A 54,652-nucleotide genomic window follows, 5' to 3' on the forward strand; every position below is an offset into this window, starting at 1 on the left:
CATGGCCGCCGCCAGCCGTTCGCGCTCCACCTCGGCTGCCAGCCGCGCCGCGGCCAGCTCGCGGGCCAGCGGCTTCAGGTCGGCCAGGCTGCGCACGGTGAGCGGCTTGCTCACAGCAAGCCCCGCTCGGCAAAAGAGACGACCCCGGTCGCACCGACGACGAGGTGGTCCACCACGCGCACGTCCACCAGTGCCAGTGCCTGCGTCAACTGGCGGGTCAACTGCTCGTCCGCCCTGGAGGGCTCGGCGTGGCCACTGGGGTGGTTGTGCGCCAGGATGGCCGCGCCGGCGCCCAGCGCCAGCGCGCGCTTGACCACCTCGCGCGGGTGCACCGTCGTGTGTGACAGCGAGCCCTGGAACAGCGTCTCCATCGCGATCAGCTTGAGCTGCGCATCCAGGAACAGCACGGCGAAGACTTCGTGCCCCAGGCCGCCCAGGTGCAGGCGCAGGTAGGTCTTGACCGTGTCGACGTCGGTCATCGCCGACTTCTCGGCCAGGCGCTGGTTCAGCGAGCGCCGTGCGATCTCCAGCACCGCGGCAATCTCCGCGCGCTTGGCCGGCCCCAGGCCCTTGACCTTGCCCAGGTCCTGCACGTTGGCGGCCAGCAGCCCGGCCCAGCCGCCGAAACGGTCCAGCAGGCTCTGCGCCAGTTGCAGCACGGGCATGCCCTTGAGCCCCGTGCGCAGCAGCAGCGCCAGCAGTTCGGCGTCCGCCAACGCCTGCGGGCCGCGTGCGAGCAGCTTCTCGCGCGGGCGGGCGTCCGGAGGCAGGTGGGTCAGCGACATAAAATCGCCCGCAGTCTAGCCAAGCAGCTTCTGCCGCCCCCATGAACCCCATCCAGGCCGGGTCCTTCCTGACCTTGCATTACCGGCTCTCAGGCCCGGACGGTGCCGACCTCGTCAACACCTTCGGCGACAAGCCGGCCACGTTGTCGATTGGCGCCGGCCAGCTGTCGCCGGCCATCGAGGCCCGCCTCATCGGCCTGCCCGAGGGCGCGCGGGAGCGTTTCGAGCTGGCGCCCGGCGAGGCGTTCGGCGAGCGCAACCCCGAGCTGCTGCAGCGCGTGAAGCTGTCGCTGTTGCGCCAACTGGGCGACCCGGACGAAGCCTATTCGGTCGGCGACGTGGTGCAGTTTCCGGGCCCGGACGGGCAGGGGGGCTATGCCGGCGTCGTGCGCGAGGTGGCCGAGGAGGCGCTGCTGTTCGACTTCAACCATCCGCTCGCTGGCCAGCCGGTGAGCTTCGAAGTGCAAGTGATCGGGGTGTTGTGATGGAGGCGAAAGTGCAACCCCAGGAAGTGCTGTTGGCCGAGCCGCGCGGTTTCTGTGCCGGGGTGGACCGCGCCATCGAGATCGTCGAGCGTGCGCTGGTCAAGTTCGGCGCGCCCATCTACGTGCGCCACGAGATCGTGCACAACACCTACGTCGTCAACGACCTGAAGTCGCGCGGCGCGATCTTCATCGAGGACCTGGCCGACGTGCCGGCCGGCGCCACGCTGGTGTTCAGCGCCCACGGCGTCAGCCAGGAGGTGCGCCGCGAGGCGCAGGCGCGCGGCTTCCAGATCTTCGACGCGACCTGCCCGCTGGTGACCAAGGTGCACGTCGAGGTGGCCAAGCTGCACCGCGAGGGCTATGAGTTCATCATGATCGGCCACAAGGGGCACCCCGAGGTCGAGGGCACGATGGGCCAACTCAGCGAGGGGATCTTCCTTGTCGAGGACGTGCAGGACGTGGCAAAGGTGCAGGTCACCAACCCCGCCAGGCTCGCGGTCGTCACGCAGACCACACTCAGCGTGGACGACGCGGCCGAGATCCTCGCCGAGGTCAAGCGCGTGTTCCCGCAGGTGCGCGAACCGAAGAAGCAGGACATCTGCTACGCCACGCAGAACCGCCAGGACGCCGTGAAGCTGCTGGCGCCCAAGGTGGACGTGGTCATCGTCGTCGGCAGCCCCACCAGCTCCAACAGCAACCGGCTGCGCGAACTGGCCGAGCGGCTGGGCACGCCCGGCTACATGGTCGACGCGGCCGAGGACCTGAAGGCCGAATGGCTGACGGACCGCCCGCGCGTGGGCCTGACGGCCGGCGCCTCGGCACCCGACGTGCTGGTGCAGGCCGTCATCGACCGGCTGCGGGCGATGGGCGCGACGACGGTGCGCAGCCTGCCGGGCGTCGAGGAGCATGTGCGCTTCCCGCTGCCGATGGGCCTGGGTGACAAGTCCATGGCCGAGGCGAGTTCCTCGCGATCCTGACCCGGCGCCTCGCACACCCGGCGGCGCCTGACATCGGCGCCGCTTTTGCGTTTGAATGCATTCGAATCCTGAAAGACACCCATGCTCGACATCACCCAACTGCGCAAGGACCTCGATGCCGTCATCGAGCGCCTGAACGCGCGCAAGACCCCGCAAGCCTTCCTGGACGTTGACCGCTTCAAGGCGCTCGAAGGCGAACGCCGCCAGGTGCAGATGCGCACCGAGGAACTGCAGGCCCGCCGCAACAGCCTGTCCAAGCAGATCGGCATGGCCAAGGGCAAGGGCGAGGACGCCTCGGCGCTGATGGCCGAAGTCGGCAGCATCGCCGACGAGCTGAAGGCTGGTGCGGAGCGCCTGGAGGCCATCCAGGTCGAGCTCAACACGATGCTGATGAGCGTGCCCAACCTGCCCGACGCCAGCGTGCCCGTGGGTGCGGACGAGCACGGCAACGTCGAGGTGCGCCGTTGGGGCACGCCGCGCACATTCGACTTCGACGTGAAAGACCACGTGGACCTCGGTGCCCCGCTGGGCCTGGACTTCGAGACGGGCGCCAAGCTGTCGGGCTCGCGCTTCGCCTTCCTGAAAGGCCCGGTCGCCCGCCTGCACCGCGCGCTCGCGCAGTTCATGCTCGATGTGCAGACGACGGAGCATGGCTACACCGAGTGCTACACGCCCTACATCGTCAACCGCGAGATCCTCGAAGGCACGGGCCAACTGCCCAAGTTCAAGGAGGACATGTTCTGGGTGCTGCGCGGTGGCGACGAGGAGCAGGTCGAGCAGTACCTGATCTCGACCTCGGAAATCTCGCTGACCAACACCGTGCGCGAGAGCGTGCTCAAGCCCGAGGACCTGCCGGTCAAGCTGACGGCGCACAGCCCGTGCTTCCGCTCGGAAGCGGGCTCGGCGGGCCGTGACACACGCGGGCTGATCCGCCAGCACCAGTTCGACAAGGTCGAGATGGTGCGCATCGAGCAGCCCGAGCACAGCATGGCTGCGCTGGAGGAGATGACAGCCCACGCCGAAGCCGTGCTGCAGAAGCTCGGCCTGCCGTACCGCACCATGCTGCTGTGCACCGGCGACATGGGTTTCGGCTCGACCAAGACCTACGACCTCGAAGTCTGGCTGCCGGCGCAGAAGACCTTCCGCGAGATCAGCTCCTGCTCGAACATGGGCGCCTTCCAGGCCCGCCGCATGCAGGCGCGCTTCAAGAACGCCCAGGGCAGGAACGAGTTCGTGCACACGCTGAACGGTTCGGGCCTGGCCGTCGGGCGCACGCTGGTGGCGGTGCTGGAGAACTACCAGAACGCGGACGGCAGTGTCACGGTGCCGCCGGCGCTGCGCCCCTACATGGGGGGTGTCGACACGCTTCGCGGCTGATTTGCAACGAGTGACGAAAACCTGCCTATAATGGTGGGCTTCACTCGCACCGAACCAGGAGAGGTGGCAGAGTGGTCGAATGTACCTGACTCGAAATCAGGCGTACCGCAAGGTACCGTGGGTTCGAATCCCACCCTCTCCGCCAGTTGTCGCTCGTCGACATGCAAGAAGGCCAGTCCACCGGACTGGCCTTCTTGCATTTCAGCCATCGATCTTCAACGGGGCGTGACGCGCCACACCGTGTTGCCCACGTCATCCACCACCAGCAGCGCGCCGCGCGTGTCCATCGCCACGCCCACCGGCCGGCCCTGCGCCTTGCCGTCCTTGTTGACGAAGCCGGTCAGCACGTCGATGGGCAGGCCTTGCGGCTTGCCGTCCTTGAAGGGCAGGTACACGACCTTGTAGCCGGACAGCGGGTTGCGGTTCCACGAGCCGTGCAGGCCGATGAAGACGCCGCTGTCGCCCTGGCCTGCCGCCAGCGCTGCGGGCAGTTTGCCGTTTGCGGCTGTCAGGCCCAGTGCCGCCACGTGTGCGCCCAGTGCGTAATCCGGCGCCACCGCGCGCTGCACGAGGTCGGGCCGCTGCGGCTTCACGCGGTCGTCCACGTGCTGGCCGTACCAGCTGTAGGGCCAGCCGTAGAAGGCGCCATCGCGTACCGAGGTGAGGTAGTCGGGCACGAGGTCGCTGCCGAGTTCGTCGCGTTCGTTGGCGACCGTCCACAGCACCTGAGTTCCACCACTCGCCATCCAGGCCATGCCGTTGGGGTTGCGCAGGCCGGTGGCGAACAGCCGCTTGTTGCCCGTGGCGCGGTCGATTTCCCAGATGGCGGCGCGTCCTTCCTCGGCCGCGATGCCGTTCTCGGCCACATTGCTGTTGGAGCCCACGGTCGCGTAGAGCCTGCTGCCGTCCGGGCTGGCGATCAGCGACTTGGTCCAGTGGTGGTTGATGTCGCCTGCGGGCAGGTCGGTGAGCTTGCGGCCGCTGGCGGGGTCGATCTGGGTCTGGCCGGCCTTGTAGGGATAGGCGATCACGGCGTCGGTGTTGGCCACGTAGAAGGTGTCGCCCACCAGCGCCATGCCGAACGGCGAGTTCAGGCCGGACAGGAATACCTCGCGCACCTCGGGCCTGCCGTCGCCGTCGGCGTCGCGCAGCAGCGTGATGCGGTTGGCGCTGGCCGGCGCGGCACCGGCGCGCTTTTGCACCATCTTCATGGCGACGCCCTTGATGCCCTTGCCATCATCGGGGCGCGGTGGCGCGTTGGTCTCGGCCACCAGCACGTCGCCGTTGGGCAGCACGTGGACCCAGCGCGGGTGGTCCAGCCCCGTGGCGAACGCCGCCACCTGCGTGCCGGCCGCAGCGGTAGGCGCCTTGCCGTCGGCCCAGGGTTCGGCCGGTGCGATGTTCACTGTCGGCAGCAGCGACTTGACCGGCTTGACCAGCGTGGGATTGGGACCGACATCGCCGTTGAGTGGCAGCTTGCTCGTGTCGGCGTGCGCCGCGAGTGCCACCACCGTCAGTGCGAGAGCGGTGATGCCGGTAGGGGTTGCAAAACGGGGCATGGTGGGTGCTTTCAGCGGTGGCGATCCCGCTGTCTGGCAATCAGCATGCCCGTGGGCGGCGGCTCAGTGCCCGTGGTGGTCGTGCGGCTTGCGGATCTGCACGTCGGCGGCCCCTGGCTGCGGCGCGGCGCCGGGTGCGCCCGGCGCGGGCGGCGCATCGCCCACCTCCCGCGCCAGCGTGCCGGGCGGGTGCTGGAACCAGCCCGGGTCCGTGTAGTCGCCACGCGCCAGGCCGCGCCGCACCTTCAGCAGGCTGAACATGCCGCCCATGCCGATGGCGCCGAACGGGCCGTCGCCGGCCATCATGGGCGCCGTGTTGGCCGGCCCGGGCATCATCATCTCGGTCATCTCGTGCATGCCGCCCTGGCCCATGGCCATGTAGCCGGGCACGAGCTTGCGGATCTTGTCCTCCAGGTCGCTGGCGTCCACGCCCAGCATCGTCGGCACGCCGTGGCCCATCGCGTTCATCGTGTGGTGGGCCTTGTGGCAGTGCAGCGCCCAGTCGCCTTCCTCGTCGGCGACGAGTTCGATCTGGCGCATCTGGCCCACCGCCACGTCGGTCGTCACCTCGGGCCAGCGGGCCGTGCGCGGCACCGGGCCGCCGTCCGTGCCGGTGACGGTGAACTCGTGGCCGTGGATGTGGATGGGGTGGTTGGTCATCGTCAGGTTGCCGATGCGGATGCGCACCCGGTCGCCCTGGCGCGCCACCAGCGGCGCGATGCCCGGGAACACGCGGCTGTTCCAGCTCCACAGGTTGAAGTCCAGCATCGTCATGATCCGGGGTGTGGCGCTGCCGGGCTCGATGTCGTAGGCGTTCAGCAGGAAGGCGTAGTCGCGGTCCACCGCGTCGATCTGCGGGTGCTTGGCCTTCGGATGCGTGATCCACAGTCCCATCATGCCCATGGCCATCTGCACCATCTCGTCGGCATGGGGGTGGTACATGAACGTGCCGGGGCGGCGCGCGACGAACTCGTAGACCCAGGTCTTGCCCGGCGGGATGGCCGGCTGCGTCAGGCCGCTGACGCCGTCCATGCCGTTGGGCAGGCGCTGGCCGTGCCAGTGCATCGTCGTCGGCTCGGGCAGGCGGTTGGTCACGTAGATGCGCACGCGGTCGCCTTCGACGACCTCGATGGTCGGGCCCGGGCTCTGGCCGTTGTAGCCCCACAGGCGCGCCGTGAAGCCGGGCGCCATCTCGCGCATCACGGGCTCGGCGACGAGGTGGAACTCCTTGACCCCGGCGTTCATGCGCCACGGGCAGGTCCAGCCGTTCAGCGTGACCACGGGGTTGTAGGGTCGCCCGTTGGGCGGGACGAGCGGGCTTTGCGTGTCGGGCGAGGTTTGCGTGACGGGTTCGGGCACGGCCGCGAGGGCGACCTTGGAGACCGCGGCGAGCGAAACCAGGGAGGTGGCGGAAGCACCTGCGAGCAAGGAGCGTCGGTTGAGCATGGGGTCCTCGGGATTCAGTGGGCGGCCGCAGCGGCGGGAGCGGCCTGCGCGGCCGGGCCGGGCAGGGCCGGCGTGACGGGGCCGACAAGGGCCTGGTCGAGGTCGGCCTGGGCGAGCCAGAAGTCGCGCAGCGCGTCCTGCGCCGCGCTGGTGGCCGCGACCTGCGCACGCGCATCGGCCAGCAGCTCGAAGACGCCAATCAGCATCGCGTTGTAGCGCAGCAGCTGCTCCTTGGAGATGCGCCGGGCCAGCGGCAGCAGCTCGTCGCGGTGCTGGCGGGCGACGTCGAAACTGCTGCGGTACAGGCCGTAGGCCTCGCGCGCTTCCGAGCGCGCCTGGATGGCGGCGTCGGCCGCCGTGTGCGAGGCCTCGCGTGCGAGCGCCTGCGCCTTGGGCAGCGGGCCGGGGCCGAACAGCGGCAGCTCCAGCGCGACCTCCCAGCCGCGCTGTGTCGGCATCTCGTTGGACGCGTTGCGCACCGTGCCCAGCTCCAGCATCGATACCCAGCGCGTGGTGCTCGCCACGTCCAGTTGGCGCGCGGCGCGCTCCAGCGACAGGCGCGCGGCCTGCACGTCCAGCCGCTGGGTCAGCGCCAGCTGTTCGACATCGGCCTGCTCGCGCGGCGCGGTGGGCAACTCGGGCAGCCGTTCGGGCAGCCGCAGCGCGGTGCCGTTTTCCAGGCCCAGCAGCCGCACGAGGCGTTCGCGGGCTGCCAGGCGCTGCGCCTGGGCGCGCGCCAGCATCAGCCGCGCCTCGGACTCGAAGGCCTGCTCGCGGGCCCGCGCCAGCGTGTTGAAGTTGCCGGCGGCCTGCATGCGCCTGGCCAGCTCGGCGCCGGCCTCGGCGGCATCCAACACCTGGCGGCGAGATGTCAGCGCCTCTTCGGCGGCGACCGCGCGCACCCAGGCACGGCGCGTGTCGGCGGCCAGCGCCAGCACGTCGGCGGCGGCCTGGCGCTGCTCGGCCTGCAGCCGCTGCTGTTCGGCCACGCGCACCAGCGGCAGCGTCAGCAGCCGGGCCAGGTCGATGTGCCAGCCGCGCTCCAGCTCGACCTCGCTGCCGCGCGTCAGCCGGCTGAAGCGAAAGCCCGGGTTGGGCAGGCGGCCTGCCTCGGCCACGTCGGCGGCCGTCACGCCCAGTCGGGCGAGGCGGGCCTGCAATGCGCGGTTGTTCTGCAGCGCGAGTTGCACGGCGGCGTCCGCCGCGAGTGGCTCGCGCAGGGCCTCAGCGAGTTGCCCGGGCGAGGGCAGGGTGGCGGCCAGGGGTTGGCCGGTGTGCGGCTGCGTGAGTTGGGAGATGGGCGTCAGCGCATCGGGCGGCGTGGTGGCGCAGCCCGTCAGCGCGGCCAGCAGCGCGAGCCCGCTGGCGCGTGAGGGAAAACGGAAATGCATGCAGGCCTCTCGGGGCGGTGCGAAGACACACCCGCCGCGCACGTCAGGCGGCGGATATAGCGGCAGTGCGCAGGCTCAGGCCCTGGGGGGCGGGTCGGGCAGCGGCGGCACGATGCCGGCCCAGCGCTCGGCGGGTGCCTGGGCGACGCGTTCGGCCGGCGTGGCGGAGGGGGTGTTCAACACCAGCACCGGCGGTGGCGCGGCGGCCAGGCAGCAGGGCGCGCAGAGCTTGCACGGCTTGGCGCCGTGGTCGTGCACGTCGCCAGCCGGTGAGGCGTGGTGCGCGTGGCCCGCGTGCTGTTCCTGCACCGGCGGCATCGGCTCGCAACCCAGTTGCCCGGCCGCGAGCAGGCTGCGCAGCGGCAGCAGCACGAACAGCAGGCAGAGGACGACGCGGCGCATGGCGGGCACTGTACCCGGCCCCGGGGCGCTGGCGCGTGGGTCGCGGGTGGCCGTTGGGGCCGTGGTTAGACCAGGCCCTGCTTCGACGCCAGTACGGCGGCCTCGGCGCGGCTGGACACATTGAGCTTCTTGTAGATGCTCTTGATGTGGTCGTTGACGGTGAACCACTTGATGCCCATGAGGTTCGCGATCTCCTTGATCGTGAAGCCCTTGCTCAGGTAGGTCAGCACCTCGCTCTCGCGCGGCGTGAGGCGCTCCCATTCGGGCGGCGGGTCGAGCGCCACGCTGCGGCTGCTGGCGAACGGCGCGTGCGACGACGACAGCGAGCCGAAGCCGGAGTTCAGCGGCATGGTGCCGCTGTCGCTGGACGAGGCGGGGCGGAAGTGCGACAGCAGCCGGCGCGCGATGGCCGGCGACAGCGGCGGCTGGCCGCGCACGATGCGCTGCAGTTCTTCCACCAGCACCTCGAAGCGGTCTTCCTTCAACAGGTAGCCGTCGGCGCCGCATTGCAGGGCGGGAAACAGGTGGTCGTCGTCCGAGTACAGCGTCGTGACGATCTTGATCGCGGTCGAGCCGGTCAGCTCGGTCAGGAACTCCATGCCGTTGCCGTCCGGCAGCTCCAGGTCGACGAGGATGAGCTTGAAGCTGGCGTCGGGGCCGGTGCTGGCCATGCGGGCGACCTGGCGGCGCGCGTTCTCGAGGTCGCCGACCTCGGTGATCTCCATCGCATCACTGAAGCTCTCGCGCACCACGCGGCACAGGAAGCTGCGGGCGACGGGGTTGTCTTCGATGATGAGGACTTTGACGGTCATGGCGCGGGTGAAGCTTCGTCTGCGGATTCGACGGTCGAATGTAGCGCAGCCAACCCCCAGTTCGTGGGCATGCCCCCCGGGGCGAGGCCCCCGTTTCAGGCTTCAAGCGTTGGTAAGAACTACCTTTCCGACGACTTCACGTGCGGCCATGCGTGCAAACGCGTCGGGCAGTTGTTCCATGGCGAGCACGCGGTCCAGCACCGGCTTGACCTTGCCGGCGGCATACCACGTGGCCAGCTCGCCCAGCATCTTGGCGTTGCGCCCGGGCTCGCGCTTGGCGAATTCGCCCCAGAACACGCCCACCAGCGACGCGCCCTTGAGCAGCGCCAGGTTCAGCGGCAGCGCGGGAATGGCGCCCTGCGCGAAACCGATGACCAGGTAGCGGCCGCGCCAGGCGATGGAGCGGAAGGCGGCCTCGGCCAGGTCGCCGCCGACGGGGTCGTAGATGACATCCGGGCCTTTGCCTTCGGTCAGCATCTTCAACTCGTCGCGCAGGTTCTGCGTGGCGTAGTTGATGGTCGCATCGGCGCCCAGCGCCTTGCAGGCCACGCACTTGGCATCGCTGCCCGCGGCGGCGATGACGCGTGCGCCGGCCGCCTTGGCGATCTGGATCGCCGCCGTGCCCACGCCACCCGCCGCGCCAAGGATCAGGACGGTCTCACCGGGCTGCAGCGCGCCGCGGTCCATCAGTGCGTGGTGGCTGGTGGCATAGGTGCAGATGAACGCGGCGGCATCCTCGAAGCTGAACGCGTCCGGCAGCGGCATCGCCAGCATGGCGGGAATGCAGACCTCGGTGGCGAAGCTGCCGAGGCCGCCGAAGGCCGCGACGCGCTGGCCCACGGCAAAGCCCTTGACGCCTTCGCCCACCTCGGTGACGACGCCCGAGAACTCCGTGCCAGGGATGAAGGGCAGGGGCGGCTTCATCTGGTACTTGTTCTGCACGATGAGCAGGTCCGGGAAGTTCAGGCTGGCGGCCTTGATGTCCACGCGGATCTGGCCGGCCGCTAGTGCCGGCGCCGGCAGCTCGCGCCATTGCAGCGCCTCGACGCCCACCGGGTTCTCGCAGAGCCATGCCTTCATCGTCGTCTCCTGTTTGATTCAGCGCGCGATGATAGAAATCAAGGTGGTTACACCCGGTCCCGCAGGTGACGCGCTCCCTACAATTGGCACCCATGCGCATCCTCATTTCCAACGACGACGGCTATCTCGCTCCCGGCCTCGCGGCCCTCGTGAAAGCCTGTGAAGGCCTGGGCGAGATCGACGTCATCGCCCCCGAGCAGAACGCCAGCGGCACCTCCAACTCGCTGACGCTGGGCCGGCCGCTGAACGTCTACCGGGCCGCCAACGGCTTCCGCTACGTGAACGGCACGCCGTCTGACGGCGTGCACCTGGCGCTGACCGGCCTGCTGGGCTACCGGCCTGACCTGGTGGTCTCGGGCATCAACAACGGCGCCAACATGGGCGACGACACGCTGTATTCCGGCACCGTGGCCGCTGCGACCGAGGGCTACCTGTTCGGCATCCCGTCCATCGCGTTCTCGCAGGCCGAAAAAGGCTGGGGCGACCTGGACGCCGCCGCCCGCGTGGCGCGCAGCCTCGTCGAGCAGGTCATCGCCGGGGGCTTGAGCCAGGCCTTCCTGCTGAACGTCAACATCCCCAACCGGCCCGATGCCGACACGCTGCCGCGCAAGATCACGCGGCTGGGCCGCCGCCACTCCAGCGAGGGCATCATCGAGCAGCTCAGCCCGCGCGGCGAGACCATCTACTGGATCGGCCCGGCCGGTGATGCCCGCGAAGCCGGCGAGGGCACGGACTTCCACGCCACGGCCAACGGCCAGGTGTCGATCACGCCGCTGCAGGTGGATCTGACGGAGCATTCGTCGCTGGGCAGCTGGGCCCAGCGCCTGGGCCTCTGAGCATGTCGTCTGGCGCCAAGCGCTTCCCTGCGAGCCTGAAGGCGGCCACGTCGCCGCAGCGCGAGCTGCTGATGCCGCAGCGCCACCTGCACCAGGCCACGGTGGACGCGGCGCGGCTGGCCCGGCCGAACGGCAAGACGACGGGCACGGGGCTGGACTCCGGCGCCGTGCGCCAGCGCATGGTGGCCCGGCTGCGTGCCGAGGGCAAGTTCGACGAGCGCGTGCTGGCCGCGATGGCGGCGGCGCCCCGGCACGAGTTCGTCGACAGCGCACTGGCGGCCCAGGCTTATGAAGACACGGCCCTGCCCATCGGCCACGGCCAGACCATCTCCAAACCGTCCGTCGTGGCCCACATGCTGGGCCTTCTGATGGCCGGCGCAGGGGCGCGCCGGCACGGGTCCCTCGGCCGCGTGCTGGAGATCGGCACGGGCTGCGGCTACCAGGCCGCCGTGCTCGCGCTGCTGGCGCGGCAGGTCACGTCCATCGAGCGCCTGCAAGGCCTGCACGACAAGGCCAAGCTCAACCTGCAGCGCGTCGCCTTGCCGCGGGCGCCGCGCCTGGTCTGGGGCGATGGCCGCGTCGGCCATGCGGCCAGCGGGCCGTTCGACAGCATCGTCGCGGCCGCCGGCGGCGAGGACATTCCGCATGCCTGGATGGAGCAACTCGCGCCGGGCGGCCGGCTTGTGGCGCCGACCGCCGCAGCCGGCCGCGGCCAGGTGCTGGTGGTGCTGGACCACGTCGTCGAGGGCGGCGTCGGCCGCTGGGTTCGCAGTGAGCACGAGGCCGTGCTCTTCGTCCCTCTAAAATCCGGCGTCGTCTGACCGGGCCGCCGGCGCACCGCGCCACACAATCAGGTTGGCCTTCCACGTGCCGTCACCCCACGATGCCCAAAAGCTTGCGTCTTCACTTCGTTGTCGTCACCACCTCGCTGCTGCTGAGTGCCTGCGGTACTTCGCTGCATCACGCGCCGGTCGAGGACCGCAACCCGCAGCCAGCCAAGCCCGCGGCTTCGACGCCAGCGCCCGCCGCCTCCGAACCAACGCCCGAGGCCAAGTTGCCGCCAGGCGCGGAGAACGCCGGCAAGCCGGGCTATTACACCGTCAAGCCGGGTGACGCCTTGATCCGCATCGCGCTGGACTATGGCCAGAGCTGGCGCGACCTGGCCCGCTGGAACAGCCTCGACAACCCGAACCGCATCGAGGTCGGCCAGGTGCTGCGCGTCGTGCCGCCGTCGGCCGACGCGGGCGTGACCGCCAAGCCGATCACCAGTGCCGGCAAGGTCGAGCCCCGGCCTCTGGACGGCAAGCCGGACAGCAAGCCGCCCGTCGCGGCGGCGAGCGCGCCTGCGGCTGCGGCGTCGACTGCGGTGGCCGCAGCGCCCGCCGCGGTCACAGCGGACGAAGACACGCTGTCCTGGGGCTGGCCGGTGGCGCAGAGCGTCAGCGCCGGTTTCGACGAGCAGCGCAACAAGGGCCTGGACTTCGCCGGCAAACCGGGTGACCCGGTGCTGGCCGTCGCCGACGGGCGCGTCGTGTATGCCGGCTCGGGGTTGCGCGGCTACGGCAACTTGGTCATCATCAAGCACAACAACACCTACCTGACCGCTTACGCTCACAACCGGGCGATGCTGGTCGAGCAGGACCAAGTCGTCCGCAAGGGCCAGAGGATTGCCGAAATGGGTTCCACCGAGAGCGACACCGTGAAGCTGCACTTCGAGGTGCGCAAGCTGGGCAAGCCCGTCGATCCGGCCAAGCTGCTGCCGGCCCGCTGAGGACGGGCAACAGCCATCTACACCGGGCCAGCGACCACGTCATGAAACGCGCTGCGCCCAAGTCCAACGGCCATGACGGCGCGGTGCGGGCGCCCGGCGCCATGATGTCGGCGATGAATGGCGACGAGCCCGCGGCGGATCCGTCCAGCGGTGAGGACGAGGCCAAGGCGCTGCGCGGTGCGATCGCCGACGATGTCGAACTGGGCAATGCGCTGCAGGCCTACCTGCGTGACATCCGCCGCACGCCGCTGCTGACGCCGCAGCAGGAGTTCGACACGGCGCAGGCCGCGCGCGCGGGCGACTTCGACGCGCGGCAGGCCATGATCGAGCACAACCTGCGCCTGGTCGTCAGCATCGCCAAGAACTACCTGGGCCGCGGCCTGCCGATGAGTGACCTCATCGAGGAAGGCAACCTGGGTCTGATGCATGCCATCGGCAAGTTCGAGCCCGATCGGGGCTTCCGGTTCTCGACCTATTCGAGCTGGTGGATACGCCAGAGCATCGAGCGCGCGCTGATGCACCAGGCCCGCCTGGTGCGGCTGCCGGTGCACATCGTGCGTGAGCTCAACCAGGTGTTGAAGGCGCGTCGCGCGCTGGAGGCGCTGCAGAGCGCCCAGGGCACGGCCGGCCGTGTGCGCGCCGAAGACGTCGCGCAGGCGCTGGGTCGCCCGGTGGCTGAGGTGGCCGAGTTGCTGACCTATGCCGAGCTGCCGAGTTCGCTGGACTCGCCGGTGGACCGCGGCAGCGAGGGTGGCGAGTCCATGCTGGATCTCGTCGCTGACGAGCAGGCCGTCGACCCCATGGGCCTGCGCCTGTCGCATGAGGTCGAGGAACTGCTGCAGCACGGCCTGGCGAGCCTGAACGAGCGCGAACGCGAGGTGCTGTCGGGCCGCTACGGCCTGTCCGACCGCGAGCCCGAAACGCTGGACGTGCTGGCCATCCGCCTGAAGCTCACCCGTGAGCGCATCCGACAGATCCAGATCGAGGCGCTGGCGAAGTTGAAGCGCAACATGATGCGCCACGGTGTCGATCGGGACAGCCTCTTCTAGGCCGGCAGCGACTCCCCCGGATAATTGGGGGATGACTCAGACGACGGAATGGCTCAAGGTCGACTCGATCGAACTTGAAGCGCAAGGCGTGGCACACAACGCCGAGGGCAAGGTGGTGTTCATCGATGGCGCCTTGCCCGGTGAAATCGTGCAGGCGCAGATCTCGCGCCGCAAGAACAACTGGGAGCAGGGCACGCTCACCGCCATCAAGAAGGAAAGCCCGCTGCGCGTGACGCCGGGCTGCCCGCACTTCGGCCTGCATGCCGGCGCCTGCGGCGGCTGCAAGATGCAGCACCTGCACGCGGGCGCCCAGGTCGCGGTCAAGCAGCGGGTGGTGGAAGACCAGCTCTGGCATCTGGGCAAGGTCAAGCCCGAGGTGCTGCTGCGGCCCATCGAGGGCCCGGCCTGGGGCTACCGCTATCGCGCGCGCTTCTCGGTGCGCTACGTGCAGAAGAAGGGCGTGGTGCTGATCGGCTTTCACGAGCGCAAGAGCCGCTACGTGGCCGACATGCAGGTCTGCAAGGTCGTGCCCCAGGTCGTCAGCGACCTGTTGATGCCGATGCGTGCGCTGATCGCCGCCATGGCCGAGCGCGACCGCCTGCCGCAGATCGAACTGGCGATGGGCGACGAGGTCATCGCGCTGGTGCTGCGTCACCTCAACCCGCTGCCGGACGGCGACCTGGCGCTGCTGCGCGCATTCGCGGCCGAGCACGGCATCCAGTGGTGGCTGCAGGCCAAGGGGCCGGACACGGTGAAGCTGCTCGACGAAGGCGGGCCGGAGCTGGCCTACACGCTGCCGGAATTCGGCATCCGCATGCCGTTCAAGCCGACGGACTTCACGCAGGTGAACCCGCACATCAACGCGTCGCTGGTGGGCCGCGCGCTGCGCCTGCTGGCGGTGCAACCGGATGAGCGCGTCATCGACTGGTTCTGCGGCCTGGGCAACTTCACGCTGCCGCTGGCGCGCCAGGCGCGCGAGGTGCTGGGCATCGAGGGCAGCGAGACGCTGGTGCAGCGCTCGCGCGAGAACGCCCAGGCCAATGGCCTGGCGCACAAGACGAGCTTCGTGGCGCGCAACCTGTTCGAGATGACGCCAGAGTTGCTGGCGCTGGACGGCACGGCCGACCGCTGGCTGATCGACCCGCCGCGCGAGGGCGCCTTTGCGCTGGCCAAGGCGGTGGCCGACATCGCCCAGGACCCGTCGCTGGCGCCGGGGTGGGTGCCGCCGAAGCGCATCGTCTACGTGAGCTGCAACCCGGCGACGCTGGCGCGCGACGCGGGCCTGCTGGTCAACGTGGCCGGCTACCGGTGCACGGCGGCCAGTGCGGTGAACATGTTCCCGCACACCGCGCACGTCGAAAGCATTGCGGTGTTTGACCGCAATGCTTCGGAGTAGGCTCATATCGCATAGCGATGTGATGCCGGAACTGAAGCATCGCCGGCTTCGAGCGCGCACAAAAAAGGAGCCTGCGTCAGCAGGCTCCTTCATCGAGCGACTGCCACGGAACCGGCTTTGCCGGGCCGTTGGCAGTGCCCCCTTGACGGGCAGGCGCGTCAGCGCCTTCAGGGGTGAGTCGTCAGTCGCGGTCGCCGCCGAAGATGCCCAGCAGCGACAGCAGGCTCTGGAACACGTTGTAGATGTCCAGGTAGATCGCCAGCGTGGCGCTGATGTAGTTGGTCTCGCCGCCGTCGATGACGCGCTTGATGTCGTACAGCATGAAGGCAGAGAACACGGCCAGCACCAGCACCAGGATCGTCAGCATCAGCGCCGACGACTGCAGGAAGACGTTGGCGATGCCGGCCACCATGAGGATGACCGCGCCGACCATCAGGAACTTGCCCATGGACGACAGGTCGCGCTTGATGACGGTGGCCAGCGTTGCCATCGTGAAGAAGATCGCGGCGGTGCCGCCGAAAGCCGTCATGACCAGCGACGTGCCGTTCCTGAAGCCAAGCACGTGCCCGACCAGGCGCGACAGCATCAAGCCCATGAAGAACGTGAAGGCGAGCAGCGCCACAACGCCGGTGGCGCTGTCCTTGGTCTTCTCGACGACGAACATGAGGCCGAACGCGCCGACGAAGAACACCAGCATGCTCATGCCGGGGCTCATCAGCTGGAACAGGCCGGTGGCGACGCCGATCCACGCGCCCAGCACGGTCGGCACGAGAGAAAGGGCCAGCAGCCAGTAGGTATTGCGCAGCACGCGCTGGCGGTCGGCCGCCAGGCCTGCGTTGGCATAACCGTATTGGGTTTGCACGGTGTCGTTCATTGACGAGCCTCCAGGAACAAAAAGTAAAGCAAGGTAAACCGAGCGCCATTCTATGGCGCTGCTTGGGGGCTACATTGAGGCCTTGACCCTGGAAATCAAGCCATGAAACAACAAGCTTTACTCGAACTCGACGACGTCAAACGCATCGCGGCGGCAGCCGAAGCCCATGCCCGCCAGCACGGCTGGGCCGTCACCATCGCCATCGCCGATGCCGGTGGCCACCTGCTGTGGCTGCAGCGCCTGGATGGTGCCGCCGCCATCTCCGCGCAGATCGCGCCGGCCAAGGCCCACACGGCCGCGCTGGGGCGGCGCGAGTCCAAGGTCTACGAGGACATCATCAACCAGGGGCGCACGTCGTTCCTGAGCGCGCCGGGCCTGCGAGGCATGCTCGAAGGCGGCGTGCCCATCCTGGTGGACGGCCAGTGCGTGGGTGCGGTGGGTGTCAGCGGCGTCAAGTCCACCGAGGACGCGGAGATCGCCCGCGCTGGCATCGCGGCGCTTTGAGGCCTCGCGCCGGGCTCACGAAGGCTCCGTACTAACCCTGGTCGGCTATACTCGATAGGTTTACCCGAATCCACCTGCTGCCCGGCGCGAACCCTCCTCGGTTTCCTCAAATTGGCCTGTCGTTGCCGACGGGCTGATGCTGGGCACGCGCCCCACTTGCGGAGACTTTCGTGCTGGCTGACCTGCTTCATCCCCCTCAAGCAATCTTGGCGTTGGCGGATGGGACGGTGTTCCGAGGCCAGTCCATCGGCGCCACGGGTCAGACCGTCGGCGAGGTGGTGTTCAACACCGCCTTGTCCGGCTATCAGGAAATCCTGACCGACCCCAGCTACTGCCGGCAGATCGTCACGCTGACGTATCCGCACATCGGCAGCTACGGCGTCAACGACGAAGACGTCGAAGCCTCCAAGGTGTTTGCGGCCGGCCTGGTCATCAAGGACCTGCCGCTGCGCGCGTCCAACTTCCGTTCCAGCCGCAGCCTTGACCAGTACCTGCGTGACGAGGGTACCGTGGCCATCGCGGGTCTCGACACGCGCCGCCTGACCCGACTGCTGCGCACGCACGGCGCGCAGAACGGCTGCATCCTGGCGCTGCCCGCAGGTGAAGCGCTGACGCAGGTGCATATCGACGCGGCCGTCGGTGCCGCCAAGGCTGCTCCTTCAATGTCCGGTCTCGATCTGGCCCAGGTCGTCAGCCGCTCCGACAGCGAGGTCTGGACGCAGACCGAATGGAACCTCGGCAGCGGCTACGGCACGCAGACCAGCCCGCGCTTTCACGTCGTCGCCTATGACTTCGGCGTCAAGCTCAACATCCTGCGCATGCTGGCCGAGCGCGGCTGCAAGGTCACGGTGGTGCCGGCGCAGACGCCCGCCAGCGCCGTGTTCGACCTGGAGCCGGACGGCGTGTTCCTGTCCAACGGCCCCGGCGACCCGGAGCCCTGCGACTACGCCATCAAGGCCACGGCCCAGCTCATCGAGTCCGGCATCCCGGTGTTCGGCATCTGCCTGGGCCACCAGATCCTCGCGCTGGCCTCGGGCGCGAAGACCTTCAAGATGAAGTTCGGCCATCACGGTGCCAACCACCCGGTGAAGGACCTGGACAACGGTCGGGTCTGCATCACGAGCCAGAACCACGGCTTTGCGGTCGACCCCGACACGCTGCCCGCCCACCTGCGCGCCACGCACGTGAGCCTGTTCGACGGCACGCTGCAGGGCATCGCCCGCACCGACAAGCCGGCCTTCAGCTTCCAGGGCCACCCGGAAGCCAGCCCCGGTCCGCACGACATCGCTTATCTGTTCGACCGTTTCGTGTCCCTGATGAACAAGTCCTGAAGGAGGCCTTCGCATGTTCGGCATCACCGACCTCGGCACCTTCCTCGCAGCGGCGGTCTTCATCATCCTGCTGCCCGGGCCCAACTCGATCTACGTGCTGTCCGTCGCGGCGCAGCGCGGCGTGCGCACGGGCTACGGCGCGGCGTGCGGCGTGTTCGTGGGCGACACGGTGCTGATGACGGCGGCGGCTGCCGGCGGCGCGTCGCTGCTGATGGCCAGCCCGCAGATCTTCTTCGTCGTGAAGATGGTGGGCGCGGCCTACCTCGGCTGGATCGGCCTGCAACTGCTGCGCGGCGCGGTGCGCACGTGGCGCGGCGAGGCCGGCACGAGCGAGGCGCCGCGCGTCGTCGATGCGAGCCAGCCGTTCAGGAAGGCACTGGTCGTCAGCCTGCTGAACCCCAAGGCCATCGCCTTCCTGCTGTCCTTCTTCATCCAGTTCGTCGACCCGGCCTACCCGCGCCCGGCGCTGACCTTCCTAATCCTGGGTTCCATCATCCAGGGCTTGAGCTTCATCTATCTGTCGACGCTGATCTTTGCCGGCGCCCGCCTGGCCGCCGCCTTTCGCGCGCGCCGCCGGCTGTCCAGCACGGCCAGCGCCAGCGTTGGCGCACTTTTTGTCGGGTTCGGGGCCAAGCTCGCAACCGCCACCCTTTAAGCAGAACCGCAGACCGCCATGCCGAAACGTACAGACCTCAAGACCATCCTCATCATCGGCGCGGGCCCGATCATCATCGGCCAGGCCTGCGAGTTCGACTACTCCGGCGCCCAGGCCTGCAAGGCGTTGCGCGAAGAGGGCTACAAGGTCGTCCTCGTCAACAGCAACCCGGCAACGATCATGACGGACCCGGACACCGCGGACGTCACCTACATCGAGCCCATCACCTGGCAGGTCGTCGAGAAGATCATCGCCAAAGAGCGGCCCGACGCGGTGCTGCCGACCATGGGCGGCCAGACCGCGCTGAACTGCGCGCTGGACCTGCACAAGCATGGCGTGCTGGCCAAGTACAACGTCGAGATGATCGGTGCCAACGAGCACGCCATCGAGAAGGCCGAGGACCGGCTGAAGTTCAAGGACGCGATGACCAAGATCGGCCTGGGATCGGCCCGGTCCGGCATCGCGCATTCGCTCGAAGAGGCCTGGGGGGTGCAGAAGCGCATCCACGCCGAGATCGGCGGCGCGGGCTTCCCCATGGTCATCCGCCCAAGCTTCACGCTGGGCGGCTCGGGCGGCGGCATCGCCTACAACCCGGAAGAATTCGAGACCATCTGCAAGCGCGGCCTGGACCTGTCGCCGACCAACGAACTGCTCATCGAGGAGAGCCTGATCGGCTGGAAGGAATACGAGATGGAGGTCGTCCGCGACAAGGCGGACAACTGCATCATCGTCTGCTCCATCGAGAACCTGGATCCGATGGGCATCCACACCGGTGACTCCATCACCGTCGCGCCGAGCCAGACGCTGTCCGACAAGGAATACCAGCTGCTGCGCAACGCCAGCATCGCCATCCTGCGCGAGATCGGCGTGGACACCGGCGGCTCCAACGTGCAGTTCTCCATCAACCCGAAGGACGGCCGCATGGTCGTCATCGAGATGAACCCGCGCGTGTCGCGCTCATCCGCCCTGGCCTCCAAGGCCACCGGCTTCCCCATCGCCAAGATCGCCGCCAAGCTGGCCGTGGGCTACACGCTGGACGAGCTGAAGAACGACATCACCGGTGGCATCACGCCAGCGTCCTTCGAGCCCAGCATCGACTACGTCGTCACCAAGATCCCGCGCTTCGCGTTCGAGAAGTTCCCGATGGCCGATTCGCGCCTGACGACGCAGATGAAGTCGGTCGGCGAGGTCATGGCCATGGGCCGCACCTTCCAGGAGTCGTTCCAGAAGGCGCTGCGCGGCCTGGAGACCGGCATCGACGGCCTGACCGAGCGTTCGACCGACCGCGAGGACATCGTGCAGGAGATCGGCGAGGCCGGCCCCGAGCGCATCCTGTTCGTGGCCGACGCGTTCCGCATCGGCATGAGCCTGGACGAGATCCACGAAGAGACCGCCATCGACCCGTGGTTCCTGGCGCAGATCGAGCAGCTGATCCAGATCGAACAGGCCATCCAGGGCCGTGCGGTCGAATCGCTCAGCGAGGCTGAACTGCGCCTGCTGAAGACCAAGGGCTTCTCCGACAAGCGCCTGGCCAAGCTGCTGGGCACCCACCAGCACGCGGTGCGCGAGCGCCGCCATGCGTTGAACGTGCGCCCCGTCTACAAGCGCGTGGACACCTGCGCGGCCGAGTTCGCCACGCAGACCGCCTACATGTACTCGACTTACGAGGGCGAGGGCGCCGAATGCGAGGCCGCGCCGACCGACAAGAAGAAGATCATGGTGCTGGGCGGTGGCCCCAACCGCATCGGCCAGGGCATCGAGTTCGACTACTGCTGCGTGCATGCCGCGCTCGCGATGCGCGAGGACGGCTACGAGACGCTGATGGTCAACTGCAATCCCGAGACCGTCTCGACCGACTACGACACGTCCGACCGCCTGTACTTCGAGCCCGTCACGCTGGAAGACGTGCTGGAGATCGTCGACAAGGAAAAGCCGGTCGGCGTCATCGTGCAGTACGGCGGCCAGACGCCGCTCAAGCTCGCGCTGGACCTGGAGCGTGCCGGCGTGCCCATCATCGGCACGACGCCCGACTCCATCGACATCGCCGAGGACCGCGAGCGTTTCCAGAAGCTGCTGCATGAACTCGGCCTGCGCCAGCCGCCCAACCGCACCGCGCGCACCGAAGAAGCGGCGGTGCAACTGGCCAACGAGATCGGCTACCCGCTGGTCGTGCGCCCGAGCTACGTGCTGGGCGGCCGTGCGATGGAGATCGTGCATGGCGACAAGGACCTGGAGCGCTACATGCGCGAGGCCGTGCGCGTCAGCGAGAAGTCACCGGTGCTGCTGGACCGCTTCCTGGAGGATGCTGTCGAGGTCGATGTGGACTGCATCGCCGACAGCACGGGCGACGTGATGATCGGCGGCATCATGGAACACATCGAGGCGGCCGGCATCCATTCCGGCGACTCGGCCTGCTCGCTGCCGCCCTACACGCTGGCTGCCGACCTGCAGGACGAGCTGCGCCGCCAGACGGCCGCGATGGCCAAGGCGCTGAAGGTCGTCGGCCTGATGAACGTGCAGTTTGCCATCCAGGGCGACGTGACGGCCGGCCTCGCCGCCTGCACGGTCTATGTGCTCGAAGTGAACCCGCGGGCGTCGCGCACCGTGCCCTATGTGTCCAAGGCCACCGGCCAGCAGCTCGCCAAGATCGCCGCGCGTTGCATGGCCGGCCAGAAGCTGGTGGACCAGCGCGACCGCAAGGGCCGCGTGCCGGCCGAGGTCATTCCGCCGTACTTCAGCGTCAAGGAAGCCGTCTTCCCGTTCAACAAGTTCCCGGGTGTGGACCCCATCCTCAGCCCCGAGATGCGCTCGACCGGCGAGGTCATGGGTTTCGCCAAGACCTTCGGCGAGGCGATGCTGAAGAGCCAGATCGGCGCCGGCTCGCGCCTGCCGCGTCAGGGCAATGTGCTGGTCACGGTGAAGAACAACGACAAGGCCCGCGCCATCGTCATCGCCAAGGATCTGCACGCGCTGGGCTTCGGCATCGTGGCCACCCGGGGCACGGCCGCGGCCATCACGGAAGCCGGGGTCCCCGTCAAGCTGATCAACAAGATCAAGGATGGCCGCCCTCACATCGTCGATGCCCTCAAGGGCGGCGACATCCAGCTCGTCTTCACGACGGTGGACGAGACCCGCACCGCCATTGCCGACAGCCGCTACATCCGCCAGGCGTCGTTGGCCAACCGCGTGACCTACTACACGACCATGGCCGGCTGCGAGGCGGCGGTGGAAGGCATGAAACATCGTGACGGGCTGACCGTGCAATCCCTGCAGGAACTGCACGCCGAGCTGACTTAAAATCTTTGCTCATTGATTCCGCCGCCGCAGCTCGGGAACGCCCGGGCCGCAGCGGCGGAACTCTTTTTGCCATCGAGTTTTGACATGACGACCATTCCCCTGACCAAGCGCGGCGCTGAGGCGCTCAAGGCCGAGCTGCACCGGCTCAAGACCGTCGAACGTCACGCCGTCGTCCAGGCGATCGCGGAGGCGCGCGCCCAGGGCGACCTGAGCGAGAACGCCGAGTACGACGCGGCCAAGGACAAGCAGGGCTTCATCGAAGGCCGCATCCTGGAGATCGAAGGCAAGCTGGCCGCCGCCCAGATCATCGATCCATCGACGCTGGACGCCGGTGGCCGCGTGGTCTTCGGCGCGACCGTGGACCTGGAAGAAGAAGCCAGCGGCACCGAGGTGACCTACCAGATCACCGGCGACGACGAGGCCGACATCAAGCAGGGCCGCATCTCCATCGGCTCGCCCATCGCGCGTGCGTTGATCGGCAAGGAAGCCGGCGACGTCGCCGAGGTGCAGGCGCCCGGCGGCATCAAGCGCTACGAGATTGTCGAAGTTCGCTACGAGTGATGTTCTCGCGCCTTCAGACGCTGCTGGCCGCCCTGTGGGGCGGCTTTTTGCTGTGTGTGGCCTTCGCGGCGGCGCCCAGCGCCTTCGCGGTCCTGGAGCGCGCCCAGGCGGGCCTGTTCGTCGGGCGGCTGTTCGCGGTGGAGGCGCAGGTCAGCCTGGCCGCCGCGCTGATCCTGATCCTGCTGGAGCGCCGCCTGGCGCGTGACGCGGCCGAGGCCGGCGCTGCCGGCCCCGTGTTCTCGGCGGCGTTGCTGCTGCCGGCCGTGGCACTGTTCTGCACCATCGCGGGCTATTACGGCCTGCAGCCGCTGATGGCGAATGCGCGGGCCGGTACCGGCGTGGCGTCTTTCGCGGCGCTGCACGGCGCCTCGCTGGTGTTCTTCGGCGTGAAGGGCCTGGCGGTCCTGGCCCTGGCCTGGATCAGTCAGCGGCGCGCTTCTTGACGCTGGTGGTCACCGCGCGCTTTTTCACGCGCTTGATCTCGCCGCCCTGGGTCACGCGCTCGTTGCCCATGACCTTGACCTTGTTGATCTGCGGGCGGCCGTTGCCGCTCTTGGAGAACTTGACGATCTTGACCACGCGCGGGCCGGGCATGACGCCTTCGCGCTCGGCCTTGGGCTTCTCCGGGATGGGGCGCCACAGCACCAGCAGCTTGCCGATGTGCTGGATGGGCGCCGCGTTCAGTTCGTCGCAGAGCTGGACGAACATCGCCTCGCGGGCCGCGCGATCATCGCCGAGCACGCGGACCTTGATGAGGCCGTGCGAATTCAGCGCCAGGTCGGTTTCCTTCACCACGGCGGGCGTCAGGCCCTCGCCACCGATCATCACGACCGGGTCGAGATGGTGGGCATCGGCACGCTTGTCCTTGCGCTGGGCGGGAGTCAAATTGATTTGAGGCATCCCCGTATTATCCCGTGGGCATGAAAACTCAAACCAAAAGCAAGAAGCTCAACAAGGCGTGGCTGAACAACCACGTCAGCGACCCCTATGTGCAGCAGGCGCAGAAGGACGGCTACCGCTCCCGCGCCGCCTACAAGCTCAAGGAAATCGACGAGGAACTGAAGCTGATCCGCCCAGGCCAGGTGGTGGTCGACCTGGGGGCCACGCCGGGCGCCTGGAGCCAGTACCTGCGCCGCCGGTTCGCGCCGAAGGAAGCGGGTCAGGGCGGTGCGGCGGTGGGTCAGCTCAATGGCACCATCATTGCGCTGGACCTGCTGGATTTCGAGCCCATCGAGGGCGTGCAGTTCATCCAGGGGGACTTCCAGGATGAAGCGGTCTACGCCCAGCTGGAGGCCACGCTGGCGGGGCGGCCGGTGGACGTGGTGGTGTCCGACATGGCACCGAATATGTCGGGCATTGCCGCCACCGATGCCGCCCGCATCTCCAACCTGGTTGAGCTGGCGGTGGATTTCGCTGGCCAGCACCTCAAACCCGAAGGCGCGCTGGTGGCCAAAGTCTTTCATGGCAGCGGCTACAACGAGCTGGTGGCGTTGTTCCGGGCCCGTTTCAAGGCGGTCAAAGCCGTCAAACCCAAGGCCTCCCGCATCCGCTCTTCCGAGAATTTCTTGGTCGGAATCGGTTTGAAACCCCGCTGATGTCAGGGGCCACCCTCTTGCGTCAACTAAAATCGCCCCCACTGTCCTGAGCCTGAACGTGGCTATCGGGGCCAAGGAGTCGTTGTGAACAATCAGTGGTTTTCGAAATTCGCCGTCTGGATCGTGATCGCCCTGGTGCTGTTCACGGTCGTCAAACAGTTCGGCGGAGCGACGGCACCCGGCAAGCAGATCGGTTATTCCGAGTTCCTTGACCAGGTCCAGGCGCGGCGCATCAAGCAGGTCACGCTGACCGAAGGCGGCGCCAGCGGCGCCGAGATCCTCGCCGAGACCACCGACGGCGACAAGCTGCGCGTCACGGCCACCTACCTGGACCGCGGCCTGATCGGCGACCTGCGCAACAACGGCATCAAGTTCGATGTGAAGCCGCGCGAGGAGCAGAGCTTCCTGCTCAGCATGCTGATCAACTGGGCGCCCATGCTGCTGCTTATCGGCGTTTGGGTCTACTTCATGCGTCAGATGCAGGGCGGCGGCAAGGGCGGGGCGTTCAGCTTCGGCAAGTCCAAGGCGCGCATGCTGGACGAAGCCAGCAACACCGTGACCTTCGCGGACGTCGCCGGCTGCGACGAGGCCAAGGAAGAGGTCAAGGAGCTGGTCGACTTCCTGAAGGACCCGCAGAAGTTCCAGAAGCTGGGCGGCCGCATCCCGCGTGGCGTGCTGCTGGTCGGCCCTCCCGGTACCGGCAAGACGCTGTTGGCCAAGTCCATCGCCGGCGAGGCCAAGGTGCCGTTCTTCACGATCTCGGGCTCCGATTTCGTCGAGATGTTCGTCGGCGTCGGCGCGGCCCGTGTGCGCGACATGTTCGAGCAGGCCAAGAAGAGCGCGCCCTGCATCATCTTCATCGACGAAATCGATGCGGTCGGCCGTCATCGTGGCGCGGGCCTGGGCGGCGGCAACGACGAGCGCGAGCAGACGCTGAACCAGATGCTGGTCGAGATGGACGGCTTCGAGACCAACCTCGGCGTCATCGTCATCGCGGCCACCAACCGGCCGGACATCCTGGACCCGGCGCTGCTGCGCCCGGGCCGCTTCGACCGCCAGGTCTACGTGACGCTGCCGGACATCCGCGGCCGCGAGCAGATCCTGAACGTGCACATGCGCAAGGTGCCCATTGGCCAGGACGTCAACGCGTCCATCCTGGCCCGCGGCACGCCCGGCATGAGCGGCGCGGACCTGGCCAACCTCGTCAACGAGGCGGCGCTGTTCGCGGCGCGGCGCGGCGGTCGCCTTGTCGAGATGATCGACTTCGAGCGTGCCAAGGACAAGCTCTACATGGGCCCCGAGCGCAAGAGCATGGTCATGACCGAGGACGAGAAGCGAGCCACCGCGTATCACGAGTCCGGCCATGCCGTCGTGGCCGAGTTGCTGCCGGGCACCGACCCGGTCCACAAGGTCACCATCATGCCGCGCGGCCGTGCGCTGGGCGTGACCTGGCAGTTGCCCGAACGTGACCAGCACAGCCTGTACTTCAAGCAGATGCTCAACAGCATCAGCATCATGTTCGGTGGCCGCATTGCCGAGGACTTGTTCGTCCACGACATCTCCACGGGTGCCTCCAACGACTACGAGCGTGCCACCCGCATGGCGCGCGACATGGTCACGCGCTACGGCATGAGCGACCTGCTGGGCCCGATGGTCTATGCCGAGAACGAGGGCGAAGTGTTCCTCGGCCGCAGCATGACCAAGACGACCAACATCAGCGAGAGCACGCAGCAGAAGGTCGACGGCGAAATCCGCCGCATCCTCGACGAGCAGTACGCCGTGGCGCAGAAGATCCTGGAAGACAACCGCGACAAGGTCGAGACCATGACCGCGGCGCTGATGAAGTGGGAAACCATCGACCGCGACCAGATCCTGGACATCATGGCCGGCCGCCCGCCGCGCGAGCCGGGTGGCACGACGCCGCCGACGCCCAGCAACGGCCCGTCCGGCGGCACGCCCGCAGTCAGCACCGATGGCGCCCCCGCCGCGGCCTGATCCCACGACACCACGACCGTCACGAAACGGGCCCGCTGACACCGGGCCCGTTTTTCATTTGAAGCACCCATGCACTGGCAGACCCGCCGTTTCCGCATCGACCTGAGCCGCCCGCGCGTGATGGGCATCGTCAACGTGACGCCGGACTCCTTCTCGGACGGCGGCCGGCACGACGACACCCGCGCAGGCATCGCGCACTGCGAGCGCCTGGTGGCCGAGGGCGCCGACCTGCTGGACATCGGCGGCGAATCGACGCGCCCCGGCGCACCGCGCGTGGACGCCACGTCCGAGTGGACCCGCATCGCTGACGTGCTGGCGGCCGCGTTGACGCTGGGCGTGCCGGTGTCGGTGGACACCTACAAGCCCGAGGTCATGCGCCGTGCGCTCGATGCCGGCGCCGACATCGTCAACGACGTGCAGGCCTTGCAGTTGCCGGGCGCCCTGCAGGCCGTGGCCGGCAGCGGCGCGGGCGTGTGCCTGATGCACATGCGCGGCGAGCCGGCGTCGATGATGGACCTGGCGCAGTACGACGACGTCGTGGCCGACGTGGCGGCGTTTCTGCGCGGGCGTGCCGATGCCGCGCGGGCTGCCGGCATCCCGGCGGAGTGCATCGCGCTGGACCCGGGCTATGGCTTCGCGAAGACCGCGCAGCACAACCTTAGGCTGCTGGCCGGGCAGCGGGCGCTGGCGGCGCTGGGCCGTCCGCTGCTGGTCGGCTGGTCGCGCAAGCGCACGCTGGGCGAGATCACCGGGCGCGCCGTGGGCGAGCGCCTGCCGGCCAGCCTGGCGGCGGCGCTGAGGGCCGTGAGCGCCGGTGCGCACGTGCTGCGCGTGCACGATGTCGCGGCAACGGTGGACGCGCTCAAGGTGTGGGCCGCGGTCGATGCGGCGACAATCCGGCACTAGGGTTTTCAATGATCTGTGGAGGAAGCGCTCGATGAGCCGCAAGCATTTCGGAACCGACGGCATTCGAGGCACCGTGGGCCAGGCCCCGATCACGCCCGACTTCATGCTGCGCCTGGGCCATGCGGTCGGCCGCGTGCTGCGCAAGACGACCCAGCGCCCGACGGTGCTGATCGGCAAGGACACGCGCATCTCCGGCTACATGATCGAGTCGGCGCTGGAAGCCGGCTTCGCCTCCGCGGGTGTCAACGTGCTGCTGACCGGGCCGCTGCCCACGCCGGGCGTCGCCTACCTGACCCGCGCGTTGCGGCTGGACCTGGGCGTCGTCATCAGCGCCTCGCACAACGCCTTCCAGGACAACGGCATCAAGTTCTTCTCGGCCAAGGGCGAGAAGCTGCCGGACGCCTGGGAGCTGGCCGTCGAGGCCGCGCTGGACGAGGCGCCGCAGTGGGTGGACTCGGCGAGCCTGGGCCGCGCCAAGCGGCTGGAGGACGCGCGCGGCCGCTACATCGAGTTCTGCAAGAACAGCTTCGGCTCGGACCTGACGCTCAAGGGCCTGAAGATCGTCGTCGATGCCGCGCACGGTGCGGCCTACCACGTGGCGCCGGACGTCTTCCATGAGCTGGGCGCCGAGGTCATTTCCATCGGCTGCAAGCCGGACGGCTTCAACATCAACGCCGGCTTCGGCGCGACGGCGCCCGGCGCGCTGGTCGAGGCCGTCAAGGCCAACGGCGCCGACTATGGCGTCGCGCTGGACGGCGACGCCGACCGGCTGCAACTGGTCGACGCCCAGGGGCGCCTGTACAACGGCGACGAGCTGCTCTACGTGATGGTGGCCGACCGCCTGGCGCAAGGCCTGCGCGTGCCCGGCGCCGTGGGCACGCTGATGACCAACATGGCGGTCGAGCTGGCGCTGCGCTCGCGGGACGTCGAGTTCGTGCGCGCCAAGGTCGGCGACCGCTACGTGCTCGAAGAGCTGGCCGCGCGCGGCTGGCAGCTCGGCGGCGAGGGCTCGGGCCACCTGTTGGCGCTGGACAAGCACACCACCGGCGACGGCATCGTCAGCGCGCTGCTGGTGCTGCAGGCCGTCTGCCGCAGCGGTCGCAGCCTGGCGGAGCAGCTCCACGGCGTGGACCTGTTCCCGCAGACGCTCATCAACGTCCGGCTGCAGGCCGGCCAGGACTGGAAGACCAGCACTCGGCTGGCCGAGGAACAGGTGGCCGTGACGGCCGAGCTGGGCGACCGCGGCCGCGTGCTGATCCGTGCGTCGGGCACCGAGCCGCTGCTGCGCGTGATGGTGGAGGCGTCGGATGCCGCGCTGGCGCAGCGCTGCGCGCAGCGGCTGGTGGATGCCGTGGCCGTCTGACGTTTCGCTGGCCGGTGCAAAAGGCCGCCCTCGGGCGGCCTTCGCTTTTGGTGCCGCAGCGGCTTACTTCTTGGGCGGCATCAGCACGCGGTCGACGACGTGCGCCACGCCGTTCGTCGCCAGGATGTCGGTTTGCTGCACGACGGCGTCGTCCACGGTGACGAAGCTGCCCGCCTTGGCCAGCGCCACGCTGGCGCCCTGGCGGGTCTTGGCGGCGCCCGGCTTCACGTCGGCGGCGGTCACCTGGCCTTCGACGATGTGATACCCCAGCACGGCCTTGAGCTGGGCCGGGTCGGCCACCAGCGCCTCCATCGTCTTGGCAGGCACGGCCTTGAAGGCGTCGTCGCTGGGGGCGAAGACGGTGAACGGGCCGGCGGCGCGCAGCGTGTCGGTCAGGCCGGCCTGGGCCACCAGGCGGTTGAAGGTGCTCAGTTGCGGCTCGCGAGCGAGCGTCTCGGCCAGCGGAGCCGGGGTGGGCGTGGTGGCGCAGGCGGCGAGCAGGGCGCTGGCGGCCAGTGCGATCAGGGAAGTGCGGCGGATCATTCGAGGGCTCCGGTTGGGGTCAGAAACAACTGGCCGGCACTGTAGGAGCGCCATATGACGATCGCGTGAAGCTCAAATGACGTTGTCATAAAGTGCCCCGGGTGGCTTCACACGGGCCAGTTCGCGCGCTCCAATGCGACGGTGATCCCCAAGGGAGTCACCGAGCCGTCACATTCGATCCCTAGGATGCCGGACATCGTCAAAACCGCTCTGCGGAAGGTACACAGATGAACTTTGTCCACGTCAGCAAGTCGCTCGCGATCGTCGCCACCCTTTCCGGTGCCCATGTGGCCTTTGCCCAGGACGTGACCGGTGCTGGCGCCACCTTCCCCGCGCCGATCTACGCCAAGTGGGCCGATGCCTACAACAAGGCCACCGGCGCCCGCATCAACTACCAGTCGGTCGGCTCCGGCGCCGGCATCCGCCAGATCAAGGCCAAGACGGTCGACTTCGGCGCGTCGGACATGCCGCTGAAGGACGACGAGCTGGCCAAGGACGGCCTGGTGCAGTTCCCGACCGTCATCGGCGGCGTCGTGCCCGTCGTCAACATCAAGGGCATCGCCCCGGGGCAGATCAAGCTGACCGGCACCGTGCTGGCCGACATCTACCTGGGCAAGATCACGAAGTGGAATGACGCGGCCCTGACCGCGCTGAACCCCGGCGTGCCGCTGCCTGACGCCGCCATCGCCCCCGTCGCCCGCGCAGACGGCTCCGGCACGACGTTCATCTTCACGAACTACCTGTCCAAGGTCAGCGAGTCGTGGAAGACCCAGGTCGGCGAAGGCACGACGGTCAAGTGGCTGGCCGGCACGGCCGGCAAGGGCAACGAGGGCGTCGCCGCCTTCGTGCAGCGCCTGCCCAACTCCATCGGCTACGTCGAGTACGCCTATGTGAAGCAGAACAAGATGACGTACGTGCAGCTGAAGAACAAGGATGGCCAGTGGGTCAACCCGAGCGACGACGCCTTCAAGGCCGCCGCGGCCGGTGCCGACTGGAACAAGACCTTCTACCAGATCACGACCGACCAGCCGGGCAAGGCCGCGTGGCCGCTGACCAACCCGACCTACATCCTGATGTTCAAGTCGCAGGACAAGGCCGCCAACGCGTCCGCCGCGCTGAAGTTCTTCGAGTGGGCCTACGCCAACGGCGACAAGATGGCCGACGAGTTGGACTACGTGCCGCTGCCCGCCGCCGTCAAGGACCTGGTGCGCAAGCAGTGGGGCGAGATCAAGGACACGTCCGGCAAGGCCATCGCGTTCAAGTGACGCGAAGGTGCTGAGCAGGCCCGGCGCAGCCGGGCTTTGCCGTATCCAACGCACGGTTCATCTTTCAGACTTCCGGAGGTTACTTGGCCGCCATCCTTCCCGCCGACGACGCGAACCGCGTTGATCGAAGCGAACCTGAGCCCAACGCCATGAAGCCGCCGCCGCCGCGCCGCCGTGTCGCTCCGTGGGCTGACGGGTTGTTCGCCGCCCTGTCGCAGGGCGCCGCCTGGCTGACGCTGGCCTTGATGGTCGGCATCATCGGCTCGCTCATCATCGGCGCCGCGCCCGCGCTGAAGGCCTTCGGCCTGGGCTTCCTGACGAGTGCGGAGTGGGACCCGGTGCAGGAGAAGTTCGGCGGCCTGGTGATGATCTACGGCACGCTGGCCAGCTCGTTCATCGCGCTGATCATCGCCGTGCCGGTCAGCTTCGGCATCGCCATCTTCCTGACCGAACTGTCGCCCAGCTGGCTCAAGCGGCCGCTCGGCATTGCCGTCGAGCTGCTGGCCGCCGTGCCCTCCATCGTCTACGGCATGTGGGGCCTGCTGGTGTTCGGCCCCATCCTGGCCACGTTCGTGCAGCAGCCGCTGCAGGCCGTGTTCGCCGGCGTGCCCTACATCGGCGCGTTGTTCTCCGGACCGCCGGTCGGCATCGGCATCCTGTCGGCCGGCATCATCCTGGCCATCATGATCATCCCGTTCATCGCCTCGGTGATGCGGGACGTGTTCGAGGTCACGCCGCCGATGCTGAAGGAAAGCGCCTACGGCCTGGGTGCGACGACCTGGGAGGTCGTCTCCCGCGTCGTGCTGCCGTACACCAAGACCGGCGTGGTGGGCGGCATCATGCTGGGCCTGGGCCGCGCTTTGGGCGAGACGATGGCGGTCACCTTCGTCATCGGCAACATGAACCAGCTCAATTCGCTGTCCGTCTTCGAGGCGGCCAACAGCATCACCTCCACGCTGGCCAACGAGTTCGCCGAAGCCGGCGAGGGCTTGCACCAGGCCTCGCTGATGTACCTCGGCCTGGTGCTCTTCCTCATCACCTTCGTCGTGCTGACGATCTCCAAGCTGCTGCTGGCACGCCTGAAGAAGAACGAAGGAGCGCGCTCATGAGCACCCCGCTGGCTGCTCGCCGCCTGGCGATGCACAACAAACGCAAGCGCGTTAATTTCGTCGCGCTGGCCTTGTCGCTGGGGGCCATGGCCTTCGGCGTGTTCTGGCTGATCTGGATCCTGTTCGAGACCATCTACCTCGGCATCGGTGGCCTGAGCCTGGCCACGTTCACCGAGATGACGCCGCCGCCGCAGGCAGAGGGCGGCGGCCTGGCGAATGCCATCTTCGGCAGCTTCGTCATGGTGGGCCTGGCCACACTGGTGGGCACACCCATCGGCATCCTGGCCGGCGTGTACCTGGCCGAGTACGGGCAGAAGACCTGGCTGGGCAGCGCGGTGCGCTTCATCAATGACATCCTGCTGTCGGCCCCGTCCATCGTCGTGGGCCTGTTCGTCTACGCCGTGGTCGTGGCCAAGCTGAAGAGCTTCTCCGGCCTGGCCGGGGCGCTGGCGCTGGCGCTGCTGGTCATTCCCGTCGTCATCCGCACGACCGAGAACATGCTCAGCCTCGTGCCCAACGCGCTGCGCGAAGCCGCCTACGCCCTCGGCACGCCGAAGTGGAAGGTCATCCTCGCGATCACGCTGAAGGCCGCCCGCGCGGGCGTCATCACCGGCATCCTGCTGGCGCTGGCCCGCGTGTCCGGCGAGACGGCGCCACTGCTGTTCACGGCACTGTCCAACCAGTTCTGGACCAGTGATGTCAGCGCACCGATGGCCAGCCTGCCGGTCACGATCTTCAAGTTCGCGATGAGCCCCTACGAGAACTGGCAGAAGCTGGCCTGGGCCGGCGTCTTCCTGATCACCATGGGCGTGCTGCTGCTGAACATCCTCGCCCGCGTGCTCTTCAAGAACAAACACTAAGGACTCACCATGGACGTCAAAGTCGATATGCCCGTGGGCGAGCGCGCCAAGCTCTCGGTGCGCAACCTGAACTTCTATTACGGCAACTTCCACGCGCTGAAGAACATCAACCTCGACATCCCCGAGAAGAAGGTCACCGCCTTCATCGGCCCGTCGGGCTGCGGCAAGAGCACGCTGCTGCGCACGCTCAACCGCATGTTCGAGCTCTACCCCGAGCAGCGCGCCGAAGGCGAGATCCTGCTGGACGGCGAGAACATCCTCGCGAGCAAGGACGACGTCTCGCTGATCCGCGCCAAGGTCGGCATGGTCTTTCAGAAGCCCACGCCGTTCCCCATGTCCATCTACGACAACATCGCCTTCGGCGTGCGCCTGTTCGAGACGCTGCCGCGCGTGGAGATGGACGAGCGCGTGGAGTGGGCGCTCAAAAAAGCGGCCCTGTGGACCGAGGTGAAGGACAAGCTCAACCAGAGCGGCTCGGGCCTGTCCGGCGGCCAGCAGCAGCGCCTGTGCATCGCCCGCGGCATCGCCATCAAGCCCGAGGTGCTGCTGCTGGATGAGCCCTGCTCGGCGCTGGACCCGATCTCCACCGGCAAGATCGAAGAGCTGATCCACGAACTGAAGAGCGATTACACCGTCGCCATCGTGACCCACAACATGCAGCAGGCCGCGCGCTGTTCGGACTACACGGCCTACATGTACCTGGGCGACCTGATCGAGTTCGGCCCCACGGCCGAGCTGTTCATGAAGCCCAAGCGCAAGGACACGGAAGACTACATCACCGGCCGCTTCGGCTGACCGGCCGGTCCCCGAGTCCGGCCCAGCGCCAAGAACAACAGGAGTTCATATGGTTGACAAGCATCTTTCGACCCAGTTCGATACCGAGCTCAGCGGCATCTCCACGCGCGTGCTGGAGATGGGCGGCCTCGTCGAAGCCCAGGTCGCCCAGGCCGTGCAGGCGCTGGTGGACTTCAGCGCGGAGTCGGCCGACGACGTGCTGGCCAAGGAAGGCCGCGTGAATGCGATGGAAGTCGAGATCGACCGCGATCTCTCCACCATCATCGCGCGCCGCCAGCCCACGGCGCGCGACCTGCGCCTGCTGATCGCGATCAGCAAGAGCATCGCCAACCTCGAACGCGTGGGCGACGAGGCCGCGCGCATCGCACGCACCGTGCAGCGCCTGGTGTCCAGCGGCGTCTCCAGCCGCATGCGCCTGCCGATGTCCGACCTGGCCTACGAGGCCGAGCTGGCGACCAGCCAGCTGCGCAAGGCGCTGGACGCCTTCGCCCGGCTGGACGTCGAGCGTGCGCTGGACGTGCTCAAGCATGACGACGAGATCGACAAGGAGTTCGACGGCCTGCTGCGCAAGCTCATCACCTACATGATGGAAGACCCGCGCACCATCTCCTCGTCCATCGACCTGGTGTTCGTCGCCAAGGCCATCGAGCGTGTGGGCGACCACGCCAAGAACCTGGCCGAAGTCATCATCTACGTGGTCAAGGGGCAGGACGTGCGGCACAACTCCGTCGAAGCCGTCGAGACCATGGTCCGGTGAAGGAGTCGATCACATGAGCCGAATCCTTGTGGTGGAAGACGAATCGGCGATTGCCGAGCTGATCTCCATCAACCTTCGCCATGCAGGCTTCGAGGTGACCATCGCCGGCAGTTCGGCGGCGGCGCAGTACGAGGTGGACCGCGTGCTGCCGGACCTGGTCGTGCTGGACTGGATGTTGCCGGGGCAGAGCGGCGTGGCACTGGCTCGCCAGTGGCGCGGCGCAGCGCGAACGAAGGAGCTGCCCGTCATCATGCTGACGGCGCGTGCCGACGAGAGCGACAAGATCTCGGGCCTGGATGCCGGCGCCGACGACTACATCACCAAGCCGTTCTCGACGAACGAATTGCTCGCCCGCATCCGCGCCGTGCTGCGCCGCAAGGCGCCCGAGGCGCTGGACAGCGCGGTCGAGGTGGGCCCGCTGCTGCTGGACCCGGGCACGCGCCGTGTCAGCCGCGAAGGCATCGAGGTCAAGCTCGGCCCCACCGAGTTCCGCCTGCTGCACTTTTTGATGACGCACCCCGAGCGCGTGCACAGCCGCTCGCAGCTGCTGGACCGTGTCTGGGGCGACCACGTCTTCATCGAGGAGCGCACCATCGACGTCCACGTCAAGCGGCTGCGCGAGGCGCTGGAGCGCGTGCAGTGCGCCCGCATGATCGAGACCGTGCGCGGCGCCGGTTACCGGTTGACGCAGCACAGCAGCGCGCTGTCCGCCTGAGGCTTTTCCCGACTTCATGGCCTGGTTGCTGCCCCGATTGCTGCTGGCTTGCCTGGCAGCGCTGTTCGGCTTCGTCATCGGTGTGGCCGTGCGTGCGGCGACGGGCCTGGACAGCCTCGCGCTCGGGCTGGGGTCGGCCACCGGCGTCAGCCTGCTGCTGATCGTCGATGCGGTGCGCGGCAACCGGCTGCTGAACTGGCTGCGCGGCACCCAGCAGGACAGCGCACCGCGCGACACCGGCCTGTGGGGCGAACTGGGCTACCGGGTCGAGCGCGCGATGCGCGACCGTGATCGTGCACTGGCGCGGGGCCGGCTGGAGCTGGAGCAGTTCCTGTCCGCCATCGAAGCCTCGCCCAACGGCGTGCTGATGCTGGACATCAAGGAGCACATCGTCTGGTGCAACCATGCGGCGGCCGACCATTTCGCGCTGGACCCGAAGCGCGACCTGCACCAGCGCATCACCAACCTCGTGCGGGCGCCGGCCTTCGTGGCCTACCTGCAGGCCGGCCGCTACAGCGAGCCGCTGGTGCTGGGCAACGGGCGCGGGCCGGGCACGCTGTCCATCGTCGTGCGCGAATATGGCGACGGCATGCGCCTGGTGCTGTCGCTGGACATCACCGAGCGCGTGCGCAACGAGGCGATGCGGCGCGACTTCGTCGCCAACGTGTCGCACGAGATCCGCACGCCGCTGACCGTGCTGTCGGGTTTCATCGAAACGCAGCAGAACCTGCCGCTGACGACCGCGGAGCGTGACCGCGTGCTCGTGCTGATGACCCAGCAGACGCAGCGCATGCAGACCCTGGTGGCCGACCTGCTCACGCTGGCGCAGCTCGAAGGCAGCCCGCGCCCGGGGCCGGACCGCTGGGTCGGACTGGACGGTCTGCTGCTGCGCGTGGCGGCCGATGCCGAGGCGTTGTCGGCCCACCGGCACACGCTGCGGCTCAAGCCCGCAACCGGCGTCGAGCTGGCGGGCATCGAGAGCGAGCTGCTCAGCGCCATCGCCAACCTCGTCACCAACGCCGTGCGCTACACGCCGGACGGCGGCGAGATCGAAGTCACCTGGCGGGTGCTGGAAGGCGGCAGCGGCGAGCTGGCCGTCGTCGACACCGGCCTGGGCATCGCGCGCGAACACATCCCGCGGCTGACCGAGCGTTTCTACCGCGTGGACGGTAGCCGCTCGCGCGAGACCGGCGGCACCGGCCTGGGGCTGTCCATCGTCAAGCATGTCATGCAGCGCCATGGCGGCGAGCTGCTGATCCAGAGCGAGGTGGGCAAGGGCTCGCGGTTCCGCCTCGTGTTCCCGGCGGCCCGCGTGCGACATGCCAACGACACGCCGCTGGGCGACGAGGCCGCGTTCAGCGGCGGGGCCATTTCAGCGGACCACTGAGCCGATCACTGACGCTGCAACAGCACCAGGCCGGCCGTGCCGCTGCGGTCCGTCGGGCGCTTGACCTGGGCGACGACCTGCCAGCCGCGAGGCGTCGGCTGCCCGGCGCTGATGACGGCATGCCGGCAGGTCGATGCCTCCAGCGCGCCGCGGCCCTGGACCTGCCAGCCGCCATGCCACTCCAGCGCCGCCAGCGTGGCGAGGTTCTGGCCGGGCGCGGCCAGGCACTGGGCGCTGGCCGGCATGCGGGCCTTCAGCCGCGCCACCAGCGGCGCCAGGCTGCGGGCGTAGTCCAGCGGCGGCAGCAGCAGGCTCATGACCAGCAGCCAGCCCAGAGCGACACCTCCCGCGGGCAGTGCCAGGCTCTTCCACAGCGCATGCCGGTGGCGCGCCGTGCGCCAGCGCACCAGGGCCAGCCAGGCGGCCGTCGCCGCGATGGCCAGCAGCAGCGCGACGGCGCTGAACTCCGGCTCGAAGCCCTCGGCCAGCCGGCGCAGGTTGGCCAGCGGGCGTGGCGGCCAGCCCGTGTGCATGGACAGGTAGTAGAGCCAGAAGAACAGCGCCGCCGCGCTGAAGAAGAACACGGAGAACCAGTCTACGGCCGCGGAGAACCCGCGGCTCAGCGTCGGCAGCGCGAAGGCGGCGAGGATGGCCAGCGACGGCAGGGCGAGCAGCAGCGCGCGCTCCGAGCCATCCATGGCGATGCAGGCGGCCAGTGGCACCAGCAGCGCGATGGCCGGCACCGTGATGTGCCGGCGCAGGCCATGCCTGCGCCAGCGCCACAGCGTCCACAGTGCCAGCGGCCCGGCGGGCCAGCAGAACCACGCCAGCAGGCTGAGCAGCGAGCCCACCTGCACGTCGTGCCGCACGCGCCAGGCCCAGCCGTCGAACGCCCAGGCTGCCAGCACGGCCAGCGCCAGCGCACCGATCAGCCAGATGCGCTGCGTCTTGGCCTCGTCGTAGCTGGAGCGGTGGTTCAGCAGCACGCCCAGCAGGCCCAGCATGCAGGCCACCGCGGGCGCTCCGCTGGCGGCCAGCACGGGCAGCGACAGGATCACCGCGGCCCGCGAGCGCCCACGGCGATAGGGCGCCGCCGCCAGCCCGTACAGGTAGACCGACACGGCCAGCAGCTGCACCAGCTCCGGCGTCGTCTCGTGACCCAGTTGCAGCAGGCCCAGCGATGCCATCAGCGCCAGCAGCGCGCCATCGGCCAGCGCACGGGCGTAGTCGACGGCCTGGGCTTCGCCGCCGAAAGCGAAGGCCACCGGCTGCGCGGCGTCGGTGCGCGCGAGGTGAAGGCAGGTGTACCAGACGGCCACCAGCACGCCCACCAGCACCAGTGCATACGGCAGCCGGGCTGCGATCGGGGCGTCCAGAAAAGGCAGCGCCTTGATCGCGAGCGCGCCCAGCCAGTAGGGCAGGGGGCCGCCTTCGGCCGGGATGCCGGCGATGGCCGGCTGCCACCACGGGGCGCGGCCCTCGGCAATGCTGGCCATGAAGCCGAAGGACGTCAGGTCGGCATTGCGCCACGGGTCGCGGCCGAAGATGCCGGGCAGCACGTAGGCCGCGCACAGCAGCAGCAGGGCCAGGCGGGGCAGGCGCTCGACGCCGCGCTCGGCGACGATGGCGGGAGTGGGGAGGTTCACGCGCGAAAGTTCGATGGAACGGCCGGCATGATGCCGTCAAACGGCGTCACGCATGAAAAATGGGCCCAAAAGCAAAAGGGCAGCGAATGCTGCCCTTTGACGTTGGTGCGGCGGAACAGCCGCAACCCATCACTTCTTGAGGTGAGCGAACTTGTTGCGGAACTTCTCGACGCGACCACCGAGGTTGTCGATGCTCTTTTGCGTGCCCGTGTAGAAGGGGTGCGACTCGCTGGTGGTTTCCAGCTTCACCAGCGGCAGCTTCTTGCCGTCGATCTCGATGGAGTCCTTCGTCTGCAGCGTGGAGCGCGTGACGAACTGGAAACCGTTGGACTGGTCGACGAACACGACGTCGCGATAGTTGGGGTGAATGCCTTCTTTCATGGGAACCTCTTGGCCGCTGGGGCTTGTTTGTCGGGAGCCACGCCAACGATGTGAATCGCTTGGTCGGCGCACTTTCCGAAGGTGTCTGGGGCGGAAAACCCGCGATTGTAGCGGGCTTCCTGGCGGTTTGGCTAGCCGGGCTGAAGTTACCCGCCGCGCCGCATCATGTCGAAGAAGTCCAGGTTGTTCTTCGACGCCTTCATCTTGTCGAGGATGAACTCCATCGCCTCGATCTCGTCCATGTTGTAGAGCAGCTTGCGCAGGATCCAGCTCTTTTGCAGGATCTCGGGCTTGAGCAGCAACTCCTCGCGGCGCGTGCTGGACTTGTTGATGAGGATGGACGGGTAGACGCGCTTTTCGGCCATGCGGCGATCCAGATGGATTTCGCAGTTGCCCGTGCCCTTGAATTCCTCGTAGATCACCTGGTCCATCAGCGAGCCGGTGTCGACCAGCGCCGTGCCGATGATGGTCAGCGAGCCGCCTTCCTCGATGTTGCGCGCCGCGCCGAAGAAGCGCTTGGGGCGCTGCAGCGCGTTGGAGTCCAGGCCGCCCGACATGACCTTGCCCGATGACGGCAGCACGTTGTTGTACGCGCGGGCCAGGCGGGTGATCGAGTCCAGCAGGATGATCACGTCCTTCTTCAGCTCCACCAGGCGCTTGGCGCGCTCGATGACCATCTCGGCCACCTGCACGTGGCGGGCGGCGGGCTCGTCGAAGGTCGAGCTGATGACCTCGCCGCGCACCGTGCGGATCATCTCGGTCACTTCTTCCGGGCGCTCGTCGACGAGCAGCACGATGAGGTGGCAGTCCGGCGCGTTGGCGACGAGGGCATGCGCGATGCTCTTCATCATCTCGGTCTTGCCGGTCTTGGGCTGGGCGACGATCAGCGCGCGCTGGCCTTTGCCCAGAGGCGCCACCAGGTCGACGATGCGGCCGGTGATGTTCTCTTCGCCCTTGAACCCTTCACGCTCGAGCTTGAACTGCTCCTTGGGGAACAAGGGCGTCAGGTTCTCGAACATGATCTTGTTCTTGCTCTCCTCCGGCGTCTGGTTGTTGACGCGGTCGACCTTGACCAGCGCGAAGTAGCGTTCGCCGTCCTTGGGCACGCGCACCTCGCCTTCCACCAGGTCACCGGTGTGCAGGTTGAAGCGGCGGATCTGGCTGGGCGACAGGTAGATGTCGTCCGTGGAGGCCATGTAGCTGGCCTCGATCGAGCGCAGGAAGCCGAAGCCGTCAGGCAGGACTTCAAGCACGCCATCGCCAAAGACCTGCTCGCCGGCCTTGGCGCGCTTCTTCATGATGGCGAACATCAGCTCCTGCTTGCGCAGGCGGCTGACGTTGTCGATCTCCAGTTCCTCGCCCATCGTGATGAGGGCGGAAACGTGGAGCGCTTTGAGTTCGGAAAGATGCATGGGTGAACACCCGTCAGGGGCCGCAGCGCCAGCCAAGGCGCAACGGCGAATCCACGGCCGCCCCTGGAATGACCGAAAGGCTACCGTTCAGACATCGAACGGCGCGACTTCAGACGACATGCGTTGGGGAGGGGGAGCCGAGGCCACGCTGGCTGGGCTCCCGATCCAAGATCGAGAAGCCCGGGGCGTGGTGGCTTTGGCTGCTGCAGCGGGGCGCCGGGAGGCGCAGCGTGCGCTGCAGCAGTTGGACGCGATTATAGGTTCGCGTCGAGGAATGCGGTCAACTGGGCCTTGGAAAGGGCGCCGACCTTGGTGGCGGCGAGCTGGCCGTCCTTGAACAGCATCAGTGTCGGGATGCCACGGATGCCGAACTTGGCGGGCACTTCACGGTTCTCGTCGACGTTCATCTTGGCGACTTGCAGCTTGTCGCCGTAGCCGGTAGCCACTTCGTCGAGGATGGGGGCGATCATCTTGCACGGGCCGCACCACTCGGCCCAGTAGTCCACCAGGACCGGCTTGCCGGACTTGATCACGTCGTTGTCGAACGACGCGTCGGAAACATGTTTGATCAGTTCGCTGCTCATGGAGTGGGTCCTTGGCCTGAAAGGGAGTGGCGGCCGCCGTGTTGGCGCTGTCCACAAAGGCAAAATGATTTTGACACAGCGCCTTTGTCCGGACAGCCGCAAGGTTGGGCGGCGAAGGCGGAAGACTTGAGGGCGGGAGGCCTGGATTGCAAGCCTTGGATCTCGGCCTCGCGGCCGGTGAAGACATCGACACCTTCTGGCGCCGCGTCGCCAGCACCTGCGCCGGCTGGCTGGCTGCGCAGGGCGCGAGCCCGCGTGACGCGGTGCTGCTGCTGCCGTTCGCCCAGCAACTCGCCCCGGCCCGTCGTGCCTGGCTGGCCCGTGGCGGCTGGCAGCCGCTGCTCGCGACCACGCGCAGCCTCGCATCCGCCCTTGGCCCCACACCGCTGCCGATGCCGGAGCAGATCAGCGGCGACGCGCCGGTCGACGCGCTCGCCGCCGACAGGCTGCTGAGCGAGCAGACCTGGGCGCAGGCGCTCAAGCACGACGAGCCGCGCGCCTACCGGCTGGCGCTGGCCCGCCTGGTCGAGACGGCGCATGCCTTCCAGCGCGCCGCCGGCCAGCGCGACCCGGCCGCGCGCTCTGCCTGGTTCGACGCGGCCCGCCAGCACCTGGTGGCGGACGCCGTCGGCGGGACCGAGCGCGCGCTGACCTGGGTGGCGCTGGAGTGGGCCGCGGCCGACGACCGCGTGCCGGCCACCGATGCGCTGTTCCGCCACCGCCCCAGCGCCTGGATCGCGCTGCAGGCCGGCGGCCCCGACCCGCTCGCGCAGGCCCTGCTCGCGCAAGCCGCCGTCCCGGCGTTGTGGCTGAACGCCGACCTCGACCTGGACCAACTCGCCGAGCCCGCTGCCCGCGTCGAGGAAGCCTTGTGCGCCGACTTCGAATCCCTGGCCCAGGCCAGCGCCGTCGCCGTGTTGCAGCACCTGGCGGCCGGCCGAGCGCCGGTTGCGGTGATCGCGCAGGACCGCGTCGTGGTGCGCCGCGTGCGGGCGTTGCTCGGGCGCCAGGGCGTGCCGCTGCATGACGAGACCGGCTGGACGCTGGCGACCACACCCGCCGCCTCCACGCTGATGGCCCTGCTGCGCGCGGCGCTGTGCGGTGGCGCGGTGGACGACTGGCTCGCCTGGCTCAAGCTCAGCGCGGAGCCGTCCGCCGCGCTGGATGCGCTGGATGCGCTCGAAGCGCTGTGCCGGCGCCACCGCATCCGCCGCGCCGAGTCGCTGGACGCATGGGACAAGCTGCCCGCCAAGGCGCTGTGGCAGGCCAGGCGTCAGGCGCTCGCGCCGCTCGGCAGCGGCGGCCGGCGTCCGCTGGTTCAGTGGCTCTTCGACCTCAAGCGCGCGCTCGGCGCCGAGCCGCTGGCCGGGCTGGAGGGCAGCGCCGGCGTGCTGGACGCGCTCTGGCTGTCCCGCAACCCCTGGCCGGGCAGCGCGCATGAGGACGTGCTGAAAAGCGCCCGGCTGGACGGCAGTGGGTTCCTCGCCTGGGTGAGCGACGTGCTCGAAGCCGGGCAGTTCACCCCGGAAGACGCCGGCCATGCCCCGGTCGTCATCACGCCGCTGGTGCGGGCCATGCTGCGGCCCTTCGGGGCCCTCGTGCTGCCCGGTGCCGATGCCGACACGCTGGGCCGCCCGGGCCGGTCACTGAGCCTGCTCAGCGACGCCGATGCCGCCGCGCTGGGCCTGCCCACGCAGGCCCGGCAGCGCGAAGCCGAGGCGCAGGCCTTTTCGCAGGCGCTGCGTGCGCCGGCGCTGACGCTGCTGCGCTGCACGCGGGCCGGCGCCGAGCCACTGTCGCCCAGCCCGTTGATCGAGCGCCTGGTCGCTGCCGCCCGCCGCGCCGGGCGCGAGTCGCCGCTGCAGCCCTGGGTGGACGAGCGCCAGCCGGTGCTGATCGCGCCCCAGCCTGTGCTGCGCGCCCGGGCACTGGGGGCGCCGCTGCCGGCCACGCTCAGCGCCAGCGCGGTGGAGGCGCTGCGCCGCTGCCCCTACCAGTTCTTCAGCCGCCATGTGCTGGGCCTCCAGGACGCTGACGAACTGGAGGCCGAGGTGCAGAAGCGCGACTACGGCACCTGGCTGCACGCCGTGCTGCACCGCTTCCACACGCAGCGCGAGCCGGGGGATGTGACGCCTCAATTGCGCGCCGCGGCGCAGGCGGAGAGCCTCGGCCTGGACGAGGCCGACTTCCTGCCCTGGCACGCCAGCTTCGAGCGCCTGCTGCCGCGCTACGTGCTGTGGCTGGGCCATGCCGAACTCCATGGGCTCACGTTTGCCGACGGCGAGCTGGACCGCCAATGCAAGCCCTTCGATGGCGCGCTGGCTGACCTCGTGCTGCGTGGCCGCATCGACCGCATCGACACCACGGCCGAGGGCCAGCGTGTGCTGCTGGACTACAAGACCGGCAGCGTCACCAGCCTGAAGAGCCGCGTGGCCGAGCCGCTGGAGGACACGCAGATGGCCGTCTACGCGCTGCTGATGGACGCCGCACCCGACCTGTCCGCGGCCTACCTGGCGCTGGATGACCCCGGCGGCGTGGTGACCGTGGAGCACCCTGACGTGACCGCCACGGCCGAAGTGCTGCGCGAGGGCCTGCAGTCCGACCTGCTGCAGCTGCTTCGAGGCGAGCCCATGGTGGCGCTCGGTGAAGGCAGCGCCTGCGAACACTGTGAAGCGCGTGGCCTGTGCCGCCGTGACGATTGGGCGGCCGCATGAGCTACGCCTACTACGCCGACGGCGCGCTGGTCCGCCGGGAGCGCTTCTACACGCTGGCTTGCGACCCGACGCGCAGCGCCGTCGTCGAAGCCTGCGCCGGCGCCGGCAAGACCTGGATGCTGGTGTCGCGCATCCTGCGCGCGCTGCTGGCCGGCGCGCAGCCGCAGGAGATCGTCGCCATCACCTTCACCCGCAAGGCCGCGGGCGAGATGCGCGAACGGCTGCTGGAGTGGCTGGCGGAATTCGCCTCGGCCGACGAGCCACGACGCGTGGCCGAACTGATGGCTCGCGGCATGAGCGAAGCCGAGGCCCGCGCCGCCGCACCCCGATTGGCCGCGCTGCAGGACGAGCTGCTGCGGGGTGGCCGGCCGGTGGAGATCCGCACCTTCCACGGCTGGTTCTCGCAGCTGCTGCGTGCGGCGCCACTGGCGGTGCTGCAGGCCGAGGGCTTGTCCGCCGAGCTGCAGCTCATCGAGGACGAAGCCGAGCTGATGCCGCAACTGTGGCGGCGCTTCCATGCCCGCGTGCTGGCAGGCGAAGAACTGGCCGCCGCCTTCCAGGCGCTGACCGATACGCGCGGCCGGCACAACCTGCGCGAATGGCTGCTGGCCGCCTTCGGCAAGCGCGTGGAGCTGCGGCTGGCGTCGCGTGCCGGCGTGCTGGCCGGCAGCCTGCCGGACGTGGCCGAGCCCCTGGCCGCGCTCGCGCCGCTTCGACCTCATCTGGCCGCGTTGGCGGTGCAGCTCGGCGGCGCCAAAGGTGTCAAGGCGAAGGACGCGGCGACCGGCATCGAGCAGGCCTTGGCGCTGTCCGACGAAGCCGCCTTCCCGGCGCTCTGGGCCGCGCTCTTCACCAAGACCGGCACCGCGAAGAAAGGCCTGGGCGACTCGCCCGCGCAGCTGCACGCCTGCGCCGCGCTGGAGGCCATCGCCTCGGATATCGCGCAGCACGAGGCGGCCGTCGAGCACGCGCGCATGGCGCAGCTGGCCGAGGTGATGGTGGCCGAGTTCGAGGCGCTGAAGCGCGAGCGCGGCCTCGTCGACATGAACGACCTGGAGCGCGGCGCGCTGGCGCTGCTGTCCAGGCCCGAGCTGGCCGGCTGGGTGCAGCAGCGGCTGGATGCGCGCGTGCGCCACCTGCTCATCGACGAGTTCCAGGACACCAGCCCGCTGCAGTGGCAGGCGCTGCACGGCTGGCTCAGCGCCTACGCCGGCGCGGGCGGCGGGCAAATCTCGGTGTTCATCGTCGGCGACCCCAAGCAGAGCATCTACCGCTTCCGCCGCGCCGAGCCGCGCGTGTTCGCCGCCGCAGGCGACTTCGTGCGCGAGGGCCTGGCCGGCGTGAGCCTGGCCTGCGACCACACGCGGCGCAACGCGCCCGAGGTGCTGGCGGCGGTGAACGCGGTCTTCGAGGGGCAGATGTCGGGGTTCAGGCCGCACACGACGGAGCAGGACGCTGACGACGCGGCAGGGCTGTTCTCGCTGGATGGCGAAGCGGCCGCCGCGGCCGACGCCGATGTTGACCCCGACCGCTGGCGCCCCAGCCTGACCGAGCCGCGCGTGGAGGCCGAGGTGGCGCGGCGTGCGCCGGAGTGCGAGCGCGTGGCCCACGCCATCCGCGCGCTGCTGGCCGAAGGCCTGCGGCCCAAGGACATCTTCGTGCTGGCCCGCAAGCGCGCGCCGCTGCGCCAGATGGCCGAGGCGCTGCTGGCCGCCGGCATCCCGCACGCCGCGCCCGAGGACAACCGGCTGGCCGACCTGCCCGACGCGCAAGACCTGATCGCGCTGCTGGACGCGCTGGCGTCGCCCGGCCATGCGCTGTCGCTGGCGCGCGCGCTGCGCAGCCCGCTGTTCGGCGTCGACGAGGCGGACCTGCTGCAGTTGGCGGCCGCCGCCGGCACGGCCGCCTGGCTGGGCGCCGCGCCGCGTGACCGCCGCAGCTGGTGGACGGCGCTGGCGGAGCTGGGCGACACCAGCCCCGCGCTCGCTCGCGCCCGCCGGCTGCTGCTGGCCTGGCGCGAGGCCGCCACTCGCTGCACGCCGCACGAGCTGCTGGACCGCATCGTCCACGAGGGCGAGTTGATCCCACGCGTGCTGGCCACGGCGCCGCCGTCGGAAGCACCGCAGCGCCTGCGCACCATCAACGCGCTGCTGCAGGCCGCACTGGAACTGGACGGTGGGCGCTTTGCCGAGCTGTACGGCTTCGTGCGGGCGCTCAAGAGCCGCAGCCCCAAGCTGCTGCCCGCGCCGGCCGACGACGCTGTGCAGCTGCTGACCGTGCACGGCGCCAAGGGTCTGGAGGCCGAGGTCGTCATCCTGCTGGATGCCGATGCCGCGCCGCCGCGCGCCGAGACGCTGTCGCTGGCCTGCGACTGGCCCGTCGAGTCGCCGGCACCGGCGCGGCTGGCCTTCCTGGTGTCCGAACGCCGCCCACCGCCGGCGCTGGCCCAGCTCGTCGAGGATGAGCGCATGCTGCGGGAGCGCGAGGAGCTGAACGCGCTCTATGTGGCGATGACGCGGGCGCGGCGGCGGCTCATCGTCAGCCGCACACCGCCTCGGCGAGGCACCCCCGATGCAAGTTGGTGGGCACGGTTGTCACCGCTGGCCCGGCCGCTGGCGGTGACGGCCGGTGATGACGCGCCGTTGGACCTGCCCGCACCCTGGCATTGGCCGCTGCCCGTCTGGGCCGCGCCGCCCGCGCCGGTGGCCACGGGCGAGGCGCGCGATGCGGCGCAGGCCAACCTCGGCGAGGCGCTGCACCGCGTGCTGGAGTGGGCGAGCGCTGCGGGCCAGACACAGCCGCTAGGCGCGCTGATCGCTGCATCCGGCCAGGCCTTTGCGCTGGATGCCGCGGCCCGCGAGCGCCTGGCCACGGCGGCCGACGCCATCCTGCAAAGCGCCGACTGCCGACCGTTCTTCGACCCGGCCCGCCTGCGCTGGGCGGGCAACGAGGTTGCCGTCAACGCCGCCGGCGAGGAGCGCCGCATCGACCGGCTGGTGCTGCTGGACGATGGCGTCTGGTGGGTGCTGGACTACAAGCTCGGCGCCACGCCCGAGCACGAGCCGACGTACCTGGCACAGATGTGCAGCTATGTCGCGGCGGTGCAAAACCTGCAGCCGGGCGAGCCTGTGCGCGCCGCTTTGATCAGCGGCACCGGCCGCTTCGTTCCGGTGGGCTAGAATCATTGGCTTGATCGGGGCGTAGCGCAGCCTGGTAGCGCATCTGCTTTGGGAGCAGAGGGTCGCGAGTTCGAATCCCGCCGCCCCGACCAAACCTTTTCCACAACCCGCCGCTGGCCCTGTGCCTCGGCGGGTTTGTCTTTTGTGAGTCCCCCGTCTTCCGGGTGATGTCCCCTGGGGCATCCCTATGCCCGACCGAGCGGTCGGCCAGGACAATCCCTGGCTTTTGCTCCCAAACCCGGCGCGGCCAGAAGCTGCGCCCGAGACCCATGGCAATCCAAAACCTGACCGACGAGCAGATCGCCACCTGGACACGCGCCCAGAAGGACGAGTGGTGGTTCAAGAACGTGTACCGCGGCGACATGGCCCAGCTCACGCTGCGCTCCGGGCTGACCGGTTTCCTGCTCGGCGGCATCCTGTCGGCCACCGGCCTGTACATCGGCGCCAAGACGGGCCTGTCGCTGGGCGTGGGCCTCACGTCGGTGATCCTCGCATTCGCGCTGTTCCGCTCCATGGCGGCGGCGGGGCTGGCCAAGGACTACACCATCCTCGAGAACAACTGCACCCAGTCCATCGCCACGGCGGCGGGCTACGTGGTGTCGCCGTTGATCTCCAGCCTGCCGGCCTACATGCTGGTCACGGGCGTCATCCCGCCGTGGTGGCAGATGGCGATCTGGATGTTCGTCATCGCGCTGGTGGGCGTGCTGCTGGCCTTCCCGCTGAAGCGACGCTTCATCAATGAAGACCAGGCCCCTTTCCCGGAAGGCCGTGCCTGCGGCGTCGTCATGGATTCGCTGTACGACGGCCGGGGCGACGAAGGCGTGTTCAAGGCCAAGCTGCTGGGCGGCGTCAGCCTGTTCGCGGCGCTGTACCAGGCCATCATCAGCGACGGCTGGATGAAGCTGGTGCAGTTCAAGATCCTCATGATGGACAAGTGGGCCGGCATGGTCGAGCCCTGGTACCTGCATGAGCGGCTGGACGACTACTACTACGCCTGGGCCGCCAAGGCCGATGGCTTCATCCCGCACATCCTGGGCACGACGTTCAAGACGCTGGGCCTGCGCCTGACGCTGGACGTGGCCGTCATCGGCGTGGGCGGCCTGATGGGCCTGGCGATCGCGGGCAGCTGCTTCCTGGGCGCCTTCATCAACTTCGTCATCCTGGCGCCGCTGATGATCCAGATGGGCGACATCGCGCCGCGCCTGGGCGTCAATGGCCAGCTCGTGCCGCTGAGCCGCGTGGAGATCGTCAACCAGTGGTCGCTGTGGTGGGGCGTGACGATGATGGTCGTGGGCGCGCTGGTGTCGCTGCTGGCCAAGCCCGAGATCTTCAAGGGCCTGTTCAAGAAGCGTGCGCCCAAGGTCGCCGACAACGGCGTCGACCTGCTCAAGGACATCGAGGTGCCGCTGTGGATCAGCTATGTCGGCATTCCCGTCGTCGGCCTGCTGGGCAGCTATGTCACGCACCTGTTCTTCGGCGTGCCGCTGTGGATGGCCATCGTGTCGCTGCCGCTGATCTTCGTGCTGAGCATCATCTGCACGAACTCGATGGCGCTGACGTCCTGGACGCCCACCGGTGCGCTGTCCAAGATCACGCAGTTCACGATGGGCGCGCTGGATCGCAGCAACCCGGCGTCCAACCTGTTGCCTGCCGGCATGACCGCCGAGATCGCCGCCAACTCGGCCAACCTGTTGTCCGACATCAAGCCCGGCTACATGCTGGGCGGCAAGCCGCGCCACCAGGCCATCGGCCACGTCATCGGCAACCTGGCCGGCGTGCTGGTCTGCTCGCCGCTGTTCATGCTGCTGTTCCTGCGGCCCGATGCCAACGGCAATCTGAGCACCGCCAGCATGGTGTCGGACTCCTTCGGCTTCCCCGCCGCGCTGCAGTGGAAGGGCGTGGCCGACATCATCGCCCGCGGGCTGACGAGCCTGCCGTCGTCGGTGCTCGTGTCCATGGCCGTCGCGGCCGTGGCCGCCATCGCGATGGAAGTGGCCCGCATCAAGACCAAGGGCAAGTTCCAGCTGTCCGCCGTGGCCACCGGTCTGGGCGTGGTGTTGCCGCCGGAATCCGTGATCGGCATGTTCGCCGGCGCGCTGATGTTCTGGGTGATGAACCGCAAGTACAGCAAGCGCCAGGGCAGCACCGGCCACCGCGTCTGGGTCGAAGGCATGGAGCCGATCTGCGCCGGCCTGATCTCCGGTGCCGCGCTGATGGGCATCGGCAACGCGATCCTCAACGTGGTCATCTGATAATCACGTGTTCCGTCTGCCCATAGCTCAACTGGATAGAGCACCAGCCTTCTAAGCTGGGGGTTCCAAGTTCGATTCTTGGTGGGCAGGCCATCACTGCGGTGGCTGCAGGCGATGGCGTGATTCGCGCCTGCGGTGTCTGTCCTGCACTGGGGCTGGGGCCGCAGCGCTCAGGCGTAGGCGTTCACGTGCCGCCCCACCGAGCCCTCGGTCGCCAGCGCCGGCTGCTGCGGCAGCGCGCCGAGCAGGGCGAGCGCGCCGTCCGCCTGGATGTCGATGGCCTTGCGCAGCACCAGCAGGTTCACCGCGTCGGCCGTGTCTCCCTGGGCATACCTCGACGCGAGGTTGACGCTGGTGGCGTTGGCGATGTCCATCCTGGGCATATCGGCACACCCGCCCGTGACCTTGAGGTCCGCCAACGTAAAGCCTTGGTCGATGCGGCGCCGTCCTACGCAGCCGACAAGCAATCCGGCCGACCCTACGCATGCCTGCTCCTCCCTCCCTGAGCAGGCGCCCGCCGGCAAGTGCGGGTGTTCTCCCCGGCCCCCGTGCCGGGGTTCTTTTTTGTGCGGTGGCTATCCCCCTTTGGAGGGATGCGGCGGGGGATACGTCGGCCAGCCCCCCCTGCGGCCCACCCCTGATGCCCCCCTAAGAGCGATAGCTCCGCTGCGGACCGCCGTCGAGACTGGCGTCATCGACATCGGAGCCCCGCATGCAAACCCAACTCGCCGCCCTTGCCCAGTCTTCCGTCTTGCAGTTGCGGGAGGCCATCCGCCGTGTGACGCTCGTGCACGTCGCCGCCGCGCAGCAGCGGGATGAACAGGAACTGCTGGCCGGCGTGGAGGTCAGCGAGTCGACCTGGCGCGAATGGGAAGAGACCACCATCGACGTCCACCAGATCAAGGCCTGATGTGATGGAAGCCTCTCGCTACACCGCAGCCCAGGTCAGCCAGTGGGCGTTCGATCCTGAAACGGCCCGCATCAGCGCGTTCGACGCCGAGGGCCGCGTGTTGATGGTCATCGCCACGAACCCGCTGTTCGGCGCCCGGCTGGCCGCCGCCTTCGGCACGCCGGCCGCCAGCACGCTGCAACCGGCCGCGCCTGGCTCGTGGGGCGCCGTGGTGGAGCTGGCCAGGAGCTGGCGCAACACCACGGCGGCGAGCCCGCTGGACGCCGCGGCCTGACGGGCATCAACCGGTCTGCCTTGTTGCAGACTCCGGGCATGCAGATCACCCACCGGATTGCGGTCGACGGTGCCGCGCTGGCCGTCGAGTACCGTCCCCACGACGATGGCCGTCCGCCGCTCGTGTTCCTGCATGCCGGTGTCACCGACGGCCGGCTGTGGGACGGCGCCATGGCAGCCGCTGCCGGCCGCCGCTCGGCGCTGCGCATGGACCGGCGTGGTTTCGGCCAGACCCGCATCGAGGCCGCCCGGCCGCATGCGTGGATTGCCGATCTGCGGGCCATGCTGGACGCGCTGGGCCTGGCTTGTGTGGAGCTGGTCGGCTGCTCGCAGGGCGGCCGCATCGCCATCGACTTCGCGCTCGCCTGGCCCTAGCGGGTCGCGGGGCTGACGCTGGTGGCGCCGTCCGTCAGCGGCGCGCCAGCGCCCGCGCTGGACGCCGCCAGCCAGGCGCTCGTGGATGCCATCGGCGCCGCCGAGGCGGCCGGGGATGCCGACGAGGTCAACCGGCTCGAAGCGCGGCTGTGGCTGGACGGGCCTGCGCAACCGGAGGGCCGCGTCGGCGGCGCGGCGCGGGGGCTGTTCCTGGCGATGAACGGCGCCGCGCTGCGCTCGCCATCGCCCGGCGAACCCGAGGCGCCGGCACCGGCCTGGCTACGGCTGGAGGCATTGCGATCGCCGCTGCGGCTGGTGTGGGGCGACCTCGATCTGCCGCATCTCGTCGAGCGCTGCCGCACGATGGCAGCGCGGCTGCCGGCTGCGCGCTGCTGGCCGCTGGCCGGCGTGGCCCACCTGCCACCGCTGGAGGCGCCACAGGTCTTCAACGCCGTGCTGCGCGAGGCCGGCCTGCTCGAGAGCTGAAATGGTGGCCGACCGGCGGCGAGGCAGGCGCGGCCGCCACCCTCGCACCTCCACGCATGACAGCCCCGCGCGCTCCTGCTAGTCTGCCCCGCGCCACACATGGCGCAACGGAGCAGCAGACATGGCGGAGTTGACGGTCAACGGCAAGCGGGTGCAGTACGAGGCGGAAGCCGACACGCCGCTGCTGTGGGTGCTGCGCGAGCAGCTCGGGCTCACCGGCACCAAGTACGGCTGCGGGGTCGCGCAGTGCGGCGCCTGCACGGTGCACATCGACGGTGCGCCGGTGCGCAGCTGCGTGATGCCGGCTTCCGCGCTGACGGCGGCGCAGAAGATCACCACCATCGAGGGCCTGTCGCCTGACCCGAAACAGCCGGCCAGCCACCCGCTGCAGAAGGCCTGGGACGCGCTCGACGTGCCGCAGTGCGGCTTCTGCCAGAGCGGCATGCTGATGGCCGCGGCGGCGCTGCTGAAAAGCAAGCCCAAGCCCACCGACGCCGACATCGACGAGGCCATGACCAACATCTGCCGCTGCGGCACCTACAACCGCGTGCGTGCGGCCATCCACCTGGCGGCCGGCCAGGTGCAGCGCAAGCAGATCCCCATCGTCATCGAAGGAGGCCAGGCATGAGCGCCACCCTCTCGCGCAGGTCGTTCCTGCATGCCACCTCGGCCGCGGCCGGCGGCCTGATGGTGGGCTTCCACGTGCCGGGCCTGGCCCAGCAGCCCGCCGGCGCGCCGCCCGAGCTGAATGCCTGGGTGCAGATCCTGCCGGACGACACCACTGTCATCCGCATCGCCCGCTCGGAGATGGGGCAGGGCACGCTGACCGGCCTGGCCCAGCTCGTCGCCGAGGAGCTGGAATGCGACTGGCGCAAGGTGAAGACCGAATACCCCACGCCGGGCCAGAACCTGGCGCGCAACCGCGCCTGGGGCAGCATGAGCACGGGCGGCAGCCGCGGCGTGCGCGAGTCGCACGAGTACGTGCGCAAGGGCGGCGCGCTGGCGCGCGCGCTGCTGATCCAGGCGGCGGCCAACCAGTGGAACGTGGCGGTGGTGGAGTGCGCCACGGCGTCCGGCTGGGTCACGCACGCGGGCAAGCGCCTGAGCTACGGTCAGCTCGCCGCCGAGGCCGCCAAGCTGGCAGCGCCGGCCGACATCCAGCTCAAGGCCGCCAAGGACTGGACGCTCGCCGGCCGGCCCCTGAAGCGGCTGGACACGGCCGCGAAGCTGGACGGCTCGCAGGTCTACGGCATGGACCTGAGGCTGCCCGGCATGCTGAACGCGGCCATCAAGGATTGCCCGGTGTTCGGCGGCAAGCTCAAGAGCTTCGACGCTGCCGCGGTGATGAGCCGCCCCGGCGTGAAGAAGGTCGTGCAGGTGGGCGACTCGGCCGTGGCCGTCGTGGCCGACACCTGGTGGCGGGCCAAGACGGCGCTGGACGCGCTGCCCATCGTCTGGGACGAGGGCCCGAATGCGACGCTGAGCAGCGCCGATGTGGCCGCCACGCTGAAGGCCGGCCTGGATGCGCCGCAGGCTGCGGTGGGCAGCTCGCAAGGCGACGTGGCCGCGACGCTGGCGGGCGCCGCGAAGACGGTGCAGGCCGTCTACGGCACGCCGCACCAGAACCACGCCACGATGGAGGTGATGAACGCCACCGCGTTGTTCACGCCTGCCGCGGTGGGAACGCCGGAGCGCTGCGAGGTCTGGACACCGACGCAGAACGGCGAAGCTGCGCTCGCTGCGGCGGCCGAGGCGTCAGGGCTGCCGCCATCGGCCTGCGAGGTCTACAAGCTGCACCTGGGCGGCGGCTTTGGCCGGCGCGGTGCCGTGCACGACTGGGTGCGGCAGGCGGTCATCATCGCGAAGGAACTGCCCGGCACGCCGGTCAAGCTGCTCTGGACGCGCGAGGAGGACATGACGCATGGCCGCTACCACCCCGTCACGCAGTGCAAGCTGACGGCCGGCCTGGATGCGGCCGGCAAGCTCACCGCGCTGCACATGCGCATCTCGGGCCAGAGCATCGTCGCGGGCATCTTTCCGCAGAACATCAAGGACGGCAAAGACCCGGCCGTGTTCCAGGGGCTGAATGCCGGCGGTGCGGAGGGCGCGTTCGGCTACTCGGTGCCCCACCTGCTGATTGACCACGCGATGCGCAACCCGCCGGTGCCGCCGGGCTTCTGGCGCGGCGTGAACCTGAACCAGAACGCGATCTACCTGGAGTGCTTCATCGACGAGGTGGCGCTGGCGGCCCAGCGCGACCCGCTGGCGCTGCGCCGCGAGCTGCTGGCCAGTTCGCCCAAGCACCTGGCCGTGCTGAACGCGGTGGCCGAGAAGGCCGGCTGGGCCCGGCGTGCGGCCGGCGAGAAGAAGGGCCGCTACCTGGGCCTGGCGCAGATCATGGGCTTCGGCAGCTACGTGGCAGCCTGCGCCGAGGTGTCGGTCAGCAAGAAGGGCGAGCTGAAGATCCACCGCATCGTCGCGGCGACCGACCCCGGCCACGCCGTCAACCCGCAGCAGATCGCCGCGCAGATCGAGGGCAGCTTCGTCTACGGGCTGTCGGCAGCGCTGTACGGCGAGATCACGATCAAGGACGGCCGTGTCGAGCAGCAGAACTTCGACACCTACCCGGTCATGAAGATGGCCGACATGCCGCAGGTGGAGTCCATCGTCATGCCCTCGGGCGGCTTCTGGGGCGGCGTGGGCGAGCCGACCATCGCCGTGGCGGCGCCGGCGGTGCTGAACGCGATCTTCGCGGCGACCGGCAAGCGCATCCGCGACCTGCCGCTGCGCAAGCATTCGCTGGCCTGATGCGCCTGATGCGCCTGATGCACTGGGTGCTGGCTGCCCCGCTGCTCGCGGCCGGCGCGCATGCGGAGCCTGGCGATGCGGCGCGCGGCCGGCTGCTGGTGGCCGACCGCACGCAGAGCCTGTGCCTGCTGTGCCATGCGCTGACGGCCGCGGGCGATGCCAACCAGGGCAACCTCGCACCGCCGCTGGCCGGTGTGGCCGCGCGTCTCAGTGCCAAGGGCCTGCGCGACCGCATCGCCGACATGCGGCGCTTCAACCCGGCCACCGTCATGCCGCCGTTCCGCTCGACCGAGGGTCTGCGCGACGTGGCACCTGCGTGGCAGGGCAAGCCGGCGATGACCGAACAGCAGCTCGACGACATCGTGGCCTACCTGGCCACGCTGGCGCCATGAAGCGGCGCGAGTTCGTGCTGGCCGCGGCGGCGTTGGCGGCGCTGCCCGAGGCGCGTGCCACGGACGACGCGCTGCGCGCGGCCATCCGCGCCTGGGCCGGGCGCGACCCCGAGGCCGGCGCGCTGAAGATCGAGATCGCCGAGCTGGTGGAGAACGGCAACGCGGTGCCGGTGCGCATCGCCGCCAGCGAGCCTGTCAGCGGCCTGACGCTGTTCACGCCGCTGAACCCCGAGCCCGAGGTCGTCCACGCGAGTTTCGGCGCGGCCATCGCCCGGCCCGAGTTCAGCACCCGCATGCGGCTGGCCCGCAGCCAGCGCATCGTGGCCGTCGCGCGCGCCGCGGACGGCCGCTGCTGGCAGGCGGGCGTGGACGTCATCGTGACGCTGGCCGCCTGCGTGGAGCCCTGATGGCGACGCGGGCCGTCATCACGCTGCCTGTGGCCATCAAGGCCGGCGAGCCGTTCGAGGTGCGCGCCACCGTGGCCCATGCGATGGAGACCGGCTACCGCAGCGGCGACGACGGCGCTCGGCTGCCGCGCGACCTGGTGCGGCGCTTCGAGTGCCGTCTGGACGGCGAGCTGGTGTTCGCCGCCGACCTGTTCGCGGCGATCTCGGCCAACCCGTATCTGTCGTTCTGGCTGCGCGCCGACAAGCCGGCCGAGCTGAGCTTCAGCTGGCGCGGCGACAACGGTTTCAGCCACGAAGAGACGCGGCGGCTGAACGTCGCATGAAGGCCGGGCTGCTGCTGCCGTTGCTGCTCTTGCTGGCGCTGGCCGCGCAGGCCGCCGAGCCCGACGCGCGCCGCTCCGGCCGTGACACGATGAGCGGCGCGCTGCGCACGCTGCAGGCCGACGACGCGCAGCACCCCGCGCAGCTCGCGCTGGCGTTGGGCCAGGAGCTGTGGATGCAGGGCGCCAAGTCCTGCGCGAGCTGCCACGGCGAACCCGCGGCGCTGCGCGGTGTGGCGGCGCGCTATCCCGCCTGGGATCAAGGCCTCATCGACCTGCCCGGCCGCATCCAGCGCTGCCGCGTGCGCCACCAGCAGCAGCCCGCGTGGGCGCCGGAGTCCGAGCCGCTGCTGGCGCTGTCGGCGCTCGTCGCCCAGCAGTCGCGCGGGCTGCCGCTGGCGCCGCCGCACGGCGCCGAGCTGGACGCCGCCGCCGCACGCGGCCAGCGGCTGTACACGACCCGTATCGGCGCGCTGAACCTGTCGTGCGCGCATTGCCACGACGAGCGCGCCGGCCTGCGCCTGGGCGGCAGCCTGATCCCGCAGGCCCAGGTGGATGACTACCCCGTCTACCGGCTGGAGTGGCAGTCGCTGGGCAGCCTGCAGCGCCGCCTGCGCGGCTGCCTGAGCGGCGTG

54 protein-coding genes and 3 tRNA genes (2 of these 57 only partly in view) are annotated in these 54,652 nt (G+C 69.1%); 41 read left to right on the forward strand and 16 right to left on the reverse strand.

All coding sequences use genetic code 11. The annotated features are described in order from the left end of the window. Together ACO07H_RS10105 and radC are read right to left on the reverse strand one after the other, a co-directional pair. On the reverse strand, window positions 1-114 hold the 5' portion of the coding sequence (locus ACO07H_RS10105) for a Smr/MutS family protein (RefSeq protein ID WP_422013659.1). It extends 537 nt beyond the left edge of the window; 114 of the gene's 651 nt are visible here — the first part of the coding sequence; the start codon lies at window positions 112-114; its stop codon lies beyond the left edge, outside the window. Further along, a complete protein-coding gene (radC, locus tag ACO07H_RS10110; RefSeq protein WP_422013661.1) occupies window positions 111-785 on the reverse strand; it encodes a RadC family protein in 675 nt (224 codons plus the stop codon). Before radC ends, ACO07H_RS10105 begins: the two co-directional genes overlap by 4 nt. A gap of 41 nt (window positions 786-826) precedes the next feature. On the opposite strand from radC, the gene ACO07H_RS10115 reads away from it, so the two are divergent. From ACO07H_RS10115 to ACO07H_RS10130, 4 genes are all read left to right on the forward strand, one after another. Then, entirely contained in the window at window positions 827-1,270 is a 444-nt protein-coding gene (locus ACO07H_RS10115; RefSeq protein WP_422013663.1) for an FKBP-type peptidyl-prolyl cis-trans isomerase, read from the forward strand. 11 nt (window positions 1,271-1,281) lie between these two features. After that, the gene (gene ispH / locus ACO07H_RS10120; protein WP_422013665.1) at window positions 1,282-2,247 is read left to right on the forward strand and encodes a 4-hydroxy-3-methylbut-2-enyl diphosphate reductase; all 966 of its coding nucleotides are present in this window, start codon (window positions 1,282-1,284) and stop codon (window positions 2,245-2,247) included. Window positions 2,248-2,328: 81 nt separating this feature from the next. Continuing rightward, window positions 2,329-3,624 (forward strand): serine--tRNA ligase, encoded by a 1,296-nt coding sequence (serS, locus tag ACO07H_RS10125; protein ID WP_422013667.1) that lies wholly within the window; start codon window positions 2,329-2,331, stop codon window positions 3,622-3,624. Window positions 3,625-3,681: 57 nt separating this feature from the next. Further along, window positions 3,682-3,769 (forward strand) — tRNA-Ser (locus ACO07H_RS10130). Between the two features lie 70 nt (window positions 3,770-3,839). Here the strand turns inward: ACO07H_RS10130 and ACO07H_RS10135 are convergent. The 6 genes from ACO07H_RS10135 to ACO07H_RS10160 all read right to left on the reverse strand — a co-directional run bounded on the left by ACO07H_RS10135 (window position 3,840) and on the right by ACO07H_RS10160 (window position 10,314). Continuing rightward, window positions 3,840-5,183 (reverse strand): PQQ-dependent sugar dehydrogenase, encoded by a 1,344-nt coding sequence (locus tag ACO07H_RS10135; protein ID WP_422013669.1) that lies wholly within the window; start codon window positions 5,181-5,183, stop codon window positions 3,840-3,842. Between the two features lie 63 nt (window positions 5,184-5,246). Beyond that, window positions 5,247-6,629 carry a multicopper oxidase family protein gene (locus ACO07H_RS10140; RefSeq protein WP_422013671.1) on the reverse strand — a complete coding sequence of 461 codons (1,383 nt, stop codon included), beginning with the start codon at window positions 6,627-6,629 and terminating at the stop codon, window positions 5,247-5,249. Between the two features lie 14 nt (window positions 6,630-6,643). Continuing rightward, window positions 6,644-8,020: a TolC family protein gene (locus ACO07H_RS10145; RefSeq protein ID WP_422013673.1), complete on the reverse strand. Its 1,377-nt coding sequence runs from the start codon at window positions 8,018-8,020 to the stop codon at window positions 6,644-6,646. A gap of 75 nt (window positions 8,021-8,095) precedes the next feature. Continuing rightward, complete coding sequence (locus ACO07H_RS10150; RefSeq protein ID WP_422013675.1) at window positions 8,096-8,422, reverse strand: hypothetical protein; 327 nt, start codon at window positions 8,420-8,422, stop codon at window positions 8,096-8,098. A gap of 65 nt (window positions 8,423-8,487) precedes the next feature. After that, window positions 8,488-9,234, reverse strand: coding sequence for a LuxR C-terminal-related transcriptional regulator (locus tag ACO07H_RS10155; RefSeq protein ID WP_422013677.1), 747 nt, complete (start codon window positions 9,232-9,234; stop codon window positions 8,488-8,490). A gap of 102 nt (window positions 9,235-9,336) precedes the next feature. Further along, window positions 9,337-10,314, reverse strand: coding sequence for an NADPH:quinone oxidoreductase family protein (locus ACO07H_RS10160; RefSeq protein ID WP_422013679.1), 978 nt, complete (start codon window positions 10,312-10,314; stop codon window positions 9,337-9,339). Window positions 10,315-10,406: 92 nt separating this feature from the next. On the opposite strand from ACO07H_RS10160, the gene surE reads away from it, so the two are divergent. The 5 genes from surE (at window position 10,407) to rlmD (ending at window position 15,366) form a co-directional block, all read left to right on the forward strand. Continuing rightward, window positions 10,407-11,150, forward strand: coding sequence for a 5'/3'-nucleotidase SurE (surE, locus tag ACO07H_RS10165; protein ID WP_422013681.1), 744 nt, complete (start codon window positions 10,407-10,409; stop codon window positions 11,148-11,150). Window positions 11,151-11,152: 2 nt separating this feature from the next. Next, entirely contained in the window at window positions 11,153-11,971 is an 819-nt protein-coding gene (locus tag ACO07H_RS10170) for a protein-L-isoaspartate(D-aspartate) O-methyltransferase (protein WP_422013683.1), read from the forward strand. A gap of 62 nt (window positions 11,972-12,033) precedes the next feature. Then, entirely contained in the window at window positions 12,034-12,921 is an 888-nt protein-coding gene (locus ACO07H_RS10175) for a peptidoglycan DD-metalloendopeptidase family protein (protein WP_422013685.1), read from the forward strand. 41 nt (window positions 12,922-12,962) lie between these two features. Next, a complete protein-coding gene (gene rpoS, locus ACO07H_RS10180; protein WP_422013687.1) occupies window positions 12,963-13,970 on the forward strand; it encodes an RNA polymerase sigma factor RpoS in 1,008 nt (335 codons plus the stop codon). 31 nt (window positions 13,971-14,001) lie between these two features. After that, window positions 14,002-15,366 carry a 23S rRNA (uracil(1939)-C(5))-methyltransferase RlmD gene (gene rlmD / locus ACO07H_RS10185; protein ID WP_422013689.1) on the forward strand — a complete coding sequence of 455 codons (1,365 nt, stop codon included), beginning with the start codon at window positions 14,002-14,004 and terminating at the stop codon, window positions 15,364-15,366. Window positions 15,367-15,547: 181 nt separating this feature from the next. Here the strand turns inward: rlmD and ACO07H_RS10190 are convergent, their stop codons facing one another. Continuing rightward, the gene (locus ACO07H_RS10190; protein ID WP_422013691.1) at window positions 15,548-16,240 is read right to left on the reverse strand and encodes a Bax inhibitor-1/YccA family protein; all 693 of its coding nucleotides are present in this window, start codon (window positions 16,238-16,240) and stop codon (window positions 15,548-15,550) included. Between the two features lie 102 nt (window positions 16,241-16,342). Here ACO07H_RS10190 and ACO07H_RS10195 point away from each other — a divergent pair, with 102 nt between their 5' ends. From ACO07H_RS10195 to ACO07H_RS10220, 6 genes are all read left to right on the forward strand, one after another. After that, a complete protein-coding gene (locus ACO07H_RS10195; RefSeq protein ID WP_422013693.1) occupies window positions 16,343-16,744 on the forward strand; it encodes a GlcG/HbpS family heme-binding protein in 402 nt (133 codons plus the stop codon). Window positions 16,745-16,914: 170 nt separating this feature from the next. Then, window positions 16,915-18,075 (forward strand): glutamine-hydrolyzing carbamoyl-phosphate synthase small subunit, encoded by a 1,161-nt coding sequence (gene carA, locus ACO07H_RS10200; protein ID WP_422013695.1) that lies wholly within the window; start codon window positions 16,915-16,917, stop codon window positions 18,073-18,075. A 13-nt stretch (window positions 18,076-18,088) separates the two neighbouring features. Then, the gene (gene leuE, locus ACO07H_RS10205) at window positions 18,089-18,730 is read left to right on the forward strand and encodes a leucine efflux protein LeuE (protein WP_422013697.1); all 642 of its coding nucleotides are present in this window, start codon (window positions 18,089-18,091) and stop codon (window positions 18,728-18,730) included. 18 nt (window positions 18,731-18,748) lie between these two features. Then, window positions 18,749-22,027 (forward strand): carbamoyl-phosphate synthase large subunit, encoded by a 3,279-nt coding sequence (gene carB / locus ACO07H_RS10210; RefSeq protein ID WP_422013699.1) that lies wholly within the window; start codon window positions 18,749-18,751, stop codon window positions 22,025-22,027. A gap of 84 nt (window positions 22,028-22,111) precedes the next feature. Continuing rightward, window positions 22,112-22,588: a transcription elongation factor GreA gene (gene greA / locus ACO07H_RS10215; RefSeq protein ID WP_422013701.1), complete on the forward strand. Its 477-nt coding sequence runs from the start codon at window positions 22,112-22,114 to the stop codon at window positions 22,586-22,588. Beyond that, a complete protein-coding gene (locus tag ACO07H_RS10220; protein WP_422013703.1) occupies window positions 22,588-23,031 on the forward strand; it encodes a DUF4149 domain-containing protein in 444 nt (147 codons plus the stop codon). The genes greA and ACO07H_RS10220 overlap by 1 nt, the downstream gene beginning before the upstream one ends. Here ACO07H_RS10220 and ACO07H_RS10225 read toward each other — a convergent pair. After that, window positions 23,009-23,488 carry a YhbY family RNA-binding protein gene (locus ACO07H_RS10225; protein ID WP_422013705.1) on the reverse strand — a complete coding sequence of 160 codons (480 nt, stop codon included), beginning with the start codon at window positions 23,486-23,488 and terminating at the stop codon, window positions 23,009-23,011. The genes ACO07H_RS10220 and ACO07H_RS10225 overlap by 23 nt on opposite strands. Window positions 23,489-23,508: 20 nt before the next feature. On the opposite strand from ACO07H_RS10225, the gene ACO07H_RS10230 reads away from it, so the two are divergent. The 4 genes from ACO07H_RS10230 (at window position 23,509) to glmM (ending at window position 28,447) form a co-directional block, all read left to right on the forward strand. Next, entirely contained in the window at window positions 23,509-24,183 is a 675-nt protein-coding gene (locus ACO07H_RS10230) for an RlmE family RNA methyltransferase (protein WP_422018625.1), read from the forward strand. Window positions 24,184-24,267: 84 nt separating this feature from the next. Further along, window positions 24,268-26,178 (forward strand): ATP-dependent zinc metalloprotease FtsH, encoded by a 1,911-nt coding sequence (gene ftsH / locus ACO07H_RS10235; RefSeq protein WP_422013707.1) that lies wholly within the window; start codon window positions 24,268-24,270, stop codon window positions 26,176-26,178. A 69-nt stretch (window positions 26,179-26,247) separates the two neighbouring features. Beyond that, complete coding sequence (gene folP, locus ACO07H_RS10240) at window positions 26,248-27,084, forward strand: dihydropteroate synthase (protein WP_422013709.1); 837 nt, start codon at window positions 26,248-26,250, stop codon at window positions 27,082-27,084. A gap of 31 nt (window positions 27,085-27,115) precedes the next feature. Continuing rightward, window positions 27,116-28,447 (forward strand): phosphoglucosamine mutase, encoded by a 1,332-nt coding sequence (gene glmM, locus ACO07H_RS10245; protein ID WP_422013711.1) that lies wholly within the window; start codon window positions 27,116-27,118, stop codon window positions 28,445-28,447. A gap of 63 nt (window positions 28,448-28,510) precedes the next feature. Here glmM and ACO07H_RS10250 read toward each other — a convergent pair whose 3' ends face one another. Further along, window positions 28,511-28,990 (reverse strand): fasciclin domain-containing protein, encoded by a 480-nt coding sequence (locus ACO07H_RS10250; protein ID WP_422013713.1) that lies wholly within the window; start codon window positions 28,988-28,990, stop codon window positions 28,511-28,513. Between the two features lie 227 nt (window positions 28,991-29,217). Here ACO07H_RS10250 and pstS point away from each other — a divergent pair, with 227 nt between their 5' ends. The 7 genes from pstS to phoR all read left to right on the forward strand — a co-directional run bounded on the left by pstS (window position 29,218) and on the right by phoR (window position 35,878). Beyond that, window positions 29,218-30,255: a phosphate ABC transporter substrate-binding protein PstS gene (gene pstS / locus ACO07H_RS10255; RefSeq protein WP_422013715.1), complete on the forward strand. Its 1,038-nt coding sequence runs from the start codon at window positions 29,218-29,220 to the stop codon at window positions 30,253-30,255. A gap of 149 nt (window positions 30,256-30,404) precedes the next feature. Further along, entirely contained in the window at window positions 30,405-31,364 is a 960-nt protein-coding gene (gene pstC / locus ACO07H_RS10260) for a phosphate ABC transporter permease subunit PstC (protein WP_422013717.1), read from the forward strand. Beyond that, the gene (gene pstA / locus ACO07H_RS10265; RefSeq protein ID WP_422013719.1) at window positions 31,361-32,224 is read left to right on the forward strand and encodes a phosphate ABC transporter permease PstA; all 864 of its coding nucleotides are present in this window, start codon (window positions 31,361-31,363) and stop codon (window positions 32,222-32,224) included. The genes pstC and pstA overlap by 4 nt, the downstream gene beginning before the upstream one ends. Window positions 32,225-32,233: 9 nt before the next feature. Continuing rightward, window positions 32,234-33,019, forward strand: a complete 786-nt coding sequence (gene pstB / locus ACO07H_RS10270) for a phosphate ABC transporter ATP-binding protein PstB (protein WP_422013721.1) — start codon at window positions 32,234-32,236, stop codon at window positions 33,017-33,019. Window positions 33,020-33,068: 49 nt separating this feature from the next. Beyond that, on the forward strand, window positions 33,069-33,776 hold the full coding sequence (gene phoU, locus ACO07H_RS10275) for a phosphate signaling complex protein PhoU (RefSeq protein WP_422013723.1): 708 nt from the start codon (window positions 33,069-33,071) through the stop codon (window positions 33,774-33,776). Between the two features lie 13 nt (window positions 33,777-33,789). Next, entirely contained in the window at window positions 33,790-34,491 is a 702-nt protein-coding gene (gene phoB, locus ACO07H_RS10280; RefSeq protein WP_422013725.1) for a phosphate regulon transcriptional regulator PhoB, read from the forward strand. Between the two features lie 16 nt (window positions 34,492-34,507). Next, window positions 34,508-35,878, forward strand: coding sequence for a phosphate regulon sensor histidine kinase PhoR (gene phoR / locus ACO07H_RS10285; protein ID WP_422013727.1), 1,371 nt, complete (start codon window positions 34,508-34,510; stop codon window positions 35,876-35,878). Between the two features lie 5 nt (window positions 35,879-35,883). Here the strand turns inward: phoR and ACO07H_RS10290 are convergent, their stop codons facing one another. From ACO07H_RS10290 to trxA, 4 genes are all read right to left on the reverse strand, one after another. Next, the gene (locus ACO07H_RS10290; protein ID WP_422013729.1) at window positions 35,884-37,524 is read right to left on the reverse strand and encodes a hypothetical protein; all 1,641 of its coding nucleotides are present in this window, start codon (window positions 37,522-37,524) and stop codon (window positions 35,884-35,886) included. A gap of 129 nt (window positions 37,525-37,653) precedes the next feature. After that, entirely contained in the window at window positions 37,654-37,905 is a 252-nt protein-coding gene (locus tag ACO07H_RS10295; protein ID WP_422013731.1) for a type B 50S ribosomal protein L31, read from the reverse strand. Between the two features lie 146 nt (window positions 37,906-38,051). Continuing rightward, window positions 38,052-39,317, reverse strand: a complete 1,266-nt coding sequence (gene rho, locus ACO07H_RS10300) for a transcription termination factor Rho (protein WP_422013733.1) — start codon at window positions 39,315-39,317, stop codon at window positions 38,052-38,054. Window positions 39,318-39,571: 254 nt separating this feature from the next. Continuing rightward, window positions 39,572-39,901: a thioredoxin TrxA gene (gene trxA / locus ACO07H_RS10305; protein ID WP_422013735.1), complete on the reverse strand. Its 330-nt coding sequence runs from the start codon at window positions 39,899-39,901 to the stop codon at window positions 39,572-39,574. 155 nt (window positions 39,902-40,056) lie between these two features. On the opposite strand from trxA, the gene ACO07H_RS10310 reads away from it, so the two are divergent. From ACO07H_RS10310 to ACO07H_RS10330, 5 genes are all read left to right on the forward strand, one after another. Beyond that, entirely contained in the window at window positions 40,057-42,615 is a 2,559-nt protein-coding gene (locus ACO07H_RS10310; protein ID WP_422013737.1) for a PD-(D/E)XK nuclease family protein, read from the forward strand. Beyond that, window positions 42,612-45,794 carry a UvrD-helicase domain-containing protein gene (locus tag ACO07H_RS10315; RefSeq protein ID WP_422013739.1) on the forward strand — a complete coding sequence of 1,061 codons (3,183 nt, stop codon included), beginning with the start codon at window positions 42,612-42,614 and terminating at the stop codon, window positions 45,792-45,794. Before ACO07H_RS10310 ends, ACO07H_RS10315 begins: the two co-directional genes overlap by 4 nt. A gap of 15 nt (window positions 45,795-45,809) precedes the next feature. Further along, a tRNA-Pro gene (locus ACO07H_RS10320) sits at window positions 45,810-45,886 on the forward strand. A gap of 177 nt (window positions 45,887-46,063) precedes the next feature. Then, window positions 46,064-48,046: an OPT family oligopeptide transporter gene (locus tag ACO07H_RS10325; protein ID WP_422013740.1), complete on the forward strand. Its 1,983-nt coding sequence runs from the start codon at window positions 46,064-46,066 to the stop codon at window positions 48,044-48,046. A gap of 16 nt (window positions 48,047-48,062) precedes the next feature. After that, a tRNA-Arg gene (locus ACO07H_RS10330) sits at window positions 48,063-48,139 on the forward strand. Between the two features lie 77 nt (window positions 48,140-48,216). Here the strand turns inward: ACO07H_RS10330 and ACO07H_RS10335 are convergent. Then, window positions 48,217-48,420 carry a putative motility protein gene (locus ACO07H_RS10335; protein WP_422013742.1) on the reverse strand — a complete coding sequence of 68 codons (204 nt, stop codon included), beginning with the start codon at window positions 48,418-48,420 and terminating at the stop codon, window positions 48,217-48,219. Window positions 48,421-48,758: 338 nt separating this feature from the next. On the opposite strand from ACO07H_RS10335, the gene ACO07H_RS10340 reads away from it, so the two are divergent. The 10 genes from ACO07H_RS10340 to soxA all read left to right on the forward strand — a co-directional run. Beyond that, on the forward strand, window positions 48,759-48,956 hold the full coding sequence (locus ACO07H_RS10340) for a hypothetical protein (RefSeq protein ID WP_422013744.1): 198 nt from the start codon (window positions 48,759-48,761) through the stop codon (window positions 48,954-48,956). A 4-nt stretch (window positions 48,957-48,960) separates the two neighbouring features. Further along, window positions 48,961-49,230, forward strand: a complete 270-nt coding sequence (locus tag ACO07H_RS10345) for a hypothetical protein (protein WP_422013746.1) — start codon at window positions 48,961-48,963, stop codon at window positions 49,228-49,230. 38 nt (window positions 49,231-49,268) lie between these two features. Further along, window positions 49,269-49,604: an alpha/beta fold hydrolase gene (locus tag ACO07H_RS10350; RefSeq protein WP_422013748.1), complete on the forward strand. Its 336-nt coding sequence runs from the start codon at window positions 49,269-49,271 to the stop codon at window positions 49,602-49,604. 21 nt (window positions 49,605-49,625) lie between these two features. Next, complete coding sequence (locus tag ACO07H_RS10355; protein ID WP_422013750.1) at window positions 49,626-50,090, forward strand: alpha/beta fold hydrolase; 465 nt, start codon at window positions 49,626-49,628, stop codon at window positions 50,088-50,090. Window positions 50,091-50,211: 121 nt separating this feature from the next. Further along, the gene (locus ACO07H_RS10360) at window positions 50,212-50,718 is read left to right on the forward strand and encodes a (2Fe-2S)-binding protein (RefSeq protein WP_422013752.1); all 507 of its coding nucleotides are present in this window, start codon (window positions 50,212-50,214) and stop codon (window positions 50,716-50,718) included. Next, window positions 50,715-52,898, forward strand: a complete 2,184-nt coding sequence (locus ACO07H_RS10365) for a molybdopterin cofactor-binding domain-containing protein (RefSeq protein WP_422013754.1) — start codon at window positions 50,715-50,717, stop codon at window positions 52,896-52,898. Before ACO07H_RS10360 ends, ACO07H_RS10365 begins: the two co-directional genes overlap by 4 nt. After that, complete coding sequence (gene soxX, locus ACO07H_RS10370; protein ID WP_422013756.1) at window positions 52,898-53,290, forward strand: sulfur oxidation c-type cytochrome SoxX; 393 nt, start codon at window positions 52,898-52,900, stop codon at window positions 53,288-53,290. Before ACO07H_RS10365 ends, soxX begins: the two co-directional genes overlap by 1 nt. Next, a complete protein-coding gene (locus ACO07H_RS10375; RefSeq protein WP_422013758.1) occupies window positions 53,287-53,697 on the forward strand; it encodes a thiosulfate oxidation carrier protein SoxY in 411 nt (136 codons plus the stop codon). The genes soxX and ACO07H_RS10375 overlap by 4 nt, the downstream gene beginning before the upstream one ends. Further along, window positions 53,697-54,020, forward strand: a complete 324-nt coding sequence (locus tag ACO07H_RS10380; RefSeq protein WP_422013760.1) for a thiosulfate oxidation carrier complex protein SoxZ — start codon at window positions 53,697-53,699, stop codon at window positions 54,018-54,020. Before ACO07H_RS10375 ends, ACO07H_RS10380 begins: the two co-directional genes overlap by 1 nt. Continuing rightward, a protein-coding gene (soxA, locus tag ACO07H_RS10385; RefSeq protein ID WP_422013762.1) for a sulfur oxidation c-type cytochrome SoxA crosses the window boundary here: on the forward strand, window positions 54,017-54,652 show its 5' portion. The gene runs 108 nt beyond the window's last position; only the first 636 of its 744 coding nucleotides appear in the window; its start codon is at window positions 54,017-54,019; its stop codon lies off the right edge, out of view. The genes ACO07H_RS10380 and soxA overlap by 4 nt, the downstream gene beginning before the upstream one ends.

The organism is Roseateles sp. (genome assembly GCF_965229315.1).
Lineage (GTDB): Bacteria > Pseudomonadota > Gammaproteobacteria > Burkholderiales > Burkholderiaceae_C > Pelomonas.

Excerpts from the sequence above, each read along its gene's own strand:
- radC (WP_422013661.1), bottom strand. The coding sequence starts at position 785 with ATGTCGCTGACCCACCTGCCTCCGGACGCCCGCCCGCGCGAGAAGCTG.
- ACO07H_RS10115 (WP_422013663.1), top strand. The coding sequence starts at position 827 with ATGAACCCCATCCAGGCCGGGTCCTTCCTGACCTTGCATTACCGGCTC.
- serS (WP_422013667.1), top strand. The coding sequence starts at position 2,329 with ATGCTCGACATCACCCAACTGCGCAAGGACCTCGATGCCGTCATCGAG.
- ACO07H_RS10135 (WP_422013669.1), bottom strand. The coding sequence starts at position 5,183 with ATGCCCCGTTTTGCAACCCCTACCGGCATCACCGCTCTCGCACTGACG.
- ACO07H_RS10140 (WP_422013671.1), bottom strand. The coding sequence starts at position 6,629 with ATGCTCAACCGACGCTCCTTGCTCGCAGGTGCTTCCGCCACCTCCCTG.
- ACO07H_RS10145 (WP_422013673.1), bottom strand. The coding sequence starts at position 8,020 with ATGCATTTCCGTTTTCCCTCACGCGCCAGCGGGCTCGCGCTGCTGGCC.
- ACO07H_RS10150 (WP_422013675.1), bottom strand. The coding sequence starts at position 8,422 with ATGCGCCGCGTCGTCCTCTGCCTGCTGTTCGTGCTGCTGCCGCTGCGC.
- ACO07H_RS10155 (WP_422013677.1), bottom strand. The coding sequence starts at position 9,234 with ATGACCGTCAAAGTCCTCATCATCGAAGACAACCCCGTCGCCCGCAGC.
- ACO07H_RS10160 (WP_422013679.1), bottom strand. The coding sequence starts at position 10,314 with ATGAAGGCATGGCTCTGCGAGAACCCGGTGGGCGTCGAGGCGCTGCAA.
- surE (WP_422013681.1), top strand. The coding sequence starts at position 10,407 with ATGCGCATCCTCATTTCCAACGACGACGGCTATCTCGCTCCCGGCCTC.
- ACO07H_RS10170 (WP_422013683.1), top strand. The coding sequence starts at position 11,153 with ATGTCGTCTGGCGCCAAGCGCTTCCCTGCGAGCCTGAAGGCGGCCACG.
- ACO07H_RS10175 (WP_422013685.1), top strand. The coding sequence starts at position 12,034 with ATGCCCAAAAGCTTGCGTCTTCACTTCGTTGTCGTCACCACCTCGCTG.
- rpoS (WP_422013687.1), top strand. The coding sequence starts at position 12,963 with ATGAAACGCGCTGCGCCCAAGTCCAACGGCCATGACGGCGCGGTGCGG.
- rlmD (WP_422013689.1), top strand. The coding sequence starts at position 14,002 with ATGACTCAGACGACGGAATGGCTCAAGGTCGACTCGATCGAACTTGAA.
- ACO07H_RS10190 (WP_422013691.1), bottom strand. The coding sequence starts at position 16,240 with ATGAACGACACCGTGCAAACCCAATACGGTTATGCCAACGCAGGCCTG.
- ACO07H_RS10195 (WP_422013693.1), top strand. The coding sequence starts at position 16,343 with ATGAAACAACAAGCTTTACTCGAACTCGACGACGTCAAACGCATCGCG.
- leuE (WP_422013697.1), top strand. The coding sequence starts at position 18,089 with ATGTTCGGCATCACCGACCTCGGCACCTTCCTCGCAGCGGCGGTCTTC.
- carB (WP_422013699.1), top strand. The coding sequence starts at position 18,749 with ATGCCGAAACGTACAGACCTCAAGACCATCCTCATCATCGGCGCGGGC.
- greA (WP_422013701.1), top strand. The coding sequence starts at position 22,112 with ATGACGACCATTCCCCTGACCAAGCGCGGCGCTGAGGCGCTCAAGGCC.
- ACO07H_RS10220 (WP_422013703.1), top strand. The coding sequence starts at position 22,588 with ATGTTCTCGCGCCTTCAGACGCTGCTGGCCGCCCTGTGGGGCGGCTTT.
- ACO07H_RS10225 (WP_422013705.1), bottom strand. The coding sequence starts at position 23,488 with ATGCCTCAAATCAATTTGACTCCCGCCCAGCGCAAGGACAAGCGTGCC.
- ACO07H_RS10230 (WP_422018625.1), top strand. The coding sequence starts at position 23,509 with ATGAAAACTCAAACCAAAAGCAAGAAGCTCAACAAGGCGTGGCTGAAC.
- folP (WP_422013709.1), top strand. The coding sequence starts at position 26,248 with ATGCACTGGCAGACCCGCCGTTTCCGCATCGACCTGAGCCGCCCGCGC.
- glmM (WP_422013711.1), top strand. The coding sequence starts at position 27,116 with ATGAGCCGCAAGCATTTCGGAACCGACGGCATTCGAGGCACCGTGGGC.
- ACO07H_RS10250 (WP_422013713.1), bottom strand. The coding sequence starts at position 28,990 with ATGATCCGCCGCACTTCCCTGATCGCACTGGCCGCCAGCGCCCTGCTC.
- pstS (WP_422013715.1), top strand. The coding sequence starts at position 29,218 with ATGAACTTTGTCCACGTCAGCAAGTCGCTCGCGATCGTCGCCACCCTT.
- pstC (WP_422013717.1), top strand. The coding sequence starts at position 30,405 with ATGAAGCCGCCGCCGCCGCGCCGCCGTGTCGCTCCGTGGGCTGACGGG.
- pstA (WP_422013719.1), top strand. The coding sequence starts at position 31,361 with ATGAGCACCCCGCTGGCTGCTCGCCGCCTGGCGATGCACAACAAACGC.
- pstB (WP_422013721.1), top strand. The coding sequence starts at position 32,234 with ATGGACGTCAAAGTCGATATGCCCGTGGGCGAGCGCGCCAAGCTCTCG.
- phoU (WP_422013723.1), top strand. The coding sequence starts at position 33,069 with ATGGTTGACAAGCATCTTTCGACCCAGTTCGATACCGAGCTCAGCGGC.
- phoB (WP_422013725.1), top strand. The coding sequence starts at position 33,790 with ATGAGCCGAATCCTTGTGGTGGAAGACGAATCGGCGATTGCCGAGCTG.
- phoR (WP_422013727.1), top strand. The coding sequence starts at position 34,508 with ATGGCCTGGTTGCTGCCCCGATTGCTGCTGGCTTGCCTGGCAGCGCTG.
- ACO07H_RS10295 (WP_422013731.1), bottom strand. The coding sequence starts at position 37,905 with ATGAAAGAAGGCATTCACCCCAACTATCGCGACGTCGTGTTCGTCGAC.
- rho (WP_422013733.1), bottom strand. The coding sequence starts at position 39,317 with ATGCATCTTTCCGAACTCAAAGCGCTCCACGTTTCCGCCCTCATCACG.
- trxA (WP_422013735.1), bottom strand. The coding sequence starts at position 39,901 with ATGAGCAGCGAACTGATCAAACATGTTTCCGACGCGTCGTTCGACAAC.
- ACO07H_RS10315 (WP_422013739.1), top strand. The coding sequence starts at position 42,612 with ATGAGCTACGCCTACTACGCCGACGGCGCGCTGGTCCGCCGGGAGCGC.
- ACO07H_RS10325 (WP_422013740.1), top strand. The coding sequence starts at position 46,064 with ATGGCAATCCAAAACCTGACCGACGAGCAGATCGCCACCTGGACACGC.
- ACO07H_RS10335 (WP_422013742.1), bottom strand. The coding sequence starts at position 48,420 with ATGGACATCGCCAACGCCACCAGCGTCAACCTCGCGTCGAGGTATGCC.
- ACO07H_RS10340 (WP_422013744.1), top strand. The coding sequence starts at position 48,759 with ATGCAAACCCAACTCGCCGCCCTTGCCCAGTCTTCCGTCTTGCAGTTG.
- ACO07H_RS10345 (WP_422013746.1), top strand. The coding sequence starts at position 48,961 with ATGGAAGCCTCTCGCTACACCGCAGCCCAGGTCAGCCAGTGGGCGTTC.
- ACO07H_RS10350 (WP_422013748.1), top strand. The coding sequence starts at position 49,269 with ATGCAGATCACCCACCGGATTGCGGTCGACGGTGCCGCGCTGGCCGTC.
- ACO07H_RS10360 (WP_422013752.1), top strand. The coding sequence starts at position 50,212 with ATGGCGGAGTTGACGGTCAACGGCAAGCGGGTGCAGTACGAGGCGGAA.
- ACO07H_RS10365 (WP_422013754.1), top strand. The coding sequence starts at position 50,715 with ATGAGCGCCACCCTCTCGCGCAGGTCGTTCCTGCATGCCACCTCGGCC.
- soxX (WP_422013756.1), top strand. The coding sequence starts at position 52,898 with ATGCGCCTGATGCGCCTGATGCACTGGGTGCTGGCTGCCCCGCTGCTC.
- ACO07H_RS10375 (WP_422013758.1), top strand. The coding sequence starts at position 53,287 with ATGAAGCGGCGCGAGTTCGTGCTGGCCGCGGCGGCGTTGGCGGCGCTG.
- ACO07H_RS10380 (WP_422013760.1), top strand. The coding sequence starts at position 53,697 with ATGGCGACGCGGGCCGTCATCACGCTGCCTGTGGCCATCAAGGCCGGC.